At 46.3% G+C, this 51,610-nt stretch carries 47 protein-coding genes, 1 pseudogene and 2 CRISPR repeat arrays; of the genes and pseudogenes, 36 read left to right on the top strand and 12 right to left on the bottom strand.

The features are described 5' to 3' along the window. Positions 1–217: 217 nt before the first annotated feature. Positions 218–817 (bottom strand): NADPH-dependent FMN reductase, encoded by a 600-nt coding sequence (locus tag ACP4IT_RS10700; protein ID WP_015474566.1) that lies wholly within the window; start codon positions 815–817, stop codon positions 218–220. A 251-nt stretch (positions 818–1,068) separates the two neighbouring features. Here ACP4IT_RS10700 and ACP4IT_RS10695 point away from each other — a divergent pair, with 251 nt between their 5' ends. Then, positions 1,069–3,015, top strand: coding sequence for a MucBP domain-containing protein (locus ACP4IT_RS10695; RefSeq protein ID WP_015474565.1), 1,947 nt, complete (start codon positions 1,069–1,071; stop codon positions 3,013–3,015). Positions 3,016–3,122: 107 nt separating this feature from the next. On the opposite strand, the gene ACP4IT_RS10690 is transcribed toward ACP4IT_RS10695, so the two are convergent. The 3 genes from ACP4IT_RS10690 to ACP4IT_RS10680 form a co-directional block, all read right to left on the bottom strand. Next, positions 3,123–3,557: a DUF2178 domain-containing protein gene (locus ACP4IT_RS10690; protein ID WP_015474564.1), complete on the bottom strand. Its 435-nt coding sequence runs from the start codon at positions 3,555–3,557 to the stop codon at positions 3,123–3,125. Further along, the gene (locus tag ACP4IT_RS10685) at positions 3,554–3,757 is read right to left on the bottom strand and encodes a helix-turn-helix transcriptional regulator (RefSeq protein ID WP_041815755.1); all 204 of its coding nucleotides are present in this window, start codon (positions 3,755–3,757) and stop codon (positions 3,554–3,556) included. Before ACP4IT_RS10685 ends, ACP4IT_RS10690 begins: the two co-directional genes overlap by 4 nt. Positions 3,758–3,897: 140 nt before the next feature. Next, positions 3,898–5,064, bottom strand: coding sequence for a DUF2075 domain-containing protein (locus ACP4IT_RS10680; protein WP_015474562.1), 1,167 nt, complete (start codon positions 5,062–5,064; stop codon positions 3,898–3,900). 279 nt (positions 5,065–5,343) lie between these two features. Beyond that, positions 5,344–6,408: direct repeats of the CRISPR family, unit length 28 nt; unit sequence GTATTCCCCACAGGTGTGGGGGTGATCC. A gap of 235 nt (positions 6,409–6,643) precedes the next feature. Between ACP4IT_RS10680 and ACP4IT_RS10675 the strand changes: the two genes are divergently transcribed. The 16 genes from ACP4IT_RS10675 to ACP4IT_RS10600 all read left to right on the top strand — a co-directional run bounded on the left by ACP4IT_RS10675 (position 6,644) and on the right by ACP4IT_RS10600 (position 22,787). Beyond that, positions 6,644–9,415, top strand: coding sequence for a CRISPR-associated helicase/endonuclease Cas3 (locus tag ACP4IT_RS10675; protein WP_082265474.1), 2,772 nt, complete (start codon positions 6,644–6,646; stop codon positions 9,413–9,415). After that, the gene (locus tag ACP4IT_RS10670) at positions 9,402–11,102 is read left to right on the top strand and encodes a type I-E CRISPR-associated protein Cse1/CasA (protein WP_260156738.1); all 1,701 of its coding nucleotides are present in this window, start codon (positions 9,402–9,404) and stop codon (positions 11,100–11,102) included. The genes ACP4IT_RS10675 and ACP4IT_RS10670 overlap by 14 nt, the downstream gene beginning before the upstream one ends. A 16-nt stretch (positions 11,103–11,118) precedes the next feature. Beyond that, positions 11,119–11,730 carry a type I-E CRISPR-associated protein Cse2/CasB gene (gene casB, locus ACP4IT_RS10665; RefSeq protein ID WP_082265473.1) on the top strand — a complete coding sequence of 204 codons (612 nt, stop codon included), beginning with the start codon at positions 11,119–11,121 and terminating at the stop codon, positions 11,728–11,730. After that, positions 11,723–12,808, top strand: a complete 1,086-nt coding sequence (gene cas7e, locus ACP4IT_RS10660) for a type I-E CRISPR-associated protein Cas7/Cse4/CasC (RefSeq protein ID WP_082265472.1) — start codon at positions 11,723–11,725, stop codon at positions 12,806–12,808. The genes casB and cas7e overlap by 8 nt, the downstream gene beginning before the upstream one ends. Next, complete coding sequence (cas5e, locus tag ACP4IT_RS10655) at positions 12,789–13,490, top strand: type I-E CRISPR-associated protein Cas5/CasD (RefSeq protein WP_082265471.1); 702 nt, start codon at positions 12,789–12,791, stop codon at positions 13,488–13,490. Before cas7e ends, cas5e begins: the two co-directional genes overlap by 20 nt. A gap of 12 nt (positions 13,491–13,502) precedes the next feature. Further along, positions 13,503–14,174: a type I-E CRISPR-associated protein Cas6/Cse3/CasE gene (gene cas6e / locus ACP4IT_RS10650; RefSeq protein ID WP_110139247.1), complete on the top strand. Its 672-nt coding sequence runs from the start codon at positions 13,503–13,505 to the stop codon at positions 14,172–14,174. Then, entirely contained in the window at positions 14,171–15,124 is a 954-nt protein-coding gene (cas1e, locus tag ACP4IT_RS10645; RefSeq protein WP_426855646.1) for a type I-E CRISPR-associated endonuclease Cas1e, read from the top strand. Before cas6e ends, cas1e begins: the two co-directional genes overlap by 4 nt. Continuing rightward, positions 15,121–16,008: a type I-E CRISPR-associated endoribonuclease Cas2e gene (cas2e, locus tag ACP4IT_RS10640; RefSeq protein WP_082265469.1), complete on the top strand. Its 888-nt coding sequence runs from the start codon at positions 15,121–15,123 to the stop codon at positions 16,006–16,008. The genes cas1e and cas2e overlap by 4 nt, the downstream gene beginning before the upstream one ends. Positions 16,009–16,037: 29 nt before the next feature. Further along, positions 16,038–16,980: a CRISPR direct-repeat array (repeat unit 29 nt; unit sequence GTATTCCCCACGTGTGTGGGGGTGATCCT). 268 nt (positions 16,981–17,248) lie between these two features. Beyond that, positions 17,249–17,887, top strand: a complete 639-nt coding sequence (locus ACP4IT_RS10635) for a carbonic anhydrase family protein (protein ID WP_011668817.1) — start codon at positions 17,249–17,251, stop codon at positions 17,885–17,887. Positions 17,888–18,237: 350 nt separating this feature from the next. Then, entirely contained in the window at positions 18,238–18,390 is a 153-nt protein-coding gene (locus ACP4IT_RS10630; RefSeq protein WP_226769775.1) for a hypothetical protein, read from the top strand. A gap of 115 nt (positions 18,391–18,505) precedes the next feature. After that, entirely contained in the window at positions 18,506–18,643 is a 138-nt protein-coding gene (locus ACP4IT_RS10625) for a hypothetical protein (protein WP_226769776.1), read from the top strand. Positions 18,644–18,658: 15 nt separating this feature from the next. Next, positions 18,659–19,366, top strand: coding sequence for a hypothetical protein (locus ACP4IT_RS10620; protein ID WP_225350058.1), 708 nt, complete (start codon positions 18,659–18,661; stop codon positions 19,364–19,366). A 158-nt stretch (positions 19,367–19,524) separates the two neighbouring features. Then, on the top strand, positions 19,525–20,160 hold the full coding sequence (locus tag ACP4IT_RS10615) for a sugar O-acetyltransferase (protein ID WP_082265468.1): 636 nt from the start codon (positions 19,525–19,527) through the stop codon (positions 20,158–20,160). A 302-nt stretch (positions 20,161–20,462) separates the two neighbouring features. Then, complete coding sequence (locus ACP4IT_RS10610) at positions 20,463–21,626, top strand: MFS transporter (RefSeq protein ID WP_082265467.1); 1,164 nt, start codon at positions 20,463–20,465, stop codon at positions 21,624–21,626. Positions 21,627–21,700: 74 nt separating this feature from the next. Then, positions 21,701–21,910 carry a hypothetical protein gene (locus ACP4IT_RS10605; RefSeq protein WP_176552945.1) on the top strand — a complete coding sequence of 70 codons (210 nt, stop codon included), beginning with the start codon at positions 21,701–21,703 and terminating at the stop codon, positions 21,908–21,910. A 331-nt stretch (positions 21,911–22,241) separates the two neighbouring features. Next, positions 22,242–22,787 (top strand): hypothetical protein, encoded by a 546-nt coding sequence (locus ACP4IT_RS10600; protein ID WP_139560187.1) that lies wholly within the window; start codon positions 22,242–22,244, stop codon positions 22,785–22,787. 183 nt (positions 22,788–22,970) lie between these two features. Here the strand turns inward: ACP4IT_RS10600 and ACP4IT_RS10595 are convergent, their stop codons facing one another. Beyond that, positions 22,971–24,185 carry a PLP-dependent aminotransferase family protein gene (locus ACP4IT_RS10595; RefSeq protein ID WP_082265464.1) on the bottom strand — a complete coding sequence of 405 codons (1,215 nt, stop codon included), beginning with the start codon at positions 24,183–24,185 and terminating at the stop codon, positions 22,971–22,973. Between the two features lie 224 nt (positions 24,186–24,409). Here ACP4IT_RS10595 and ACP4IT_RS10590 point away from each other — a divergent pair, with 224 nt between their 5' ends. The 9 genes from ACP4IT_RS10590 to ACP4IT_RS10550 all read left to right on the top strand — a co-directional run bounded on the left by ACP4IT_RS10590 (position 24,410) and on the right by ACP4IT_RS10550 (position 34,107). Further along, complete coding sequence (locus ACP4IT_RS10590; protein WP_172757672.1) at positions 24,410–26,365, top strand: elongation factor G; 1,956 nt, start codon at positions 24,410–24,412, stop codon at positions 26,363–26,365. Between the two features lie 82 nt (positions 26,366–26,447). Next, complete coding sequence (locus ACP4IT_RS10585; RefSeq protein WP_015474553.1) at positions 26,448–27,122, top strand: type 1 glutamine amidotransferase; 675 nt, start codon at positions 26,448–26,450, stop codon at positions 27,120–27,122. Between the two features lie 69 nt (positions 27,123–27,191). Then, positions 27,192–28,292, top strand: coding sequence for a DNA alkylation repair protein (locus tag ACP4IT_RS10580; protein ID WP_015474552.1), 1,101 nt, complete (start codon positions 27,192–27,194; stop codon positions 28,290–28,292). 115 nt (positions 28,293–28,407) lie between these two features. After that, positions 28,408–29,100 carry a GntR family transcriptional regulator gene (locus ACP4IT_RS10575; RefSeq protein WP_156646890.1) on the top strand — a complete coding sequence of 231 codons (693 nt, stop codon included), beginning with the start codon at positions 28,408–28,410 and terminating at the stop codon, positions 29,098–29,100. A 23-nt stretch (positions 29,101–29,123) separates the two neighbouring features. Next, the gene (locus ACP4IT_RS10570; protein ID WP_128491952.1) at positions 29,124–30,128 is read left to right on the top strand and encodes an ADP-ribosylglycohydrolase family protein; all 1,005 of its coding nucleotides are present in this window, start codon (positions 29,124–29,126) and stop codon (positions 30,126–30,128) included. A gap of 20 nt (positions 30,129–30,148) precedes the next feature. Then, the gene (locus ACP4IT_RS10565) at positions 30,149–31,522 is read left to right on the top strand and encodes a purine-cytosine permease family protein (RefSeq protein WP_226769778.1); all 1,374 of its coding nucleotides are present in this window, start codon (positions 30,149–30,151) and stop codon (positions 31,520–31,522) included. Continuing rightward, complete coding sequence (locus tag ACP4IT_RS10560; RefSeq protein WP_024526113.1) at positions 31,515–32,393, top strand: PfkB family carbohydrate kinase; 879 nt, start codon at positions 31,515–31,517, stop codon at positions 32,391–32,393. The genes ACP4IT_RS10565 and ACP4IT_RS10560 overlap by 8 nt, the downstream gene beginning before the upstream one ends. A gap of 102 nt (positions 32,394–32,495) precedes the next feature. After that, a complete protein-coding gene (gene pepI, locus ACP4IT_RS10555; RefSeq protein WP_024855318.1) occupies positions 32,496–33,395 on the top strand; it encodes a proline iminopeptidase in 900 nt (299 codons plus the stop codon). Further along, on the top strand, positions 33,388–34,107 hold the full coding sequence (locus ACP4IT_RS10550) for a DUF3658 domain-containing protein (protein WP_024855319.1): 720 nt from the start codon (positions 33,388–33,390) through the stop codon (positions 34,105–34,107). Before pepI ends, ACP4IT_RS10550 begins: the two co-directional genes overlap by 8 nt. Positions 34,108–34,199: 92 nt before the next feature. Here ACP4IT_RS10550 and ACP4IT_RS10545 read toward each other — a convergent pair whose 3' ends face one another. Further along, entirely contained in the window at positions 34,200–35,423 is a 1,224-nt protein-coding gene (locus ACP4IT_RS10545) for an MFS transporter (RefSeq protein ID WP_011668801.1), read from the bottom strand. Positions 35,424–35,721: 298 nt separating this feature from the next. Between ACP4IT_RS10545 and pyrF the strand changes: the two genes are divergently transcribed. Both pyrF and pyrE read left to right on the top strand, forming a co-directional pair. Continuing rightward, complete coding sequence (pyrF, locus tag ACP4IT_RS10540) at positions 35,722–36,441, top strand: orotidine-5'-phosphate decarboxylase (protein WP_156646892.1); 720 nt, start codon at positions 35,722–35,724, stop codon at positions 36,439–36,441. Then, complete coding sequence (pyrE, locus tag ACP4IT_RS10535) at positions 36,438–37,070, top strand: orotate phosphoribosyltransferase (RefSeq protein ID WP_011668799.1); 633 nt, start codon at positions 36,438–36,440, stop codon at positions 37,068–37,070. Before pyrF ends, pyrE begins: the two co-directional genes overlap by 4 nt. A 25-nt stretch (positions 37,071–37,095) precedes the next feature. Here the strand turns inward: pyrE and yaaA are convergent, their stop codons facing one another. Continuing rightward, positions 37,096–37,842: a peroxide stress protein YaaA gene (gene yaaA / locus ACP4IT_RS10530; protein ID WP_015474542.1), complete on the bottom strand. Its 747-nt coding sequence runs from the start codon at positions 37,840–37,842 to the stop codon at positions 37,096–37,098. A 96-nt stretch (positions 37,843–37,938) separates the two neighbouring features. Continuing rightward, positions 37,939–39,471 carry a glycoside hydrolase family 30 protein gene (locus ACP4IT_RS10525; protein ID WP_011668797.1) on the bottom strand — a complete coding sequence of 511 codons (1,533 nt, stop codon included), beginning with the start codon at positions 39,469–39,471 and terminating at the stop codon, positions 37,939–37,941. A gap of 181 nt (positions 39,472–39,652) precedes the next feature. On the opposite strand from ACP4IT_RS10525, the gene ACP4IT_RS10520 reads away from it, so the two are divergent. The 4 genes from ACP4IT_RS10520 to ACP4IT_RS10505 all read left to right on the top strand — a co-directional run bounded on the left by ACP4IT_RS10520 (position 39,653) and on the right by ACP4IT_RS10505 (position 41,836). After that, a complete protein-coding gene (locus ACP4IT_RS10520; RefSeq protein ID WP_011668796.1) occupies positions 39,653–40,516 on the top strand; it encodes a helix-turn-helix domain-containing protein in 864 nt (287 codons plus the stop codon). A 175-nt stretch (positions 40,517–40,691) separates the two neighbouring features. After that, on the top strand, positions 40,692–41,093 hold the full coding sequence (locus tag ACP4IT_RS10515; RefSeq protein ID WP_011668795.1) for a YjdF family protein: 402 nt from the start codon (positions 40,692–40,694) through the stop codon (positions 41,091–41,093). Positions 41,094–41,304: 211 nt separating this feature from the next. Continuing rightward, a complete protein-coding gene (locus ACP4IT_RS10510) occupies positions 41,305–41,556 on the top strand; it encodes a GlsB/YeaQ/YmgE family stress response membrane protein (protein ID WP_011668794.1) in 252 nt (83 codons plus the stop codon). 13 nt (positions 41,557–41,569) lie between these two features. Continuing rightward, a complete protein-coding gene (locus tag ACP4IT_RS10505; RefSeq protein ID WP_011668793.1) occupies positions 41,570–41,836 on the top strand; it encodes a CsbD family protein in 267 nt (88 codons plus the stop codon). Positions 41,837–41,889: 53 nt separating this feature from the next. Here the strand turns inward: ACP4IT_RS10505 and ACP4IT_RS10500 are convergent, their stop codons facing one another. Next, the gene (locus tag ACP4IT_RS10500; RefSeq protein ID WP_011668792.1) at positions 41,890–43,395 is read right to left on the bottom strand and encodes an alpha-N-arabinofuranosidase; all 1,506 of its coding nucleotides are present in this window, start codon (positions 43,393–43,395) and stop codon (positions 41,890–41,892) included. Between the two features lie 184 nt (positions 43,396–43,579). Between ACP4IT_RS10500 and ACP4IT_RS10495 the strand changes: the two genes are divergently transcribed. Beyond that, the gene (locus ACP4IT_RS10495) at positions 43,580–44,470 is read left to right on the top strand and encodes an EamA family transporter (protein ID WP_087609234.1); all 891 of its coding nucleotides are present in this window, start codon (positions 43,580–43,582) and stop codon (positions 44,468–44,470) included. A gap of 69 nt (positions 44,471–44,539) precedes the next feature. Here ACP4IT_RS10495 and ACP4IT_RS10490 read toward each other — a convergent pair whose 3' ends face one another. Then, on the bottom strand, positions 44,540–44,731 hold the full coding sequence (locus ACP4IT_RS10490) for a hypothetical protein (protein WP_011668790.1): 192 nt from the start codon (positions 44,729–44,731) through the stop codon (positions 44,540–44,542). Positions 44,732–44,781: 50 nt separating this feature from the next. Next, positions 44,782–45,951, bottom strand: coding sequence for a thiolase family protein (locus ACP4IT_RS10485; RefSeq protein WP_011668789.1), 1,170 nt, complete (start codon positions 45,949–45,951; stop codon positions 44,782–44,784). A 319-nt stretch (positions 45,952–46,270) separates the two neighbouring features. On the opposite strand from ACP4IT_RS10485, the gene ACP4IT_RS10480 reads away from it, so the two are divergent. The 3 genes from ACP4IT_RS10480 (at position 46,271) to potE (ending at position 51,449) form a co-directional block, all read left to right on the top strand. Continuing rightward, positions 46,271–47,272 carry a LacI family DNA-binding transcriptional regulator gene (locus ACP4IT_RS10480; protein WP_156646898.1) on the top strand — a complete coding sequence of 334 codons (1,002 nt, stop codon included), beginning with the start codon at positions 46,271–46,273 and terminating at the stop codon, positions 47,270–47,272. Between the two features lie 574 nt (positions 47,273–47,846). Beyond that, the gene (gene speC / locus ACP4IT_RS10475) at positions 47,847–50,012 is read left to right on the top strand and encodes an ornithine decarboxylase (protein ID WP_085769433.1); all 2,166 of its coding nucleotides are present in this window, start codon (positions 47,847–47,849) and stop codon (positions 50,010–50,012) included. Between the two features lie 102 nt (positions 50,013–50,114). Then, positions 50,115–51,449 (top strand): putrescine-ornithine antiporter, encoded by a 1,335-nt coding sequence (gene potE, locus ACP4IT_RS10470; RefSeq protein WP_085769432.1) that lies wholly within the window; start codon positions 50,115–50,117, stop codon positions 51,447–51,449. A 54-nt stretch (positions 51,450–51,503) separates the two neighbouring features. Here the strand turns inward: potE and ACP4IT_RS10465 are convergent. Beyond that, positions 51,504–51,610, bottom strand: a pseudogene (locus ACP4IT_RS10465) (IS30 family transposase); the annotation flags it as partial.

Below are 51,610 nucleotides of genomic sequence, written 5' to 3'. Positions count from 1 at the left end.
AACGTGATAAAGTAGATGTACCCAAAGTAATCACTCCCTATATTGGTTGGAATTAGCTACTACCATTGTAAGTGATTGCTTTGGGCTTTTTAATTTCTGTTCGGATTAATTATAGAATTTGCCAAAGTATAAGAAGTGTTATTTGAGATTGTTACCGAATCTTAAGTGTTGCTTCTTTTTGACGCATTAGTCTTGATTTGCCATCCAAATGGTTCGTTTATTTAGCTGGCGAGTAAGGATGGGCTTTGAGCAACTGACTGTAAAACTCGATGTCCGCAAAGGCTTCCTGCAATCGCTGAGCAAAGTGGGCACTGTTGGTTGCATCGGCAAGCAAGGTTCCTTGGTCAGTGAAATTATCGTCCGCGTTCCAGAGAAGAACGGGTGTTGGTAAAACGATCATTTTTAATATTTGTAAGATTTCAACCATGGACTCAGCCGCCAACATACCGCCATCACTGTAATGGGAGTAGGTGATGATTTGCACAGGCTTGTGATCGACTTCAGGGCCAACAAAGTCGAGCGCGTTTTTGAGGATACCCGGGATGGCATGATCGTATTCAGGGCTAATGATGATGTAACCATCTTGTGCGGCCAGCTGATCTAACCATGCCTGTTCAGGGGTGCTGAGGTCGTGGATTGGCGTTTCTAGAGGCGTTTCTTCATGATCGTAGAATGGTAAAGGATAGTCTCGGAGCGCCAACCACGTGAACGTTACCTTGTCAGTGTTGGAGAAGGTGCGTTGTAAGTAGTGAAATAGATGACTCCCCAAAGACGGTTGCCGGGGCGTGCCTAAAATGATACCAATTCTAGTGGTCATAAAGATCCTCCTTGTATTAACTAACTAAAAGTAAGTTAAAATTAAATATAGTTTAGCACGTTGATAATCGCTGGTCTAGTAGGTATGGAATTATTAATGACTGGGTTTGACCGTTCACTTTAATTGGTTGTAATGAGAGCCATCAATTGAAGTCCAACAGCTTTGTTAGTATAATGAACAGTAATTGGTATATCCGTTGTTTAAGATCAATAATCCGTGAGTTATGAGGAAAGCTCAAATGAGGGATCATAATGAAAAAAACAGTCATTAAAGAAACCAAACGATTGCTGATATTGTTGGGAGCAACTGGTTTGTTGGGTGGCATAGGTATTGTCATGAATGGCACACCTGTAACGGCACAAGCCGCAACGACCACAACGCAAACGCAGGGAATTTTACATTCTGGTGATTTTGGGACGAGTCATTGGTATATTTCGGATGATTTAACATTGCACATTGGTGCGGGGACGTTTGCCAACTTGTCGAATAGTCAAAGTGCGCCGCCATGGACGGCTTATGGCGACCAGGTTGCCAAAATTGTGATTGAAGGGCCGGTAACTTTGGCGCCTAATAGTCGCGAACTGTTTGGTTACCTCGGGGCCACCAGTATTGAAGGTCTTGATCAAATTGACGCCAGTCACGTGACCAACTTTGAATTTGCCTTTTTTGGCATTCAGGTGCCGAATCTTGATCTGACGAGTTGGGACGTCCACAATGTTACTGACGCGGGTTTCATGTTTATGCGGGCGCAGTCAGATGTGATTAATCTGTCTGGCTGGCAAATGCCGAAGTTAAAATTGGCCCAGTGGATGTTTATGCTGGCGCCACGAGTACATGAATTGGACTTGGCTGGAATTAATTTTCGCAATGCAGATGCCACGCGGGCATTGATGAATATGAATCTGACGGTTATTCATTTAGGACCAGATTCACTTTTGACGGGGACCAACTTACAGCCATTTCACAATGATGCCTATCAGGATATGTGGCAAGATATCGGTGATGGGACTACTGAGGCGCCAACGGGAAAGAACCGATACACTTATTCACAACTCATGGCCGAGTTTAAGGGAGCAGCGCCATACACGTATGTCCGGGCGAAGAATCCTGGGCAGCCAGTGACCGTGCAGTATCTGGATCAGCTCAATCAGGCATTAGTCAAGGCCGATACGTTGACTGGGTATTACGGCGATACGTTTACGGCGCAAGCCAAGACTTTCGCTGGCTATCATGTGACGTCGGTTGATGGTGAGCCAACCGGGACGTTTGGCAGTCGTCCGTACACGGTGACGTACCACTATGCTGTAGATGAGAAGAACCAACAGAGTTTGTTGGGTGAAGATGCAACGATAACGGTGGGTGATCCAGCACCGACTAGTGAAACCTTTAAGGCTAAAGCCACGGACAAAGATGGACAGGCATTACCAGTGGTGGTGGATTTGAGCCAAGCCACGCTTAATCAACCGGGGCGTTACCCGGTGACTCTAACCACTCGCGATGGTCAGTCTAAGGCCGTTACGCTGACGGTTAAGGCGGCCGACGAGTCGAGTTCATCAAGCTCATCAAGTTCGATAGACAGGAGTCACTCATCGAGTACCCCGACCAGTTCGTCTAATTCAGACGATAGTTTATCAAGTGGTGACTTGATTTCAGGAGGCGACACTGACTTAGCGGTTTTCAAGGGTCAGGCCGTTTACGCAACCAAGGCCGTGCGGCTGTATCAACGGCCGACATTTAAAGCGTCACAAGTGCGGGCACGGTATGCCAAACAGTCACGAACTAAGCGGCCGATGTTTGTCGTAATTGGCAGTGCGCATTCTAAGCATCACGCGCTACGATTTAAAGTGCGGGACGTCAACCATCACTCTAAGACGGCCGGCAAGGTTGGTTATATTACCGCCAAAAAGGCTTACGTGACGAATGTTTACTATCAACGCACGTATACCCGAGTGACGGTCATCAATCCCCAAGGGGTTAATGGGTATCGAACACGTAAGCTAACCGGCAAGACGCGGCATTATCGGCGCGGACAAACGTTAAGAGTCAAACGGCTAGTGCGGTACCATTTAACTACGCGGTATGTACTAACCAATGGTCGGTATGTGACAACGAATAAAAAATTGGTAAAGGTACAGCAAAATTCGGTGCAGCAAAGTACGCAGCATTCTGCGGCGGTAACTACCCGAACCATCAAATAAAAGTGATGACGAAAAAGCGCGCCCATTTCTGATGAATTTATCAGATGTGGGCGCGCTTTTGGATTAGCATGTGGTTGTTCCACATGAAACAATCAAGGTGTCTGGTTTTACGCCTGGTCGTACTTGAGCCACAACCAGTAATATTGTAGGTTGCTGGCAACTAGGGCTAGCCAAATGATGGCTAGGAGCGTTTGCCCCAGTTCCTGAGTCGAGAGGTGCCAATTCAACAGTAAGCAGATAATGCCGAGCAATCCGTATAGAAAATAAGTGGCACTGACCATGACTGTGGAATGAACTTTCAGAGTAATCAGCCGATCGCGTTCGTCGTCAACCCAGTAAAGGCCTTTAAATGACTTGACGCCGAGGTGCTGCTGCATGTACCAGAGCATCGCGACACAGGTGACCACCAACACGAGCGATAGAATCGGTGCCCAGATATAAAATAGATGACTGAAACTGACAATAATCAGTGCAGCTAACAACAGAAATACTAGATTGTTCACCCAAAATGTAAACCGAAGAATTCTTTTAGCACGACTCATTTGATATCCTCCCCATTACTGAATAATGCATCAACTGTGGTCTCTAAAATGGCGGCTAACTTGAATGCGAGGGATAATGACGGATCATACTTATTGTTTTCGATCGCATTAATTGTTTGTCGCGTGACGGCGGTCAGTTGGGCCAATTCGGCCTGTGACAACTTTCGCTGTTTCCGCCGAGTGGCGATGGTATTTTTCATCAAGATTCACGTCCTTGTGTCAAATGTCTTTGACAAATTAAGTAAAACATATTTTACATTTTTAGTCAACAATTAGTGATCCTGATAGCATAAAACCGGCCATCGAAAGGGAGTCCGATGGCCGGTTTCGTTTATTTGATTTATTGGTGATTTTCAAGTTCTAATAGTCGAGCCCGCAAGGCATCATCGTACGCTGTTAGGTAGAGGCCGTACTTACCGCGCTTCATCAACACGTTAAGCACGTTGGCAATAAATGTTTTGTATTCGTCGCGGCTGAATTGCATGTCTTTGCGTTTCTTGAAGATTTCTTTGTGTGAATATTTTTCGGGGATAATCGTCATGGTATCGGTCTGCGGATCGTAGCCGAACGATGGACCAATAATCATCCCCACGTAGTTCAAGTCAAAGCCCTGGAGTGTGTAAATCGTACCGACTTGCGTAATGGAGCCTTCACGTTTCGCCCAGTGAGTCCGCTGGGGGTCCCATTCATCCCAAGGGAGGCTAAAGGAATCCATTTCCACATTGTGGCGACCATCAATGCGTGGAAAACCAGAGGTGGCCACGACGCGACTCATACCGAATTCCTTGTTGCGCTTTTTGATGTTTTCGAAGAGTTCACCAGCGGTATCAAACATTTTGAATTCGAAGTCACTGTTTTCTGGAAAGGAACGCAGCGGCTTTTCAGCTGCTAAGTCATCCATCCAGGCGACTTGTTCGTCACTGGCGACCATGCGGTATTGGAAGTTCATATCGAATCGCTTGTGGGGATGGTGACCGATGGTTTGGTAAAGGAGGTCTTGGTCCCAGTACATTTTGGACTGGAAGACTTGGTCGAAATCGTATACAACCACGACGACTTTAGCTAAATTCATCAGGTCAGTCAACTGGTTTTGGCCGCGGTAGTGGGCGTAGGGTTCAGATTTGGAGTAGAGCAAATGGGCCTCATCAACAAAAATAATATCGTATTGTTTATGATTTTTTTGCGCGTAGTTAATGAGGGAAGTGGGCCGGCGAATGGCGCTGGCTTTCATATTGGGAATGGATTCGGCCAAGTCTTGATAGGCTTTATAAAGTTCGGGGTGATTGACCACAAGTGAAGTCCGGTAACGTTTGTCGGTCATATACTGACGGACAAGTTCCATTAAGACGACAGACTTACCAGTACCGGCCGCGCCTTGAATGATGGCAACGGCGGATTCTTGGCCATTGAGACTGTCTTTGATGTAATGATTCATGTCGGTAATAACAGCCTTTTGGTCGTCAGACAAATCGTCGACGAAGAACTGTTCCTGTAAAATTTTATTCATCGAATAACTCCTAAATTTAGTGAATTAGCGTCACTGAGACGTTGGAAATAGCACTATTCATTATAGCAGGTTACGGTGATGGCGCTGAAATTTTTAAGGTGGATTGACTGGAGCGGGAAAGTGGAGAATTTTGGAATCTAGTGACTATAGTTGACCTAAATTATTTAGTCGGTTAAGAGTTTGTGAATTGGGGATAGCTGGAGTATGCTTTAAGAGCAAAGTGATAAAAATGGCCGGATTTTCAAAATAGGAATGCCGGTATATCAAGGATTCTTTAGTGTATTCCCCACAGGTGTGGGGGTGATCCCGAAGGTGATATGTGGACGGTTATTAACGATGAGTATTCCCCACAGGTGTGGGGGTGATCCCATCTCAGATTTGAAAGCTGGCCATTATTTCCCGTATTCCCCACAGGTGTGGGGGTGATCCCTAATGACAGTTTAACTGTATTCTTGTAATATTGTATTCCCCACAGGTGTGGGGGTGATCCTGTGAGAACTTTTTCAGCGAGGAAGACAACTCAGTATTCCCCACAGGTGTGGGGGTGATCCCGTACGTCCGGCCTAACGTTGACCTTACCAATGGTATTCCCCACAGGTGTGGGGGTGATCCTGAAATTATGGCACAAAAAAAGAGTCCTGACCTGTATTCCCCACAGGTGTGGGGGTGATCCTTTTGCTCGTTACTTTTGTGAGAATTTCTTCGGGTATTCCCCACAGGTGTGGGGGTGATCCTTAGCTGGCTTTCATCGACATCCACTGAGTTTCGTATTCCCCACAGGTGTGAGGGTGATCCTATTTTGGGGGAAATGAACGTGTAAAAATTAAAGTATTCCCCACAGGTGTGGGGGTGATCCCTGACAGCAATAATGTGTTTGGCACTGGGGTACGTATTCCCCACAGGTGTGGGGGTGATCCTATATGAGGGAGATATTGTTCACGGTTATGACCGTATTCCCCACAGGTGTGGGGGTGATCCTAGTTCTGGGTTAGTGTGCACATTTCCAATGACGTATTCCCCACAGGTGTGGGGGTGATCCTAGTCAGCTGCCTTAGTCGTGGCATCGTAGGCAGTATTCCCCACAGGTGTGGGGGTGATCCATCAAGGCCGACTGGCGATCGACCGCATATTGTGTATTCCCCACAGGTGTGGGGGTGATCCTGAGTTAATCGCATTCGTTGACCCTTCCACGTGGTATTCCCCACAGGTGTGGGGGTGATCCCAAACGCCATGATCGGCCAATCACAGTTGATGAGTATTCCCCACAGGTGTGGGGGTGATCCTTTCATCGCAACACGCCGGGATCACCGGCCAAAGTATTCCCCACCGGTGTGGGGGTGATGATTAATGAAAATTAATGATGATGTTTTTATATAAAAGGTATAAGATTAAATAGTACAAGGCGTGTATACGGTTACATGAAAAGAATCAAGTTTAGCAATTATAAATCAAATGTTAAATAGGGTATGAAATATTTTGTAGGTGTCATTAGTTGATTTAAGCTAGTAAATTCGGTTATCTTAGTAATCATAAGGCGAATACCTAGCATTTAAATCTGTTAGAGAAGGGATGGTTATGTATGGAAGTGTCTAAATCCGTAGCGGCTTTGTGGGCTAAGAAAAGCTCAACCGATACGCAACAGTACTGGCTTCCGCTAATTTCCCATCTAATCGATGCGCGAAACACCATTAACTGGTTATTCAATCATTGGCTCAGTGATGGTCAACGGCAATTATTAATGGGAACCTTGTCAGAAGAACAAACCCAGCAACTTGTTAAGTTTGTTGGGTTTGTTCATGATCTGGGAAAGGCCACGCCGGCATTTCAGATGAAGCAGTCCTATGACCGAGATGCTGATCTGGATGAGCAATTGAAAGCGCGATTAACTCATGGTGGATTTCTGAAACTAAATGACTTATGTTTGGCTTCGGCTAAACAGTCACCCCACGCCAGAGCTGGTGAGGCAATTCTTGAAAACTTCGGTGTTCCCGCGTCGATTGGTGCAATTATTGGTGGACATCACGGTAAAACGGAGAGTAGCCAACCTTACGGACAGTTGCAGGACTACACGGCTAATTACTTTCAAAGTGACAATCAGTCGGAGTTACAACAACCTTGGAAACAAGTACATAGAGAGTTATTTGAGTATGGATTGGCGTCATCCGGTTATCAAGAAGTTACTGAAATACCGGATATTCAGCAACCACAAGCCGTTATTTTAGAGGGATTATTGATTATGGCCGACTGGTTGGCGTCAAGTGAGTATCTGGATCAAGACCAAACGATTCCACTGTTTCCCCTAATCAGCCTTGACCAATCTTGGCAAGACATTGACCCAACGGCGCGGTTTCAACAAGCTATCAATGCTTGGGACTTAGGCGGAGAATGGCACCCGCAGCAGCTTAGTTCTGCTGATCCTTATAAAGAACGGTGGGGTTTCTCGGCGCGTCCGGTTCAGCGGACTATGACCGCCGCCATTCAAGACACGCTAGACCCGGGAATGGTGATCGTTGAGGCACCAATGGGACTGGGTAAGACAGAAATTGCTTTAGTGGCCGCTGAGCAATTGGCCTTTCAGACAGGACGGGATGGCCTTTTCATGGGTCTTCCTACACAGGCAACGACCAATGCGATGTTTGATCGGGTGACGGAGTGGTTAGCATTTTTAGCCCAATCACAAGGTGAGGACTTCCCGATTAAGCTCATGCATGGTAAGGCCCAGTTCAATCAAGCATATCGTCAGCTACCCAATGCGGCTAACATTTACGCAACCGAAAACGACATAGAGGACGAAAAAGAGAACAAAATAGGAGCCGTAGTCGTCAACAGTTGGTTTTCTGGTAAGAAGTCGATTTTGACGAAATTTACAGTCGGAACAATCGATCATCTGTTGTTAATGGGATTAAAACAGAAACATCTTTTTTTACGACACCTAGGTCTAAGCGGCAAGGTTGTGGTGATTGATGAGGTCCATGCTTATGATGCTTATATGGGCCAATACCTCCGTAAGGCGCTTAGCTGGCTCGGAGCCTACCACGTTCCCATCGTCATTTTATCAGCGACATTGCCTAAAGATAAACGGAATGCGTTGATCAAAGCCTATCTTAGAGGTAAATATGGAAGTAAATTTAAGAAGCAGTTGCAGGCACCGACTGATTGGGAAAACGCGCAAGCTTATCCGTTACTGAGCATCGTGGATGGCTGTCAGATCAAACAGATCACCGAATTTCCGGGTAAAAGTGATCAGCAGCCCATGCGCATTGCGGTTCAGCGTATCGACAGTGAAGATGTAGATTTAATTGCACAGGTCGTCGATAAAATTAGTGATGGTGGGGTTGCTGGAATTATTGTCAACACTGTCAAACGTGCGCAGCAGCTAGCGCAGTTGGTTCCGCATGGTGTCAAGTTGATGGTACTCCACTCCGCTTTTTTGGCAACGGATCGCGCTCGGCAGGAACAAGCGTTACAAGCTGCAATTGGAAAAAATGGTACGCGACCTGAGCGGTTGATCGTGATTGGAACACAGGTCTTAGAGCAGTCGCTAGACATTGATTTTGACGTGCTATATACCGACATTGCTCCGATGGATCTGGTTTTGCAAAGAATTGGTCGGCTACATCGACATCAAATTGAGCGACCGGTAGCTTTACAGGCACCCCAAGTTTTCCTAATGGGGATTCAAGCCGGTCATGAGTATGGCGATGGTAACGAAGCGGTTTATGGCAAATACTTATTAATGAAGACCGACGCGTTTATGCCGAACCAGTTAACGTTACCAACAGATATTTCGCCACTCGTTCAGCGGGTCTATGATCCAACGACTGATGGTGACATCGATGGGATTGCCGCTGCACGAGAGAAATTTGATGCTGATCTTGAACGTGAAAAGCAAAAAGCCGGTGTATTCCAGATTAAGAATCCTAATCTCAGAGCCGGTGCGACCATTCACGATTGGCTGGGCCGATCATTAGGAAACGTGGATACGGATGAGCAGAAGGCCAATGCAGCGGTTCGGGATATCAAAGAGACGCTGGAAGTGATTCTGGTTCAGCGGACGAGTGCGGGCAACTGTCTATTAGATGGCCGCCGGTTAGAAAATGTGGCACCGCAAGAAATTGCCCAACAGGTAATTCGGCTTCCAGCGGCAATTACACTGGATATTAATCAAGCTATTCAAGACTTGGAAACGTTGACTGGTCGTTATTTTGGGGACTGGCAAACGAGTACCTGGCTGAAGGGTGCACTGGCACTGCCGATGGATGAAGCGTTGACGACAACCTTTGCGGGCTGGCGGTTGGCATATACAGCAAAGTTAGGATTAAGTTATGTAAAGGATGATGACGGTGGATAATCGGCAGTTTAATTTAACGACAGATCCATGGATTAAAGTGATTACGGTTAATGACAATCAAGAACAAATGGTTTCGCTCATCGATCTATTTACGCATGCGCAGGATTACCGGCAATTAGCTGGGGACATGCGCAGTCAAAATTTAGCGATTTTACGCTTATTATTGGCGATCTTAACCACAGTTTATTCGCGGTTTGACGCGACTGGTGAGGCTTACTCGTGGTTAAAAACGAGCGGTACGTCACCACAAGACTTAGAAGTTGATGACGATGAATTCACTAAAGATGACAGTACCGAGGATTTACTAGAAACGTGGCAGCAGCTGAATCAGGCGGGCCATTTTACCCAGTCGGTGACCCGTTATTTGGAATTTTTTGCGGATCGGTTCGACTTTTTTGGCGAACGACCATTTTATCAGGTCACCACAGCTGATTATGACGCACTGGTTCCTAAGAACAAAGCAATTGCCGCTGGTAAAGGAAAAGTGGCGGTTAAGCAATTAAATCGACGGATTTCTGAGAGTAACCACACGCCAGCAATTTTTGCACCGAAAACAGGAGCCGCTAAGAATGATATGTCCCTAGATGAACTGATTCGCTGGATCATCACGTATCAGAATTTTACCGGTGTCACGGACAAAACTAAAATTGTGACGGAGGAGTCTTTTTCGAATGCGGCTGGTTGGTTGTATCGACTCAATCCGGTGTTTGCCCAGGGAGAGACACTATTTACGACATTAATGTTGAACTTGGTGTTGAGTGATAGTCGCAATGACTACGCTTGTCCTAAGCCTGTCTGGGAGTATGCGACGGTGAGTGATTATATTGCGGAGCGGAAACGTGAAATTTTGCCAGATAATTTACCAGAAATATACACGGCATGGTCGCGCATTTTGCATATTGAGTGGGATGAGAATCAGCGGCCAACAATTTTTAGTGCCGGGATTCCTATGTTTAGCAGTGATAGCGCCTTTATTGAGCCAATGACTACTTGGCGATTTGATAAGAAAACTAATGCCTACCGGCCAGCAGTCAAGGGATTACGGTCTTTGGGAATCGCCATGTGGCGCAACTTTGGAGCTTACATCAATGTTCATCGCGCTGATGATCGTCAGGAACCGGAACTGGTCGTTTGGTTGCGGACACTTAAGGAGCAGAACTTACTAGCTCACAACCACCCACTTGTGCTGAATTCAGTGGCGTTAATTAGTGATGGTAATGCCACATCGCAGGCACCAGCGGTGGAAGTTGGTGATGACATGCAGATGCAAGCCGATGTTTTATTTGATTCAGGTCAGCAGGATTATTGGCCGACCCGGATCGAAGAAGCAATCGACTTCACGCAAACGGTGGGGGATGACTATTATCATTTCGCCAAAGATATTGCCCAGATTCGAAATGTTGATGGCCGATTATTCGCTGGGCAAATGAGTGCCAAATTTTATGAACGGTTAAATACTCCCTTCAAGATGTGGCTAGAGGGACTAACCAGTCAGGATGACCGTGACGAAAAGATTATGGCGTGGAAGACGCAACTCAAAATGCTCACAGTCGCGGCGGTTGACGAAGAACTACAGGCCAGCTCGCCGAGAGACATGCGCGGGGTTTCTGGGAAGACAGGACCTTTAAATATCTTTACGGCTAAATCACATCTGATGTATAATCTACGGCTTCATCTTGACCTATAAGCGGAGATGATAATTTATGGCATATGAAATTGAACAGATAACTAACAAAATTATTCTAAGAGAACTCTATCAAAATGGGCACCCTAATAAGGCGGTTTTAGCCGGGTTACGGAATGCGGCAATCATAACGAGTCAACGGGCGCAAATCGTGTGGCCGCTCCTAATGCCCTACTTGAATGACCAGCAGCTGAGCCGTGATGGGACGCCTACGTATGCGGAAACGGCCATCTATACGGCCATTCGATTCTATGCAATTCACCAACAGGGAACGGAGGCCAGCGTCTACGGTGCCGCTGGTGGGGATAAGGCGGATGGCCGCCAATTTTTCAGTGCGTTAGCGGTCATGCGTGGTAATGCGGATACGCGGGTGGCTTTAGATCGGCGCGTACAGCCGTTATTGGCAACTACGAACGTGGCGAGTGTGATTAATAGTTTGTCGCACTTAGTTAGTATCTTAAAAGCTAATAACCGAACACAAAAGATTGATTACGCTTGGTTGGCCCAGGACTTGTACAATTTACAATTAAGTTATGAACAGGCTAATCGGGTTCGTTTGCGATGGGGACAGCAGTATTTTCGCGCAACGCAAGCCAATCTAGAAAATGAAGGAGAAAAAAACCATGACTAAAACTAATCTATACATTGATTTAAACGTCCTACAAACGGTGCCCTCATCGAATATTAACCGGGATGATACCGGTGCGCCTAAGACGGCGCTGTATGGTGGCGTTACGCGGGCCCGGGTATCTTCGCAAAGCTGGAAGCATGCGATACGGTTAGCCTTTAAGGAAGAACATATTGCGGGTACGCGAACTAAGGAAGCAGCTAAATTGTTAGTGGCGGCCTTACAAGCGCGTGATACAGGTTTGGATGAAGACAGCGCGTTAAGTAAGACTGTTGAAATTTTCGATGCAACTGGTAGCGGAAAAAATAAAATTAAACTAGATAAGAATAATGAAACAAAGGCGCTATTATTTATCAGCCCGGGCCAGATTAATAAATTGGCGGAGTATGCAGTTAATAATCAAGAATTAGACAAGAAGGAAATCCAAAGGATTTTGAAAGGCGACCAATCCCTGGATCTAGCCTTGTTTGGGCGAATGGTTGCCGATAATCCCGAATTAAATGTTGAAGCCGCCTCACAAGTGGCGCATGCTGTTTCGACGCATGAAGTGGTTCCCGAATACGATTATTATACGGCGCTAGATGACATGCAAGCAGACGATACAACCGGAGCCGCCATGTTAGGGACAATCGACTTTAATTCGGCAACGCTTTATCGGTATGCCAATGTCAATGTGCGGGAGCTTATTGCCAACCTTAACGAATCCGATGCCATTGAAGGGATTAAGACCTTTATCAAGCAATTCTTACTGTCGATGCCCACGGGGAAGCAAAATGCCTTTGCCAATAAAACACTACCAAGTTATGTGATGGTAACGTTGCGGACGGATACGCCGGTTAACTTGGTATCGGCGTTTGAAAAACCAGTAACCTCACATGATGGCTATGTTGCGCCATCTATTCAACGTCTTGAGGACGAATACCAATCAACGTCAGATTTTGTCGAAAAACCAACGGCTAACTTTGTATTGAGTAAAACGGCTTCACAAGTAGGCGAGAAAGTTACTAACTTGGATGACCTAGTAGAAAAGGTTGCGGCGGCTTTAACAAAGGCGGTTCAGGATGAAAACACTAACGATTAAGCTAACGGCACCGTTACAATCATATGGCAATGCGGCTACCTTTGAGCGACGGACGACGAATACTTACCCGAGTAAGAGTGCGGTGATTGGGATGATTGCAGCAGCCTTGGGTTATCAGCGGACGGATAGCCGGATTGTGACGTTAAATGAGCTGAGTTTTGCGGTGAGAATTGACCAAATAGGACGACACTTGACGGATTTTCAAACGGTTGAATGGAAGAAAAACGTGCGCAAGGTGACGTACCGAGACTATCTTCAGGATGCGGTATTTGTTGCGGCCATTGGTAGTGAGAATGACCAATTAATCGATAATATTGAGTGGGCGCTACGACATCCGTACTTTCAACTTTTCTTAGGCCGGCGGGCCAATGTGCCGGCGGGTGTTTTGCAGCTTCAAGAGTTTGCAGATGCCACGCCAATTACAGTCTTACAGAAAATGATGTGGCAAGCGGCACCTTGGTACCGTAAGCGTCATCAACGGCCGGTTTTGGATATTTTAGCAGACGCTGATCTTTTAGCGGGGCACCAAAGTATTTTGGTCAGTGATCGAGTTGTCTCGTTTGATCAACGCAATCGACAGTACGGACTACGTGCGATGGCTAAAACTAAAGTGAAATTAACGAGCTTAGATTCGACAGAGGACGAATCAGAAACACAACATGATGCGATGAAGTTCCTCTAGGAAGGAGTAGCTATGTACTTATCAAGAGTGGAGATCGATGTTAAAAATCGGTATAAAACAAAAGAGCTAACCCATTTGGGCGCTTTTCACAATTGGGTTGAGCAGAGTTTTCCAGCAGAAGTAGCGGCGGGAAAACGGCCGCGGCATTTATGGCGAATCGATCAGTTGGCCGGTAAAAAATACTTGTTAGTCTTAAGTGAGGCGGCTCCTGACTTAGAACAACTGACCCAGTACGGTGTTCCGAAAACAGCGGTCACCAAGCCTTATGACCGGTGGCTGGAAAGCATTCACGAAGGTCAGATTTTACGCTTTCGTTTGACCGCTAATCCTACGCGTTCAATTAGTCGGCCGGGGGCTAGGCAGGGACGGATTGTGCCACATATTACCGTGGACCAACAACGAAAATGGTTGATAGATCGGGCTGATGGACTGGGATTTCAGTTGGTTGAACAGCAGGTAGTGACCGGGGATGAACCCCGGTTGGCCTTTGATATCGTTGGTCGTGAATGGCCTGTGTTACGACGTAAGGCTGGCCGTGATGTGCGGTTGAGTCGGGTAACATTTGAAGGTCTACTGCGAGTGGCAGATGTTCCTGAGTTTAGGCGCGCGCTGACGAAAGGGATTGGTCGCGAGAAAGCCTTTGGTATGGGGTTGATGACGGTTATACCGGCAGGCGAGAGATGACTAAAAAAGTTGGTGCTGAAAAACCGACCCGTTATGAATTAGGACGGGTTCGAGATCGCATAACCTTCTTATATTTGGAGCATGCTAAGTTGAATCAGCAAAATAGTGCCATTCAGGTGATTGACCAGCGTGGTGTCGTTTATGTTCCAGCGGCCATTCTTAGCGTATTGATGTTGGGGCCAGGAGTTGATGTTACCCATCGTGCCATGGAATTAATTGGTGAATCGGGATTAGGTGTTGTTTGGGTTGGCGAGCGTGGTGTGCGGCAGTATGCTTATGGGCGCCCAATGAGTCACTCATCGGCGTTATTAGAAGCGCAAGCCAAGCTAGTGTCAAATCGGCGTTCGCGAATTATGGTCGCCCGACAGATGTATCAGATGCGCTTCCCAGATGATGACGTGTCACAGCTAACGATGCAAGAATTACGCGGCAAGGAAGGCGCACGTGTCCGGCGCGTTTATTTGGAACAGTCGCAAAAGACCGGCGTTGCGTGGTCGCGACGGGAGTATAATCCGGATGATTTCGAAGCGGGAACCCCCATTAATAAAGCCCTAACGGCAGCCCATCAAGCACTTTATGGTTTGAGTTATAGTGTGATTGCGGCGTTGGGGGCATCGGCGGGACTCGGGTTTGTTCATACGGGACATGATCTGTCATTTGTTTATGATTTTGCGGATTTATATAAAGCAGAGTTTTCGATTCCGACTGCGTTTAAGGTGACAGCTAAGTTTGAGCATGATCCGGATATTGCGACGCGCACGCGGCAAGCAATGCGTGACTCATTTGTGGATGGTAAACTGTTAGTTCGAATGGTCAAGGATCTCAAAACATTGTTAGGCATGCCCGCAGTCGATGGTGAAGCTGAATCGATTAGTCTGTGGGACGACCGGCTGGGATTGCAGAAGTTTGGGGTGCAGTACCATGAGCAGCAGGGAGATGATGGTCAATGATTGTGATTACGTTGACGAATGTCCCTAAGTCGCTAAAGGGTGATCTAACGAAGTGGTATCAAGAGATTCAGACAAATGTATATGTTGGTAACGTTAGTGCACGAATTCGTGATCAGTTATGGCACAGAATTATGGAAAATATAGGCCATGGTGAAGCCACCATGGTCTATAATTCTAACAATGAATTGGGCTATCAGTTCAGGACAACGCGTAAAGACCGTGAAGTTGTTAATTTTGATGGGCTTCCATTGATGCGACACTTAAATGTTGCGACTGGATCAGTAAATCATGGATTTAGTGACGCAGCTAAATTTCATCGGGCGAAGCTGATGACACGTACACGTGCAAGTCGGCAGCCCGTGGCTAAGCCAGCTATGGTGGCATTAGACCTTGAAACAACTGGATTGGATCTAGTAAAGGATGACATCATTTCAATTGGTGCGGTCAAACGGGTACCGGGACAACCAGAGGATTTATTTGATAATTTAATCAAGGCTGAGCGAGCTATACCGGAGAATATTACAACTTTGACCGGACTTACGGCGGAAATGTTAGCGACACAGGGGATTAGTTTATCGGCAGGACTACAAGAGTTACGTGAATTTGTTGGTTCCTTACCGATTGTTGGCTATAATCTGCGATTTGACGAAATGTTTCTAACAAGCGGTTTTAGAACAATTAATCAGCCAGAATTAACAAATCGGATGATAGATTTATTACCGGTGATGAAGAAGACTGATAAGTTTCTGGATAACTATCGCTTACAAACGGTATTAGCTAAATTTGATATAGTGAATCAGGAACCCCATCATGCCCTGGCAGATGCGAAAGCTACTTTTGCGCTTGCGGACAAACTCATTGAAAACCGGGTTTTGAAAATTTAGGAATCCCGGTATGACAGCGATTCTTTAGTGTATTCCCCACGTGTGTGGGGGTGATCCTGGCAGGTTAAAAAGTGGGACCAAGAGGCATTAGTATTCCCCACGTGTGTGGGGGTGATCCTATCGCCGCAATTACTGGGAAGACAATGCGACCGTATTCCCCACGTGTGTGGGGGTGATCCCGGTAGCAGCCGTCGCGGGCTTCCGAGAAACTCGTATTCCCCACGTGTGTGGGGGTGATCCCATGTCATTGTCAATGACCGTCTTGCCAGAACCGTATTCCCCACGTGTGTGGGGGTGATCCTTATGTACAAGACTTAAGAAATGGTAAGATACAGTATTCCCCACGTGTGTGGGGGTGATCCTATTGAAAGCAGAATCATCGTCACTGGCACTATGTATTCCCCACGTGTGTGGGGGTGATCCTGATATATGAACTGGCTAAGTCACCACCAAGATGTATTCCCCACGTGTGTGGGGGTGATCCCAACTTTGATACCGTCCCAACTGTTAACAACAAGTATTCCCCACGTGTGTGGGGGTGATCCCGTTGAAGGCGATGTACGTGAATTGAAAAGTAAGTATTCCCCACGTGTGTGGGGGTGATCCCTAAATCTTCTTTAATGTCATGCTTCATGAAGGGTATTCCCCACGTGTGTGGGGGTGATCCTAATAACGGGACCGTAGAAGTCCTTGTGCTTGCGTATTCCCCACGTGTGTGGGGGTGATCCTTAGTTTAGAAAGGACGATTACATGTTTATTTAGTATTCCCCACGTGTGTGGGGGTGATCCTCTGAAAGTTGGGGATAACGTTGGGTGTCTAGGTATTCCCCACGTGTGTGGGGGTGATCCTTCCTTGCAAGATATGATTGTTCGTACTACTAAGTATTCCCCACGTGTGTGGGGGTGATCCCGTTCAACAAATTGATAGTCAATGGTTCTTGAAGTATTCCCCACGTGTGTGGGGGTAATGGTTATCAAGGTTTTTAGATGCTGAACAATGTCTCATATTTCCAGCAGATGACAGAATCCGTATTTAAAGATTCCAAATAGAAATATGACTATTTACATGGCGCTCCATTCTTAAGAAGATATCGGCTATTCAGAAGTATAAGAAGCCCAATCCGATCAGTAGTCGTCGCGTATGTTATACTAGTGAAATTAGAAATCGCTTAATCCGGCCGTATGCCCACCGAATGAGCATTTTCGGGCAAATAAACCACCAAAAGAAAGGATCATCACGATGTCAATTTTAAATTATGCGGAGCAGGATTCATGGTCAAATGGGTTTGGTTCCCAACAATCACCGATTGATCTGCGTCAGGCTGAACCCACTAGTGTTACTAATTTTGTAGTGACAGATCCATGGATAGCTGACCGAGAAATCGATGACCAAGTGACCATTCAGCTTGCTGGTCACGGGACAACGCGAATCAATGAGATGACTTGGCATTTTGTGCAAGCCCACATCCATGTGCCAGCGGAGCATATCACCACTGAAGAAACGGTTGCCGAACTGCACTTTGTTCATCAATCAGTTATTGGTGCGTTGTGCGTCGTGGCGGTTCTCGTGCCCATAGGTAAAGCCAATCCGATTATTGACGGGATTCTTGATCATTTCCAGCCACACGCCACGGAATCAATCGACTGCGACTTAACCGGTTTATTGCCAAATCGTGGCACCGTTTTTCAATACCTTGGGTCACTCACCACGCCGCCGCTAACCGAGGGCGTGACGTGGTACGTTATTGAACAAACTGATATTACTATCAGTTCAGAGCAACTTAAGCGCTACAAGCAACTCTTTGGACCGAATAATCGGCAAGTACAGGCGGCCAACCAACGGCCAGTTCTTCGAGGAAGCGGAACCTTTACGAAATAGCGGGTTCAGCGGTATGGGGTTAAGCTACTTGTGGTTATCGAATAATAGGCGGGAAAGCACGTTCTTAGAAGAACTTACTTTCCCGCTTATTTTGATGGCTCAATTAGTAAACCAGCCAATGAAGCCAGAAGATCATTTACCGACAATATCAAAGTATTTTAAACATAGATGGATCCCTGATTAATTAATTCGGTAGAAAAACAGTCCGACTAGCAATCACGCTGACTATACATCAGATAACCTTATATGTTATAACGAGCTTAGAAGGTGGGACATTTAAGTGAGCTTCGGTGAGCTTGCCGTATTTGCAGAACTGAGGGGGAACTATGAGTCGCTAAGGGGAAATTATCATGAAAGTAGTTAGGACCATTTCAAAAGTATTACTTGTTGGTGCGCTGGCACTAGTAGGGATTGGATCACTAAAGGGTCAGGCCGCCCAGGTCAAAACCAGCCATGCGCTGGCTAATTATAACGTTAAGGCAGTTAAACTGATTAAAAAATAAAGATTACTTTGTCACGCGACCGGACACATATGCCACGTCCTCGACGTATCGGTCGCAAGGCACGTTTCAAACGACACCGGATATTTACCAATCCGTCAGGGGGCACACAGCGTTTTTGCGGACGGCATTATATCTACCGGTGACGGTTCATCATTCTGGCGATTGGAGTGATCCGCAAGCGGTAGTCGTGACGCCGAATGGGAAGACCGTGTATATTGCTTATTTAAAAGCTAGTAACACCACAACTGGTTGAATTGTCAGATACGATTTGGCAAAATTGGTTCAGGCGCTAGGTGGATACACATCCCGCATGGATGCCTTGCGGCGGGCCACGAATGCTTATTCTAAGCATAAAGCCACCAGTCGGGATCGCAGTTTGCTTAAGTACATTAAGGAAGGACCGACCTTTGATATCGGACACGGCCAATCACTGGCTTATAATCCAAAGGACAAGCAACTATGGTTTACCAGATCAAATGGAAAAGCGGGACAATATGGTTCTGCCGTTAAGGTATCGTCGAAAACGTTACGGCCGACCAAGCAGGTTGCTTACCGATTGGTTAATAAACAGGGGGCCAAATTAGCTGTGAATAGCACGCTAGCTTTTGATCGTCAGGGTTACGCGTACTTTAGCAGTTACAGTGGTCAGCGTTCTTTGAGAGTCTATCGGGGGACAATGAACGATCACGGGGTGCATTTCAAATTGATGATGCAGGGGTTGGCTTATCGCCCGGGCCAGACGCATCAATCCATCGCGTATAATCCGCATAACGATCGGCTATACTTTGTTAGTGATGATGCAATTTCTTCAGTGCCTGTGAAAAAACTTCGTCAGCGTCAGGCAACGCCTAAGGATGTTCATGCTTCTGTCTTTGCCAGTCAGCGGGAATTTGAGGGACTATCGTTCACTGCTGCTGGTCAAGGCTATCTGATTTTAAACCGGGGCGCTGAGCTTATGCGGATCGATATTAGTTAAGGCTTTCCACAAATGAACCCGTGGGCTTATGAAGCATCTAGATCTTCGCAGATTTAGGTGTTTTTTATTAGGATTTTTGTCAAAACGGCGCGGTGACGACAAGTATTAATCAATTATGATAGCGTTACCAATAGTGATATGATAAAAGATAACACAACATGAAAGGATTGAAACCCATGGGAAATCTTGAAAAAATGCATACGGGTGACCTCTACTTACCCGATGATCCGGCAATTGAAAAGGATCAGCAACATTACTTAGATCGGCTGTATGACTACAATCATACCCGCCCAAGTGACAGTGCGCAGAAACAGGCGATTTTGCATGAGTTATTTGCCGAAATGGGGACCAACTGCTATGTTGAAACGCCATTTCATGCTAATTTCGGGGGCCACCATGTCCATTTTGGCCACCATGTTTACGCTAATTTTAATCTAACCTTGGTCGATGATACCCATATTTATGTCGGCGATCACACAATGATCGGGCCCAATGTGACGATTGCCACGGCCGGGCACCCCATTACTCCGGATTTACGGGCAAAGAACTATCAATACAATATGCCGGTTCACATTGGAAAGAACTGCTGGCTAGGCGCAGGTGTGATTGTTTTGCCCGGTATTACGATTGGCGATAATGTGGTGATTGGCGCAGGGAGTATTGTTACCAAAGACTTGCCAGATAACGTTGTGGCAGTCGGTAACCCTTGCCATGTGTTGCGGTCCGTTAGCGAGCATGACCGGGAGTTTTACTTTAAAGACCGGCAGATTGATCCGGCATTATTTGAAGCCTGATTTGACCGTTTGGTGTTAAAACGCTTGAGTAGAAGAAAATCTTAGTTGTCAATCGACGATGTGTTATAATCACTGAAACTAGTAAAAATGAGGTGAATCGTCGTGAGTTGGAAAATTCAGCGCTGGAATCATATGCAGACTGATATTATTTTTGTCAAAGACCTCCAAGGGGCGCAGTCTGTCCAATTTTCCCATACTAATACTCACGATTTCATCTAAAGACGACAGTTCATGTGTTCACGGACGGTGTGCTTTAGAGCACCGTCTTTTTTGTCGTCGCTAATCCTTGGAGGCGTTTGATAATGGTTAGAATCATGCAACGTAATTTACACTTGGGCTACGGCTATACCGCATTGGCGTATTTCGGAATTACCAGTCTCTGGGTTATTTTCCTACAACAACGCGGATTGTCGCTGGTTCAAATCGGTTTATGTGAAAGTATTTTTCACCTGACAAGTTTGCTTTCGGAAGTGCCATCAGGGATGTTGGCCGATCGCTTTGGCTATAAGATCGTTTTAATGGGTGGGCGAGTTGCGGCGATTGTCCACGCCATAATCATGTTAATGGCTACGAATTTTTGGTGGTTTGCGCTAGGCTTCGTGTTACAGGCGTGGGCCTATAACTTACAATCAGGAACAATCGAGGCACTTCTGTATGATTCACTAGCTGAAAATCACGCCACTGAGCGTTTTCCGGTAGTGACTAAAAATATGAATATGATCATTGAAATCGCCACGCCGGTGGGGGTTTTGTTGGCTGGCGGCTTAATTCACGGGCACCTTAACGTCACCTATCTCCTATATGCGCTCAGTGCAGGGCTAGCGATTGGCTGCATTTTGCAGCTACACGAACCACTCCGTGATCAAACTACTCCAGCGACCGACGCGCAATCTCTAATAGCGATTAGCCGATCTGCGGCGAAATGGTTGCGACAGTTCTCGGCATTACGCCATTTGATGGTGTTTCATGCGGCATTTAGTGCCTTGGGAACGACGTATTATTACTATTTTCAATCGGTTATGACTGCCAAAGGTTTTAGCGGTCTGCTGATTTCCGGAATTTTGGTGATAACGGCTATTTTAAATGTGGGGGGCGTGCAGCTAACACCCTGGCTACAGCGAAAATGGCCGCAAACGCAATTATTACGTGGTTTGGCAATCGTACTAGCCGGTGCGTTGATTAGTGCCTTGTGGGCTAATACGCTCGGTTTGGTTGGGGGATACCTGCTTATTAATCTGTTGTTAGCGGTCATTGAACCGCTACTTTCTAATTATTACAACCAGTTGATTCCCAGTGCGCAGCGAGCTACGTTACTCAGCGTTTCCAGTATGATTTTTAGTCTGATGATGGTCGTGCTATTTCCCGTTATGGGGTGGTTGGTTGAACAGAGTAGCTTCGCGGTTGCCTTTGGTGGCGCCGGAGTGGTCGTTCTAATTTGCGGCTGGTTGGTTTTTCATCGACAATAAAGTTAAAAAATACCGTTGCTAGGCTTATTCCCAGCAACGGTATTTTTAAAACATTAGGTTCGGGTGATGAAACTATGGTGACATTTGGGACAAGTCACTTGAACGCGACCGTGATGGCGTGGCACACGAATCCGTTGCTGACATTGAGCACAATGAAAGAAGCGGTAATGCCAATGTTGCGACACCTGGTAGCGGAGGCGGCGGAATGGCCGTGTGATCGGAAGCCAGACCCGTTCGAAGGCTCGATTAAGACGTACCTGACGGTAGATCTTGCGGGAAAATAGCCGCCAGTAAGTCAGACCGATGATCACAATGATGGCGACAAACAGCCACAGGGTGTGAAAAAACAAATTGAGAATCAATAACAAGAAGGTTAAATAGGTCAAAAAGCGATTCAAATGATCATTCTGACCGTAACGGCCGATCATCCAAGCTTGGAGTCGCCGGAGAAATTTCGAGTTGGGTTTCATAGCGGACTACCCTTTCAATTAAAAGTCATCGTTTAGCCTAACATAGGTCGGTGGGCGACTGCAATTTGTCATTCGGAAAAGGGCTTGAATCTATCTTGATTCTACCTTACAATTAAAGGTATTAACTATGAAATCGGGTATTAAAATGAAAAATATGAAGGTTAACCGGCTATTGGTCGTAGTGGTGGCAACGTTATTGGCAACACTAGGATTTGCTTTTTTACCAACACATCAAGTAGCACAGGCTTCGCAATATACAATTAAGGTGTTTCCAAAAAGAATTAGAGGAACATGGTATACATATGATACGTACGATAAAAAAACAGTGCGCATTAGAATAACCGAAAAAAAGATGATGTTTGGTAAAAGTATATCGCGATTGCATTCACGAAAAACGACTGCTTACCCCAAAGTGGGTGCCAAAGTAAAGCATCCCAGCTGGATTATCGGATATAATTTTAAATATAAAAATGAGAAATGGACACAAATGTATGGATGGTATCAAAGTGCCGGAGCGGGTAGTTTTTATCGAAGAGTCCAACATAAAATTCATGGAAAAAAGTACAGTATGTTGCAATTAGCAGGTGGTGCTGGTATCTCAACTTTTGGATATGCCTATCATTCAAAGAAAGAGGCTAAGGCAAATGCCAATAGGTGGTTTAGTGGGGATCGGCATCAGGTAGTTCTCTAATTGTAAGCGTAATTTTAGCCACTCTTAATGACCATCAGAAAAGACGTTCGCAATTAATATTCACGTGAACGCCTTTTTTGAAGCAATAATTGATATTGTCACAGTATTCAAACCTTATTTTTAATGGATAATCATATATATTTAGTGATTTCTAAAATAATGATGTTTCACATGAAACACCCTCTAAAAAACGGGGTACGCCGCATGGACGGCATTTTTCAATTGATCGCCTAGTCGATGCATACCAGCATCAATCTGGGTTGGGTTGACACCACTAAAGCTCAAGCGGAGGGCGTTGTGAACATCGCGTTGGGGATAGAAATTAGTCGCTGGTACGTAGGTCACGTGCGCTTGGGGACTAATAACGTCCAGCATTAACCGGCCCGTATCAATGCCTTGCGGTAAGGTTACCCAATCAAAGAATCCGCCAGCCGGGTGAGTGAAGAGCGCTTCATCCGGGAAATAGTGAGTTAGTCCTTGAAGCATCGCATCTCGTTGCTGTTTGTAGTGCGTTGTCATGCGTTGAATATGGGCGTCTAGGTCATTCGCGTCTAGGTAAGCGTTAATGGCCGCATGGGTGACACCCGTAGTTTCCAAATCACTAGCCAGCCGCATCTTTAAGATGGCATCGCGTAGCTCACCATCAGCGATTAACCAGCCGGTCCGCAATGCAGGCATGAGAATTTTTGAAAAGCTAGAAAGAAAGATCACGCGGCCCTCGGTGTCAAAACTCTTGATGGCGGGCAATGGGGCACCCTCGTATCCGAGATCACGATAGGGTGTATCTTCTAAGATAATGAAATGATAGCGATTAGCCAACGCCACCAACTGTTGGCGCTTGGCGACACTCATTGTAATTCCGGTGGGATTGTGATAATCCGGTACCGTGTAGAGGAGTTTTACGTTGGGATGTTGTTGAAGGGTGGTCTCCAACACGTCGAGATCTAGGCCGTCAGCTTGTAGTGGTACAGCATGGTAGTGGGGTTGGTACAAGTCAAAAGCGGCCAACGCCCCGATATAGGTTGGAACTTCAACGATGATATCATCACCGGGATTCAATAGGGTTTTTGCGACGAGTTCTACGCCTTGTTGACCACCGACGGTCAGCAAAATATTATCAGCGGTAGTCGTGACGTTGCCCCATTTGGCAATGCGCGTAACCAGTTTTTCACGGAGAGCGCTGTTTCCTTGAGCCGATTGGTACTGGAACAGGTGGGCGCCTTGGGTATCAATGGCCGTATTAAAGGCCGCTTGCACCTCTTTAACTGGAAACAGTTGCTCATTCGGACTACCAGCCGCAAAAGTTACCGCAGTTGGGTTGGGATCTTGCGGAAATAGTCCCGCTAAAGCAGAGGAAACATCTGGATTGACGCGTTGCGCAAATAAGTCGTTCATCATCGCACACACCTTTCTGGTCGCTTCGAACGACCCTCGCTAACTTATCCGATTACTTGTTTAGTAGGATAGCGGTTTTTGAATGAAAAGTAAAATTCAATTAATTCATTTTTAAGTGAATGTTATTCAATCTTACTAAATGATTTGGTTATCGGCATAAGCGCTGGTGGGATGGCCGTGGTATGATGAACCAATAAGACTTACAGATAAAAAAGGAGCGCAGTCATATGAAATCCATCACAGCGGGCATTGTCGCCCACGTGGATGCTGGTAAGACCACCTTGTCAGAAGCCATGCTATACCAGGCCGGTGCGGTGCGGCAGCTTGGACGCGTCGATAATGGGGATGCTTTTTTGGACCCGGATGCGTTGGAAAAACAGCGAGGGATTACCATCTTTTCCCACCAAGCCCGATTGACGTACCAAGACCTAGCGCTGACTTTATTAGATACACCGGGACACGTCGATTTTGCTAGTCAAACTGAACAAGTTCTGAGTGTTTTGGATTATGCGGTGTTAGTCATCTCCGCCACCGATGGCGTTCAAGGTTATACCCGAACCCTGTGGCGCTTACTCGCGCGCTACCACGTGCCCACCTTAATCTTTGTCAATAAAATGGATGCACCTGGTGCTGATCAGGCGGCGTTGTTAACGCAACTGCAAACCGAACTATCACCGGGATGCATTGCGTTTGACGGCGCCCAAATTTCCGCAGCGGCTAGTGAAGACATTGCGATGTTAGACGAGTCCGTTTTGGCTGACTTCCTTGATTCCGGCCAATTGAGTGCCGCAGTCATCCAGCGCATGATAGATCAGCGACAAGTCTTTCCTTGCTACTTTGGTGCGGCTTTGAAAATGACTGGGGTGACCGAGTTGCTGGCGGGAGTGCAGCAGTGGACGACTCCCAGTGAAACGACCCGTGATTTTGGTGCACGGGTATTTAAAATTTCCCACGATCAAGGTGAACGATTGACGTGGCTGCGAGTGACGGGCGGTGATTTACAGCCCAAACAAGTCCTGCTGGAGGAGCAAAAAATCAATCAGTTACGAGTTTATAACGGGGTTAAGTACACCGTGCAGCCACAAATTCTGGCTGGCGATGTCTGCGCAATTCCAGGGTTAACGGGAACGTATCCCGGCCAAGGCCTGGGGAATGTCCCAGATAGTGCGGCGCCCGTTATGCAACCCGTTTTGAACTATGCATTGGACCCACAAGGACAGGATCTGCACGCCTGTTTGGCCGCTTTGCGGGAGCTGGAGGATGAAGATCCCCAATTACATGTGAGCTGGTCCAGTCACCTGCAGGAGCTACGGGTTCAACTGATGGGGACAGTTCAATTGGAAATTTTACAGCAGCTGTTGCAGGATCGTTTCAATCTGACGGTTCATTTCGGCGCTGGCCGGATTCTTTATAAGGAAACACTGACGAAAACCGTAGAAGGTGTTGGGCATTTTGAACCCTTGCGTCACTATGCGGAAGTTCACTTGCTCATGGAACCGGCTCCCCGCGGGAGTGGATTAACCTTTGCCGCCGACTGTTCCTTGGAAGTGTTGGGCCGCAACTGGCAACACCAGGTATTAACTAACTTACGCGCCAAAGAACAACTGGGAGTTCTAACGGGTTCGCCCTTAACTGATGTCAAAATAACGTTGGTTACGGGTCGAGCTAGCATTGTTCATTCGGTTGGTGGTGACTTCCGTGAGGCAACTTGGCGGGCGGTTCGTCAAGGGCTGATGATGCGACAAGACGATGGCTGTCAATTACTTGAGCCGTGGTATCGTTTCCGCTTAGAGGTGGGCCAAGAGCAAGTGGGTCGAGCCATGACGGATGTGCAGCGCATGCATGGCAGTCTCGATGCGGCAGTTGATCCAACGACCAGTCGAGGTAATCTCACCACACTAACGGGGGTTGCGCCCGTGTCTGAAATGCAAGACTATGCCCAAGCTGTACAAGCTTACACGCATGGTCAGGGCCAATTGGAATGCTTGATTGATGGTTATCGGCCTTGTCATAACGCGGCTGAGATAATTGCACAGCAGCAATATGCACCAGTAGCTGACCTAGAGAATACGCCAGATTCAGTATTTTGTGCTCACGGTGCGGGGTATCCGGTGGCTTGGGATCAAGTACCGACGATGGCTCACGTGCCGTATGTGTATTCAGATACTGACTTGCCTCAGTAGTGATGTGTTATAATTGAGGCCATCTTGGGGATTTGCAGGCGATACCCACGTGAAACATTGCCGTTGATGGAAAGGATTTGCGATGCGGATTAATGTCTTGCAACATACACCAAATGAGGGTCCAGGAGCGATTTTATCTTGGGCTGCAGCTCACGAACATCAAGTATTTATCTATCATCCCTACCAGTTTGGCCAGTTGCCAATGGCAGCAGAAACTGATCTGTTAGTTATCTTGGGTGGGCCCATGAGTCCAAATGATGGGCTGCCTTGGATTAAGCAAGAACGCCAGTTGATCCAAACGCTCTTGGATAAAGATGTGCCAATGTTTGGCGCTTGTTTTGGGGCTCAACAGATTACTAAAACGCTGGGGTATCCGGTAACCAAAGCACCGGTTAAAGAAGTGGGGTGGGCCCCAATTTATCGGCAAACGACGATAGTTCCCGGCCTACCAGAAAGGCTCAATGTGCTACATTGGCACGAAGAAATGTTTGCGATCCCAACTGAGGCGACCTTACTCTTTAGCAGTGATGATGTGGTCAATCAAGGATTTGTTCTTAATCACCGTGTGGTTGGCTTACAGTGTCATTTGGAACCACAGGCGACGAATGTTCGTGAGATGGTGGTTAACGATTTCCCCTACATTCACGGATCAGTTTTGGGGCAAACAGCGAATGATATTTTAGCAACGCCGGTACCTAGAGCCAATCAGACAGCCTTGTTTAACCTGTTAGATTACATGGTATCAGCCGATCAGTAACTACAACTATATTGATTAAGGAGTCGTTGCGTAGGCAGCGGCTTTTTTAGTTTAGAGGAGTGAAACGAAGTGGGTTTAAAGGATCTATATTCCCCCCAATTTCTAACGAATTTGGGTATACAGTTGCATCAGGTAGCGCCGACTTTTGATGTGACACGGTTTTGCCAAGCATGTTTAACCGAAGCGTGGTCTGATTTGAAACTTATGGAACGTCGCGATGTGATTACCACACAGATGCATGCGCAGTTACCAGCTAGTTTTTCACAAGCAGCAGCTATCTTACGCCAAGTTGGGCCGAATTTTATTGGGCTAGCCGCAGTGTGCTTGCCCAATTACGTGGCGGTTTATGGGTTAGACCATTGGCAAGTGGCGATGACAACGTTGGCCGTCTTGACTAAATATTCATCAGCAGAATTTGCTATTCGGCCATTTTTGAAACGTTATCCGATAGCAACCGCGCAGCAAATGCAAGCGTGGGCGCAGAGTGCCGATGCAGATGTACGGCGACTCGCTAGTGAGGGAATGCGGCCCCGATTACCTTGGGGGACGCGACTACCACAGTATATGGCTGATCCCACACCGGTTTTAGCGGTGCTTCATCAGTTGTTCTTTGACAAGAGTGACTACGTTCAAAAATCAGTCGCCAATAATTTGAATGATATTAGTAAGGATCATCCAGGAGTGGTGATCGCCTTTGCCCAACAATACTGGGGCCAGGCCAAATCGGGCGACTGGATATTGCGGCGGGGGTTGCGAACTCTATTTAAACAGGGAAATCCGGCCGTATTGGCATTAATGGGTTACGACATTACTGCGGCCGAGAAGGTAACGGGTGTGACTTTGCAACCAGAGAGTGATGTGGCAGTAATCGGGGGTCTGACAACGGTGGCCTATACGGTGCGAGCGCCTGAAACCATGCCAGTTTATTTAGGCTATCGGGTCGGCTATGTTCGACAAAATGGCACGACGACAGCGAAAGACTTTTTTGTAAAGCGAACGACTCTGCCAGCCGGCCAGTTATTACAAGGGGTGTTTAAGCTTAAATGGCAGCAGCTGACTACGCGGCGACTGTATCCAGGAGCCCATCGCGTGGCGTTGCTGGTGAATACACGGGTGGTGGCTGAAAGCCGGATAACTTTGGAATGGTTATCAACTATTAATAATAATTAATAACTAAATACGAGTTAATTATTATTGTGGGGAATTGTAAGCGCTTGACAATTTGGAAAAAGTGCGTACTCTAGAACTTGAGTACTCAAGTAATCGAATTAAGGGACTGAAAGAAATGGCCATTGATAAACATAAACGAAATAGCAGTATTCGAGCGCAAATTGTTGCGGATATTCAAGCTAGTATTTTAAAGAATATGCAGACCGGCGATAAGCTACCATCAGAAGCGGCCTATGCACGACAGTATGACGTTACGCGGTCAACCATTCAAAAAGCACTCAAGGATTTGGAAGACTTACAGATGATTGATCGGGTTCAAGGCAAAGGGAGTTTTGTGAAGTTAACGAAACCAAAGATTGATATGTTTAACTTCAAAGGTTTTTCTGACTATGCCTTGCAGTTAGGAACGACGCCGGTTACCCGGGTCTTAAAGCAAGAGATTGTTGACCATCACTTGATACTGCAGCGATTACGGGGAATCAAAACCAGTGATGAAGTTGTCCAACTGACTTTAGATGAATCACACCTCAATTTGGAGCAGTTTCCAGGGCTAGAACAGACTGACTTTGAGCAGAATTCTTTGTACCAAACGCTACGAAGCCAATTTAAAGTTTATCCAGCGACAGCTAACCTTTTGGTCACACCAATTATGCCAACCGTCGCGCAAGCGGAGCTGTTAGAAGTGGCTGATAGCCAACCGTTACTTCAAGTAACGGGACAAGTACGTACGGCCAATAATGACTTGGTCGAAATAATCAAGATTATTTATAGTGACCAATCTAATTTTAAATTTGTGGTTGGCGTATAAAGCGAAAGGGAGTAGAGAATCAGATGGAACGGACTAAGGATAAAGTATTGGGAACAATTTATGGACAGGCGATTGGGGACGCGATGGGAATGCCCTCAGAACTTTGGCCGGTTGAAAAAATTCGGCGGCAATTTGGCGGTCTAATTACGACCTTTTTAGATGGTCCACAGAATAATGATATTGCTCTGAATTTTACCAAGGGAGAATATACCGATGATACCAACCAGGCCCTAGCAATTTTAGATTCTCTAATTGAAACGAACTGGCAACCGGATCAGCAAAATTTGGTTAAACATATTATGGCTTGGGCGGATGCTGTGGGTGCATGGGATAACAATATCTTGGGGCCAAGTAGCAAGGCGGCATTGAAGGCCATTAAGGCAGGGCAAGACCCGGCACCGGTTACAGCTAAGGCGCTGACGAATGGATCAGGTATGCGGATTGCCCCCATTGGCACGCTGTTTACGCCGGATCAAATCAATGAGTTGGTTCAGATGGTCTATGAGGTTAGTCGCGTGACTCATTCTAGTGACGTTGCAGTGAGTGGTGCCAGTCTTATCGCGGGCGCCGTTACGGCAGCTATGGCCGATTATGAGTGGGATGATATTGTGACTTATGCCTTAAATGCCAATGATTTGGGCTACCAAATGGGTAGTCATACTTGGGCTGCCAAGACTCATGAGCGAGCCCTATTAGGGATTCAATTGGCGCAGCAGTACCCCAATGATGAGCCTAAGTTTAGTCAGGCCATTTATGACCTTGTGGGAACTGGAACGATGATTTCGGAAAGTATTCCGGCAGCATTCGCGATTGCCTACTACGCTCGAGATGTTCAAAAATGTGCCTTACTTTGTGCTAATTTAGGTGGTGATACCGATACGATTGGGGCCATGGCAACCGCTATTTGTGGCGCTAAGACTGGATTTAAAGCTATTGATCCTGCTTGGATTCAGACAATTGATGAAAAGAATCCGCAACACATTATGTCTAACTATGCCGATCAAATTCTTAGTTTTAAAGCGAACTAGCTTTTTGGAGGATTATCATAATGAATAATGAGCTCGTCAAAATTTCGGATGCAGATAAAACATTAACGCCAGGGAAAATTTTCTACAACTGGTTTGCCGCGAATATTGGGATTATGGGATTCGTCTTTGGTGCGATGATTGTTGCTTATCATCTGTCGTTTGCCCAAGCAATTCTCGCTGCTTTTTGTGGCGCGTTGTCTTTTTTAGTGCCAGGATGGGTGGCGATGATTGGTCAACGAGAAGGTGTGACAACCTTTAAGCTGAGCCGGGCGGCCTATGGTACTCGGGGGAATAAAATTCCCAATGCCATCGCTTGGATTAATATGGTGGGGTGGCTTTCGGTTAACGTGATTACGGGGACCATGCTATTAATTTCCATGTACGGTGTTTTAAATATCCCCAAGAACACCGTCACACGGGCCGTTGCTCTGGCTATCTTTGGTGGGTTAGTGCTGCTGTCTGGTTTGTTAAAAGAAGCCACTTTAGCCAAGATTCAAACATGGTTAAGCTATGTCTTTGGCGCGTTAACGGTTGTTATTTTGGTTCTCTTCTTGCTAAAGGCGGATTGGCAGGCCGCTTTTAATCTTCCAAGTGGTCATTGGATTAGCGGTTTCTTGCCAGCTGTCAGCATCGTTGCCGCCGGTTCAGGCATTTCTTGGTCGATGGCCGCCGCCGATTGGGGTGCCTATGTCAAGCCAGAAACTAAACCGCAAGCGACCTTTTGGGGAACAGCCTTGGGTGGCGCAATACCCTTGTTTGTCCTCATGGCCGGTGGTGTTTTGTTAAGTACGATTGAACCGGCTTTGGCGACAACGGGTGATCCGTTTGGCGTAATGTACTCAGCCTTACCAAGCTGGATCGGCGTCATCTATTTTCTGGTAGCCGCTGGGGGTCTAATCCCGCAATGTATTGTATCTTTGCGGTCGGCCCGAATTAACTTGGGGACGATTGGAATTCGCGTGTCACAACGGACTTCTTTAGTTATTCATGGTTTAATTGTGATTTTGATTCCAGTTTACGTTCTCTTTATCTCAGGAAATTTTCTAGCTAACTTCGAATTGTTCTTAAACTTTTTGGGGATTTGTTTGGCTAGTTGGGTTGCCATCTTCCTATGCGATAGTGCGATGTTCAGAAAAAACGGCTATGAGTTGGCGTTATTAGTGCCAGATTCTAAAAAGCACTATAACTGGGGTGGCATTATCTCTTGGGTCATTGCGACGATTACGGGTTTTCTGTTTACCAATAATGCGATTTGGAATGGCCCATTTGCTCACGGGATTTTTAGAAATAATAGTCTCGGCGTTTTTATCTCGGCAATTGTTGCGATCATCTGTATGTTCATCGTTAAAATGGTAGGGTATTCAAACAATGAGGGGGTTAGCCATCATGAGTAAGGCTTTGGTATTGGGCGCCGCTTTTGTTGATGTGGTCGTTAACGTTCCACGATTACCCTTTTCTGGCGGGGATGTGACGGGTGATTTAAAGTCTTATCGAATTGGTGGTTCGGCCTTTAATGTTTATGGCGCCTTACGCTACATGCAGGCATCGGCAGATCTACTGGTGCCAGTGGGTGAAGGCGACTATGCCACGCGCGTTAAACAACATTTAAGCAATCAAGGGATTTCCTTAAAATTACCGGTGACGGGTGCTGATAATGGTTGGGATTTATCGTTAGTGGAGCCCGATGGAGAACGTAGCTTTTTGACAATTAATGGGATTGAACAATGTTGGAAGCCACAGTGGTTCCAGCAGGTTCAGCTGGCCGATTATGATTATATCTATGTTAGCGGTTATGAATTAGAGAATTTACGTTCAGCTAAGGTAATCTTAGATGGTCTGCGGCAACGGCGACCGGATGCCCAAATCTTATTTGATACGTCGCCACGAATTAGCGAAATTCCATCAGAAATTTTACAACAAGTGTTAGCGGCGCGCGTCATGGTTCATTGTAACGAAGATGAAATTGGAAAGATCATGCCTGACGGTCGCACCGTTGCAGAAAAAGCACACCGTTTATTCGCGTTAACCCAGAGCCCCGTCATGGTGACGCTGGGAGGTCAGGGCACCTATTATGTCGATGGCACGGCAACCGGGCAAGTTCCAGCGCAGAACGTTCCGGTTGTCAACACAATTGGCGCTGGTGACACGCATTGTGGCGGGATTATTGCCGGTTTAATGGCCGGACTAACACTCCCACAAGCTATCAAGCAAGCTAATCAGTTGTCGGCACAAGTGGTTGGTCAGGAAAATGGCAGTCTGTCTTAATTGGTTAGTGGGTCGGGATGAAAATCCCGACCTTATTTTTGTGAAATGCCCTAATTGCTCATCATTTAGGGTATTCTTAACCTAACTAAAGGAGGGGATTGCATGGATATTCAAGAAGGGTACATGCCGTTTAGATCGTATCAGACATACTATCGGGTGGTTGGTGATTTACGGTCACCGTTACCCCCCTTACTGTTATTGCACGGTGGCCCGGGATCGACCCATAACTATTTTGAAGCTTTTGATCAACTAGTAGCGACAACCGGTCGGCCAATTGTGATGTACGATCAATTGGGCTGTGGTCGGTCATCCATACCGACTGATCCCCATCTCTGGCAGGCAGCAACCTGGGTGGCGGAATTACGGGCGTTACGTGCTTATCTGAAACTCGACCGCGTGCACTTATTAGGCCAGTCGTGGGGCGGCATGCTGGCGCTGATTTACTTATGTGACGACCAGCCACAGGGAATTCAGAGTGTGATTTTGGCCAGCACCTTATCCTCGGCTCATTTGTGGGCCCGCGAACAGCATCGCTTGATTCAATTCATGTCAGCGACTGACCAAGCGGCCATTCACCAGGCTGAAATGACGGGAGACTTTACAACACCCGCTTACTTGGCAGCTAACGAGCGGTTCATGATCCAGCATGCAACTGGACCGCTTACCGAGCAAACACCAGAATTCTTGCGGCGATCTAAGCGCTTGGGCACAGCCGCTTATACCACGGCTTGGGGGCCTAACGAATATTTTCCCACGGGAACGTTACAGGACTATGATTATACAGCAAAGTTAGCGCAACTACCGTACCCAACGTTAGTGACCAGCGGTGTCAATGATCTCTGCACACCATTGGTGGCTAAGACGATGGTTGATCAGTTGCCTCACGCCGAATGGACCTTATTTCCGCACAGTCGGCATATGGCCTTTATTGATGAGCCGGTCGCTTATCAAGCACGACTGACTCAGTGGCTAGCCGCTCATGACGAGGTGACTGATGATTGAAGTGACGTTTGATCCAGCACTAGCGAATACACTGGCCCAATCCATGAAATTAACCGCTATTGCCTTACCCTTAGACTTGCAGATTGGTGATTTAACGCGTTTAACTGATGCCAAAAATTCATATTGGGGACTTAAGGCGCGCTATACCAAATCGGGCGGTGCCTCCGCTGAGTTTGCCGCCGTTACAACGAGTCAACAGCGATTGCAACAGGTATTAGCCACTGGTGCCACCTTGCGGGTATGGACCTCTGTCAATCCGGCTGATCAGTTGGGGTGGGGGTGGTTATGCAGTCAGTTAGTCCAAGCACAATTTATGGGGGTTATTCAGCGGATTCAGATTCCTTTAAGTGGTCCCGTGATGACTGAAATGGGCCCGGTCTTTATGCAAAATTCAACCATTGGGGAGCTGGACGAGCCGGCGCTGGAACACGACTTAGCGACGGCTAAGGTGGTAACAGCAGCGGATTGGGTAGCCTTTAGTTATCACTGGCAAGCCTGCTATGAAGACAATGCGGCGTTACGGTTAATACTTGGTGGACGGGTAGTAGGCGTGCCGCAGGACTTTTTAGATCCGTTGGTGCGAACCTGCTATCGACCCGAGCAATCCACGGCGCAGACTTTAGGTCGGATATTGGACAATTATCCAATTGGCATGCCGAATTGGTGGTGGCAGTATCGCATTGACCAGATTGCCAAGGCGTCAGTCAGGTGATTGTTTCATGTGGAACAATTGGACGATGTAGGTGAAATTTTTCAGCAAAAAATGGCGATACCTCAATGTGGGCATCGCCATTTTGTTAGTGGTTAAGGATTGACTTTGTTAAATTGTCGGAGATTAGGAATTGTCAGCATCACGGTGAAACTGACTAGATAGAGGATGGATAGAAACGCCATAACGATAGTCAGGGTATAGTGATCCATCAGCCAGCCAATGGCGACGGAGGAGAAACCACCGATGGCTCGACCAACGTTAACAATTAGGTTATTGGCGGTGGAACGAATTTCCGTGGGGTAAAGCCGGCTGATGACCGCACCATAACCGCCAAACATGCCGTTGGAGAAGAAGCCAATAATCGCGCCAGCTAGAATGAGAGTTGCCTGATTGACAGCCAGCGTGATGCTAAAGACCGCGATGGCTGAGGCTAACAAGAAGATACCGAAAGCCCGGCGTGGACCGAAATAATCCAGAATACTGCCAAAGGTTAGCATGCCAATGCTCATGCCGATAATGGTGGCAATCATCCAAACGGAAGACCCGGCGACCGTTAAGCCAAGCTTTTGTTGCATAATTGCTGGCAGCCAATTCATCAGGCCAAAGTATCCGGCAATCTGCACGACGACCATCAACATCAGCGCCAGTGTTTGATAAGCCAGGCGAGGGGTATTGAAGAGACGACGTAATTGAACGGGGGCGTGGTCAGCTGCTTGTTTAGCCGTTAAAAATTCAGGACTTTCGTGTAAATGACGCCGGATGAAATAGGTTAAACCGACCGGCAATAATCCGAAGAGAAACAGGGCCTGCCAACCGAAAACGGGGATGATTAAGGCAGCGGCTACAGCGGCCAGGATGGCGCCAACTTGGCCACCAACAGCGGCCAGTGAGGTCATTTTGCCAATTTTATTGCGGGCAAAGCTTTCGGCGATTAACGTAATCCCCACGCCGTATTCACCACCGGCCCCTACGCCAGCTAGAAACCGGAAGATATAAATGAGCGTGATGTTGTTGGCCAAACACATTGCGGCCGTGGCAAAGGCGAAAATGAAGATGGTATGGGAGAAGGTGCGGACACGACCATAGCGATCGGCAATGATCCCAAACAAAAGGCCACCTGCTAGCATTCCCAGATTGGTAATCGACGAAATCAAACCAGCCTGAGCACCGCTAATATGTAAGTCGGCGATGATTGAGGAGAGCGCGAAGGAGAGAAACATAACATCCATGTTTTCCAAGGCGAATCCAGCTGAGGTTGAGGCGATTGTCCATTTCTGGTTCTTACTGAGCGTGTGGTCGTGTAACGAGGTTTCCATATTCAATTCCTCCAAAATGAATGTTCACTGACATTCGTTATTTTTGCCGTTCTCACGGAACGTTGTTAGTATTGTGGCATGGATATCCGGGAAAAGCAACCATTAATCGAGATATTAAAAATATTATACGGCTTGACGCCATCGTTTGGGTACGCTACACTCAATAACAATCAAACTTTAATTTAGCCCTGTGAGACTAAAAAGGTGAACGGAAATGGCCCTCAGTAGATGAGTGGGTCTATAGCCGGTTAGCCTAATACGGGGCTAACCGGCTTTTTTTGAAGAAAGGTGAAGATGGATGCGACCGATTATTGTGGCATTAGACGTGTCGACGCAACAGCAAGCTCTGGCATTGGTCGATCAATTGGCAAATGAGAATGACTTGATGGTCAAGGTTGGTATGGAGCTTTTTTATGCGGTGGGCCCGACGATAGTAACAGCTTTACGTCAACGTGAGGTAGCGATTTTTTTGGATTTGAAGCTCTACGATATTCCCCATACTGTTGAACGGGCAATGTGCCAACTTGGACGCCAAGAATTGGCTTTGGTCACGGTCCATGCGAGCGGCGGCTCGGCAATGATCCGTGCGGCCAAACGAGGATTGGCCCAGGGTGCTGCGATTGCGGGAGTTGCCCCAGCCAAATTGTTGGCCATTACGCAGTTGACCTCAACATCGGAGGTGCAGATGCAGGCAGAGCAATTAGTAACCGTTGATTTGCCCACTGCCGTTACCCATTTAACCCGCTTAGCGCAACGGGCCGGTGCCGATGGGGTTGTATCTTCGGCACTGGAAACCCCGCTAGTACACGCAGCGACAACGGCTGACTTTTTGAGTATTACGCCAGGCATTCGGTTAGCCCAGGATCGCGCTGACGACCAACAACGGATTGTCACACCGGCCGAGGCTGCTGAGTTGGGCAGTGATGGCATTGTTGTGGGGCGTTCGATTACGCAAGCCAGTAATCCAGTTGTCGCTTATCACCAAATCTTACAGGAATGGGAGTCGACATGCAGATGATACCAGCAGAACAAATTGCGACAGATTTACTAACCATTGGGGCGGTGACGCTAGCCCCTAACCATCCTTTCTTGTGGGCAAGTGGGATGCAAGCCCCAATCTATACGGATAATCGGCGAACAATTGCTTTTCCACAAGTGAGAACACATATCGCCGATGGTCTAGCTAGCCTGATTAAACACCGTTATCCAACAGCCACGGTGATTAGTGGGGTGGCCACGGCGGGAATTACCCACGCCGCTTTAGTCGCAGATCGATTAAATTTACCCATGAGTTATGTGCGTGCTAAACCCAAAGATCATGGCAAGGGTAAACAAATTGAAGGCCAAATGACGGCTAGTGATCAGGTGGTTCTGATTGATGATTTAATCTCAACCGGAGGAAGTGTTTTAGCCGCTGCTAAAGCCGTTCGCAAGGCTGGCGCCACAGTGCTAGGCGTGGTTGCTATTTTTTCTTATGAATTACCAGATAGCGTGGTGAACTTTCAGCAGGCGGGGCTGGCCCTGACGCCACTAACAACGTACAGTACACTGATTACAGTAGCGCAGCAGCAAGCCAAAATAACGGCACCAGAAATGGCGTCCTTGCGGCAGTGGCGTGAAGATCCGTGGGGCTGGGTGTCCGTTTGATTGCGGTGAATTGACTCATTAACAGTTATTTCTGATACACAAACACCAGTCGTTCTGAGGTTGAGTGCGATGCATCAAACCGGTAGTCGGGATGATCAAAGTCTCTTACGGCATCAATGGTGGTGACTTGGTTTTCAGCCAGGTAACGCACCATCGCGCCCCGAGCCATTTTAGCTAGTGTGGCTTTGGTCTTTAGCTTGCCGTTTACCAGACTAGCAAAAACTACGGTGATAAAGGGCTGATTAGGCTGCAGATAAGGGGTAATGGCCTTGGCATATTCCTGAGAGGCCAGATTGATAATTGGTTCCGTGGGTGCTACTAGAGCGTGATAGAGGCGATCACCCCAGAAAGCATATAAGTTAGTCGCTTCACCCACTGACAATCGGGCTTGCATTTCCAAGCGATAGGGAACAATACCATCAAAAGGTCGTAGCAGACCATAAAACCCAGATAGAATCCGGAGATTATGGCGAACGTAATCTAAAGCAGGTGCCGTAAAGAGATCCGGTGCCATGTATTGATACTGAAGGCCACGGTAGCTTAAGAGGGCGGGAGTAACTTGACGAGTTAAATCCATCTGATGGAGCCAATCGAAGTTGCGTTGAGCCAGCTTGTCACTACAATGCCATAGCTGCTGCGCTTCTGGGTAAGTGAGTTGTCGTAGAACTTCTAGTAGTTGTTGGGCTTGTGATTGAAATTGGGGCTGGGTTTCGGGTGCAAAGTTGTCGAGATCCACGGCCATTTGTTTGGCCGGCGCAATAATCATTTTCATAAATCCACGTCGTTTCTTTCAGAGTTGTTCTTATCGTAGCATATTAAAAAGCCAGTCACACTTTTCGATATTGAGAAAGTGTGACTGACTTTTTGATTAATGCTGTCCAGGGGCGACATCACTATGATTAGCGGGTGTTGGATTCAGAGGAAATTCATCATCCACAGGCACGTTCGTGGTGTTAAGCGGGGCATCTGACTTGTGCAGGGTGACGGTCCCATATGGCGGAACGGTGACCAATTGCCAATTAGCACCGTTACCATTAATGGTGACGGCGGCCTGAATCGGTTGGGCGGTTGGGTTGTAAAGGTGTGCGGCAATGTCGCCAGCGGTTCCTAAAAAGGCCACAGAGCCTAGCCCACCCGTATAGCCATCACGGGTATAGTTGGTGGAACCAATGACGGTTGCGCCCACGCTAACATCCTGACCGAAGTTTCGCAGCATGAAGTATTCCAGGTTACGCTGGACTTTCCCGGTCGTATGGTCAATGGTGACGACACCTTCTCGCCCAGTGGAATCCGCGGCGTTGGGCAGACCTCGTTCATCGAGCGCTAGGTTCCACAAGGTAATCATACTGAGACCGTTGTGAACTAACCAATTACCGATAATTCCAAACATAATATGAGCGGCTTCCTCAGGCGTGTCGGTCATCATGCATCGGCGTTCAGTCATGATTGTCGACCAATTGGGATAGGCACGGTTGGCGTGATAGAGATTGTCATAGGGGCCCGAGTAGGTGTGAACGGCAAGTCCGTCAAATGCGGCGGCCTGCTCTGGGGTGACTTCTGCCGTAATTGGCTTGGTCAACGCATGAAAACTATCATCTAATAGGTAAAGTTTGGTATCGGGGAAACTGTGGTTTAATGCCGGGCGAAGATAACGGTAACCAAAGTCAGCTAGCTGGGGAACCGTCCAAATCATAGCTGGCCAGTGAGCGGCATTCGACGGTTCATTTTGAATGGTGAGCCCATAGATGGGGATGCCCAGTTTTTGATAGGCCTCAATATACCGAATAAAGTACTGGGCATAAATATATTCGAAACGATTTTCCTCGGTATAGCCATTGCCAGTGAATTCGCCAAACCGCAGATGACCACCATGGGTCAAATGACCTGTGTTTTTCATCCATGCGGGGGCGGACCATGGTGAAGCAATGACTTTCACGGCCGGATTAATGGCCAAAATTTCTTGTAGGACGGGGACGATGTGCTTTAAATCTTTGGTGGCATCTGGTGCGCCTGGCTGACCAGTACCGATGGAGAACTGTTCCAGCTTCTGATCGTGTTCACCATATGGGACGTCATCGTAGGTATAAAAATCTTGGCTTTGAAAATCGCAAGATCCTAGAGGCACCCGCACGCTAGAAAAGCCGCCTTGATCGGGATCAAATAGTTCAGTTAACAGGGCACGCCGTTGTTCAGCGCTCATGACGGACCATAAGAGATACGCAGCTGAGTCCGTAATAGCGGCCCCGCCACCTAACCATGGTTGATGACGGTCGGCGGGGTCAATGATGATTTTCACGGCCGCCGCGCTGGTCGATTGATAATCGGGTGTTGCTAGCGGTGTGCGGCGCTGCGTTAGATCGCCGGAAGTGGCGGTCCAGAATTCATGTTGGAACTTCTTCATAAATAAAGCCTCCAGTCAGTAAAGATGTACAACTCTAGCGTAACCGCTTTCTTAAAAGCTGTCCATAGCGAATACTGTGGTAAATTTGTCCTAATGGCAAGTAGTGACTGATTGTGAGCGCGTACTAATCATGATAAGCTTGGTCGTAAGAATATGATGGAAAAGCTTGGGGGAAACCGGTGTGGCACAGTCACAAGTATTTCAGGCTATCGAATCAACCGTTTATCTATATGGTGGGCATTTTCAACAGAATTTTCCCAATTGGCATTATCCGCAAGAACAACATCAATTATTTGAAATGATTGTGGTGTTGCAGGGAACGGAGACCATATTTATGGGAACACGGCGGTGCGTATTATCTGCGGGGGAAGCCATGATTATCACTCCTGAAACCGCGCATGAAAGTTTTAATTTCTGTGGTAATCGGCTACGCTTCTTCTGTTTTCACTTTAGTGTCGGCGATTTGGCGTTGAAAACGCAAATTATTCAAAATTTGGGAAATACGGTATTAGCTGCTGATACGCCGTTAGCGCAGGCCGCCCAGCGGTTGATTCAACGGTTTAGTGCGTTACAAGCAGCCCAACAACAGCCGGACTGGACGTTAAATATGGAAATTGCTTTTTTGCAGTTCATGGCAGTTGTTAGTCAAGCACCCCGAGTCATTGCACCGGTGGCCCAATTACCAGAACAGCAGGTCATCTTGGCGCAAAAAATGGCGACGTTGTTATTTCAGAAGGGGCCGCGACCGCAGTCATTTCAAGCCGTTTGTGCAGCGCTTAATTTTAGCACGACGTATGGTCATACCGTGTTTAAGCGTGTGTACGGCATTACGCCAAGTACCTACACGAAAGAACGACGTTTCAGCCGTGCCAAGGTGCTGTTAGAGATTGGCGAAAAATCAATGGCCGATATTGCGGCAGACCTAGCCTTTAGCAGTCAAGCCAGCTTTAGCAAACAATTTAAGTTGTGGTCGGGGATGACGCCCAGTAATTTTCGACAAACCCAGCGGCGGCCTCAGTCACAAGCTAACTACTTGAACCAGTGAGTCGGTGGCCGATCGCGGTATTTTACTTGACACAGCTGATTGGTCGTTTGAAAATGTAAGTGACAGAATAAAAAACACGGTCTGGTTGGTAGTCCAGGCGCGGCTGAAAGCCGTCAGTAACCTGCCTCCTTGGTTGTCCCTATTTTGTTAGTCATTTTAGGGAGGTGTTAGTTTGGTGATTCATAGCAAGCTAACAGTATTTTTTGATCAAGCGTTCTATCGGGGCGTGTTCGAACGGTGGACGCCAACCAGCTATCAGGTGGCGCGAGTGACCTTTGGGACCCAACCCCCGTCTGCCCCACAACTGCAACAAGTGATTTGGCGGCGGTGGTCGACTTTGCAATGGACGACTCCAGCGAAGATTGTGGTGAGTGAGACCCATCATCGGGTCAAACAACGCCAACGCGCTGCCCAGCGTGAGCTTAAGCAACACGGGGCCCGACAACGGGCAACTGTGATGCTTAAGACAGAGCATCGACAAAACTTGCAGTTGAAAAAACAACGGCAGCGGCAAGCGCGGGTTCAGCATGCCGCGGTAGTTCGTCAAAAACAGCAGGCTAAACGGCGTGGGCATTGATAAAAAATACCAGCATAGGGTCTGGGACTGATCAAAGTCCCGGGCCCTGTTTGCGTTTTCAAATATTGGGGGCTGAAATGTACGCCAGTTAACCGCCCTTTGTCCCATTCTCAGGTAGCGTGAGCATATTCATTGATTCAAGATTAATTAATAAGTTATACTGGTTTAACAGATAGATGATTAACAAGTCAGATTGAAAGGAGTGACGGCAATGTTTGGATGGTTATGGTCATTAATCGTTGGTGCAATTATTGGTGCTATCGCGGGAGCAATTACGAATCGTGGTGCGTCAATGGGTTGGATTGCCAACATTTTAGCAGGACTGATAGGTTCCTGGTTAGGGCAAAGCTTACTGGGAAGTTGGGGACCGTCACTGGCCGGGATGGCTTTAGTGCCTTCAATCCTGGGTGCGATTATTTTAGTCTTAATCGTGTCGGCAGTTATGGGTTCTCGTCATAAATAAGGAGGATACTGGTATGAAAAATCTTGTATTGGGTATTAGCTTAGCAACGAACGTAGCCTTGGCATATTTGTTATTGCAGGACAAAGATCAATTAAAGGAACTGCAATCGCGCGCCGACAATGCTGCTGATAAGGTAGCTGGTAAAGCCGAACAAATCAAAGGGGCCATTACCGGTGACACTGGCGATAAGCTGAAAGGCAACTGGGACGAAGGCAAAGGCGAAGCAAAGGACCTCGTTGATGATGTCCGTAAAGATTTTGAGGCTGGGTCTGAAGAATAAAATGAGTGAAAACCATCATGTCTCTCTATCAGGGCATGATGGTTTTTTAGTGATCAATCTCGGAGCTTAAACCGCAAGACGTTCCAAGATAGTGGTTGTAATTTAGTGTGCGCATGATGGGTGTCAGTCCTAGCAGGCAATGGTTGTAGCTGCATATGACCATCGCGATTATCAGCTTTGACATCGTAACCGTAAAATTGCGTGGCATCAAGTAGCCGATCAATCATCAGCTCGCCGAAATTAAGCTCAAAGTCAAGCGTTTCTGTTTGGTGTTTATTTTCGGCAAAGACGGTGACGGTCTGGGTAGCCGCGTCATAGGTGGTGACGGTATCCAGATAAGCCACATCGGTGAACTCACGGGAATTGTAGGTGGGTGATGTGCTGTGATCGGTGAGGACGACCCCTTGACCGTAGTTGGCTACCTGCATAAATGGATAGAAGATGGATTGCCGCCAGACACCGCCATTTTCATCCGTCATGATGGGCGCAATCACGTTAACGAGTTGTGCCAAACAAGCGATCTTGACGCGATCAGCATTGCGCAAGAGGGTCATGAGGAGACTGCCAATTAATAGCGCGTCTTCGAAATTATAGATATCCTCTAAGAGATGGGGGCCGACTTGCCATGGGGTAACCTGGGTATCAGCGTCGTTGGAATGATACCAGACATTCCATTCGTCAAAGGATAAGTTAATCGTCTTAGTTGACCGTTTACGGGCCTTAACGGCATCGCACATAGCAACGACGCCCTTGATAAAGTCATCTAAGTCATGATTTTTGCCTAAGAAATTATCTAGTTCGGTTGGGTCGTCATCATTGTAGTAGCCGTAGTAACGATGGAGCGACAGGTAATCGACGTTATCGTAGCAAGCATCAAGGACGGTTTCTTCCCAATTACCAAAGGTGGGATTGTCCATTGACGAGCTGCCACAGGCGACCAGTTCCAGAGTGTCATCAACGCGACGCATGGCCTTAGCGGTCTCGTTAGCCAAGTGGGCATATTCGCCTGCCGATTTCGCACCAATTTCCCATGGCCCGTCCATTTCATTACCCAAACACCACGTTTTAATGGCAAAGGGGTGCTCAGCACCATTCTGGCGACGAAGATCACTTAAATAAGTGCCTTTAGGAAAATTACAATACTCGATCAAGTCAGCAGCCGCTTGAATTCCCCGAGTGCCGAGATTGACGGCCATATTGGGGACAGCATTGACTTTATCTGCCCAACGCATAAACTCGTGAAGGCCAAACTGGTTGGTTTCGAGCTCCCGCCAAGCCAAGTCCAACCGGACGGGACGCTGGCTTTTGGGACCAATGCCATCCTCCCATCGATATTGCGAAAGAAAGTTCCCACCAGGATAGCGAATGAGCGGTACGTTCAGCGTTTTTATGGCATCAATGACATCGGTTCGGAAGCCATCTGAGTCGGCGGTGGGATGATCAGGTTGATAGATACCGGTGTAAACAGCACGTCCTAATTGCTCGATAAAGGCGCCATATAGCCGGCGGTCGATTGGGGCGACAACGTCTTGGATTTGAATCTTTGTAGAACCTTGCATGCGTTTGACCTCCATAATGATAGCGCTTACTTAAAAAGTTACCTTTACTATAACGAAGGAAATCCTTAGTGAACATGGGAGATTTCACTGGGAATTTATAATTTTTATCCCAGTTTAGACGATGCAGGCGTGTGTTAAACTGGGTGAGGAATACGGAAATTTTTACATAAAAGGATGGGGTATTTTGAAAAAAATTGCACCACTATTTGTCGGCTTGGGTGCCATTAGCTTTGGAATCCCGGCGTCGTTGTTTAAGATTGCCCGGCATGAGGGGGTAGTGAATGGACCACTGCTATTCTGGTCATTTCTGAGTGCAGTGATTATCTTAGGCATCATTCACGTTGCGCGCCATCACTGGTTGCGTGACCAACAAACCAGTTGGCGTCAGATAGTGTTGGTGATGGCTGCGGGGACGGCGTCTGGATTTACGAATACGTTTTATATTCAGTCGTTAAAATTAATTCCGGTAGCGGCTGCGGCCGTCATGCTGATGCAAGCGGTCTGGCTGTCAGTTCTGTTGGGAGCCGTGATTCATCGGCGGTTACCCTCTCGATTACAGGTCGTTAGCATTATCTTAGTATTAGTGGGGACGGTTTTAGCCGCGGGATTATTTCCCATTACGCAAGTATTATCCCCATTAGGCTTATTCTTTAGCTTTTTAGCATCCTGTGCGTATGCTTGTACCATGCAGTTTACGGCGAGTCTGGGTAATAATTTGGATGCGTTGAGTAAGACTTGGTTGTTGTGCATCGGGGCGTTTTTGTTGATTTCGATCGTTTGGGGGCCCCAGATTATGACGGCTCCGGTAACGGGGGCGACCATTAAGTGGGGTGTACTCATTGCTTTATTTTCAATGGTCTTTCCACTGGTGGCCTATTCCATCTTTATGCCGTACCTAGAGTTGGGAATTGGCCCGATCTTGTCATCATTAGAGTTGCCGTCGTCGATCGTGGTGGCATTTATATTGCTAGGGGAAACGGTCAGTTGGGCCCAGATTGTTGGCGTGGCGGTGATTATTTTTGCGGTCATTTTACCGAATGTTTGGGGTGTTTGGCACCAGCGACAATTGGAGTAAAATTAACATCATCGAAAAACCGGCACTGTCAGGGCATAAATGCCTGGCAGGGCCGGTTTTGTTGAAGTTTCATTGATGAATGAGGGCGAGTGAAATGAGTAAAAAAATTTGGACAATCATGACGCCGAGGACACCACCAAAGTAACGAGAAAAGTGGTGATCACGGTGCCACAGCCAACCTAACACAATGGCTAGGACGATTAAACCGGTGGCGAAAAGAATCAGTAATTTAAGTTTGACATCAAAATCGGTTGAGAGCATGCGTCACGCTTCTTTCGTTTGACAATTACACTTATTATACCAGATTGACGTTAGTTGGATTCAATCATCAGCGCCATCCCCATGCCACCGCCAATACACATTGAGGCGACACCTAAGTGAGTGCCACTGTGCAGGAGTTCATAGAGTAAGGTGACTACAATGCGGGTCCCAGAAGCACCTAGTGGATGACCCAAAGCAATGGCCCCGCCATTAACGTTTAGGCGGTCATCAGGAAGTGCCAGTGCCTGACCAACCGCGACGGATTGGGCGGCAAAGGCTTCATTTAATTCAAAACGATCAATGTCACTGACGGATCGCTGGGTTTTGGTTAAGAGTTGTTGGATTGCTGTGACGGGGGCGTAGCCCATGATGGCCGGGTCAATGCCGACTTCTTGGTAGCCACGGAGCGTTGCGAGATACGCAATACCGGCGGCTCGGGCGGTTGATTTTTTCATGAGAATCATGGCAGCGGCCCCATCGTTTAAGCCAGCGGCATTGCCGGCAGTAACGGTGCCAACGGATTTAAAAGCGGGCCGGAGTGCGGCAAGTTGTTCGCGTGAAGTTGTGGTGCGCACGGCTTCATCGGTCGTTAACGTGGTGGTGCCTAAGGAGACGGGAACGATCTCGTCGGCAAAACGATTGGCTTGTTGTGCAGCGGTTGCACGCCGTTGGGAACGAAGTGCGAAAGCATCTTGATCAGCACGGCTAATATGAAATTGAGCTGCAACGTTTTCAGCGGTGATCCCCATGGGGATGTCGGTGAAGGCGTCGGTCAAGCCGTCATGGGCTAGACTATCAGTGAGCGTAATATCACCAAATTTATGACCCCAACGTGTTTGCGGTGTGAGATAAGGGGCATTGCTCATGCTTTCGGTGCCACCGACTAGAACAATGTCGGCATCACCCATGAGGATGGCGCTTTGGCCCAAACGGATGGCTTTTAGGCTGGAGCCACAAACCTGATTAATGGTCATCGCGGTGCTAGTGACGGGAAGACCAGCGTTAAGTTCAATTTGTCGGGCAATGTTTTGCCCTTGACCAGCCTGTAAGACTGAACCAAAGATGGTCTGCTGAATTGTGGCGGGGTCTAACCCACTGCGGGTAATCGCGGCTTTGGCAGCGATAGTACCTAATTGCTCGGCGCTTAAGCCCCTTAAACTTTTACCAAATTTGCCAATGGGGGTGCGTGCCGCACTGACAATAACAACTTCTTCTGCCATGGTGACTCTCCTTTACGATAGGGTTCCGAACCTTTAATATAACTGACTTTTTGGGATTTGTCTTGGGTTTGGCTTGATTGATGAGGGGAATTTGGATTTTCTTAAAGGTTATTTGAAAGTGACATAAGGTGCATATGAAAATAAAATTTAGCATCTAGTAACGATGTGATATAGAATAAAGTAGTAGTATACAGAGTAGTTATCATTTATTCCAAGGTATACTTAGGTACTTTGAAATAAATGTTGAGAACTACTTTTTCTAATATTTAGAATAGTTTATGATAAAAATAAATATGAATTGTGGCGGGGTGACGTGTTTATGGTAAAAAGAGTGACAATTACGGATATTGCCAAAGCGGCGAAAATCTCACCAACAACGGTCTCTTTGATTTTGAATGGTAAGGGTGAGCGCTTTAGCCAGGAAACTTGTGAACGAGTTTTTTACTTACGAGATAGACTAGGTTATCGTGTTGAAAAGCAAGTGAGTTCTCCCAAACATAAACAATTGAAGAGAATAGGTGTGGTGATTCCTAATTTTAATCAATCATTTTATAATCAGGTGATTACTGGCATACAGAAATCAGCCGGGCCCAATGTCTTGATTACAATTTATGAAGGGGCAAATTTTTCTGAAGAAATGCAATCAGGATTACGTTGGATTTTCGAGGAATCCTTAGATGGATTGATCTTATGCGGTCCGTTTATTGATGTGGAAACACTATATGGATGGGCTGAGACTGAAGGGCTCCCTATAGTTATTGTTAATAGCCAATCAAGCGTAGATGATTCTGATGTGTGGATCGATTTGCATCGCGCGGGGCAGTTGGCAGCAGAATATTTACTTGATAATGGTCATCGAGATATTGCAGTTGTGGTTCCTGAAAACTATACAGTGACTAATGAGGTTCTTCTCTCTGGCTTTAAAGAAGGTATGCAGGAATATCATGAGGAGTTAGCTGAGGCTGACATATATCCGATTGTGCCAACATTACAAGCGGGATATGAGCTAGCAAAGAAAGTTGTTTTAAACAAATACACAGCTGTTTTTGCCGGCGGCGATGAGATGGCGATTGGAATTATGCGAGGCTTAGTTGCTAATGGTCGTCATCTTCCGGCAGATCAATCGGTGTTGGGATTTGGAAACTCAGAATTAGGAGACTATACAACACCACAACTATCTTCGATCGACATTCCCTCGTCGGATATTGGTAGAGCTGCATTTGATAAATTGGAAGAGTTGAGTAAAAATAATAGTGCCTCACGAGAAAACCTACTGCTACCAATTGGAATTAATAAGCGCTTCAGTGTTAAGCATATCTAGTAAAAATGTTTAAGTTAACATTAGTGGTTCAGTTCTAAAATAGGTAAAAAAAGTAAAAGGAGACCAATCAAGATGGATTGGTCTCCTTTTTTAAGTAAAACTATACAAAAATCATTATTTGAAAGTAGTGACTAACTGGAGAAAGGAGTTTTTAAACGCAAAAAGGCATCGATCTTGGCTATAAAAGTTGAACTTAATTAAGGAAAGTAAAAAAAAGTAAAAATTATTTTTAGATGATAATTTATAAAAAATATTGATGGGCATCTATAATTTTGCCTGATTTTTGTTTTTATTTCATTAAAAATGATATAAAAGAAAATAACAATGATGCATACAACGCTGATAATATTACTTGCAGATAAGAAAAAGCTTGTGATAAAACTATAGGATAAACATATGGTCGGGTTAAATTAATGGTGTCTATAATTTATGAGAAAAAATTAATGTAAGTGTTTTCAAAACACATGTGTAAGAATACACTTGTCAATATCTCAAAAAAGGGGTAAAAATAAGGCTGTAAGTTTTACTAAGGAATTCAGACGAATGTTCTTAGTAAAAATAGAAGGAGGCTATCATGGATAATTTAAAGATTGCGTCTACAGAAGAAGCTCAGCAACATTTCTCAACAAAACGCGAAATCGTCAGCGCTTACAACACTGATTTTGTTGATGTCGCAGCTGTTGTTGTTATGGACAGTGATATTGATCCAATCAACAAAGTTAGTGACACGAAGTTTGGTGTACCTGTTTTTGTCATTAGTGATGATAGTTCACGTATTCAAGCAGATTTAATGGAAAAAATTTATCATATTATTGATTTAAACAATCAGTATGATGAACAGTTATATGACCGAGAGATTGAATCGGCAGCGGCTAAATATGAGGATGGTGTTTTGCCACCATTCTTCAAGTCATTAAAAGCATACGTTGAACGTGGGAATATTCAATTTGATTGTCCTGGGCACCAAGGCGGGCAATATTTCCGTAAGCACCCTGCTGGCCGTCAACTTTATGATTTTTATGGTGAAAATGTTTTTCGTTCTGATATTTGTAATGCCGATGTGGACCTTGGGGACTTATTGATCCATGAAGGCCCAGCGATGGATGCTGAAAAGCATGCCGCTAAGGTCTTTAATGCCGACAAGACTTATTTTGTTATGAATGGGACATCGACATCTAATAATGTGGCTGTGGCTGCTGCTGTGGCCCCCGGTGATTTAGTGCTATTTGATCGGAATAATCATAAATCAATTTATAACGCTGCATTGGTTAAAGATGGTGGTCGTCCAGTTTACTTAGAGACATCGCGAGATCCTTATGGCTTTATTGGTGGAATTTATGCTCGAGATTTTGATGAAGATTACATTCGTAAGCAAGCTGCTAAGGTTGATCCAGTCAAGGCTAAGCAAAAACGACCTTTCCGTTTGGCCATTATTCAGTTAGGAACATATGATGGGACTATCTACAATGCCAAGCAGGTTGTCGAAAAGATTGGGCACCTATGTGATTATATTTTATTTGACTCTGCTTGGGTTGGGTATGAACAATTTATTCCAATGATGCGTGATTCTTCCCCATTATTATTAGACTTAGGACCTGAAGATCCAGGTATCTTAGTGACACAGTCAACGCATAAACAACAAGCCGGTTTCTCACAGGCATCTCAAATCCATAAGAAAGATTCACATATTAAAGGTCAGAAACGTTATATTGACCATAAACGTTTCAATAACGCATACAACCAGTATGCTTCAACCTCACCGTTCTATCCGTTATTCGCCACACTAGATGTTAACGCGAAAATGCAAGAAGGCGAAGCTGGTAAGAAATTGTGGCATGATGCATTAGTAACATCAGTTAATGCACGAAAGAATTTACTAAAAAACGCTACCATGATTAAGCCATTTGTACCGCCAGTTGTTCACGGGAAGAATTGGGAAGATGCAGATACTGAGAAGATTGTCGACGATATTGATTATTGGCGTTTTGAAAAAGGTGCCAAATGGCATGGATTTGATGGGTATGAAGATAACCAATATTTCGTTGATCCCAACAAATTCCTGTTAACGACTCCCGGAATCAACGTCCAAACTGGTGAATATGAAGACTTTGGTATTCCAGCAACGATTTTGGCAAACTATTTACGTGAACACGGGATTATTCCAGAAAAGAATGACTTGAATTCGATTCTGTTCTTGATGACGCCAGCCGAAACGCCAGCTAAGATGAATAATTTAGTTTCGCAGATTGTTAAATTTGAGTCCCTAGTGAAAGCTGATGCCCCTCTGGAAGATGTTTTGCCACGGCTTTATGCACAGAATAAGGACCGTTACAATGGCTATACGATTAAGCAACTTTGCCAAGAATTGCATAACTTCTATAAAGGAAATAATGCTAAAGAATATCAAAAAGAAATGTTCTTAGCAGATTATTTCCCAGAACAAAAGATGACGCCTTTCGATGCGAATGTTGAGTTATTACACAACAATGCAAAACTCGTAAAGCTTAGTGATATTGAAGGAGAAACAGCCCTTGAAGGTGCGTTGCCATACCCACCTGGTATCTTCTGTGTTGCTCCTGGTGAGAAATGGACTAAGGTTGCACAAACCTACTTTATGATTCTTGAAGAGGGTATTAACCGGTTCCCAGGATTTGCACCAGAAATTCAAGGTGTTTACTTCGAACAAGAGGATGGCAAGACAGTAGCCTATGGCTATGTATATGATCCAGATAAAAAGTAAATAAGTAGTTTTCACTAAACATGGCGGGTGCATGGTCGCCCGTCGTGTTTTGCTATTATTCCTAATTTTGGTGAATTATTTGATTTGGTGAGGAGTGAAAAAATGGCTCAGGAAAAAAAGAAAATGAGCGTGGTTCAATTAACAGTTATCACTGCCATTAACATGATGGGCTCTGGTATTATTATGCTGCCAACTAACTTAGCACAGGTGGGAACTATGTCCATCATGTCTTGGGTGGTAACAGTTGCTGGGGCTATGGCACTAGCCTATGCGTTTTCTCGTGCAGGTATGTATACCTCTAAAGACGGCGGTATGGGTGGTTATGCCGAATACTCGTATGGCAAAGCCGGATCGTTTATGGCTAATTATACCTATGGTGTGTCATTAGTGATTGCTAATGCGGCGATTGCAATCTCAGCCGTTGGGTATGCAGCAGTTTTACTTGGGGTTCACTTAAGCCCAGTAGAAGTAGCTTTAGGAACCATTTTTACGTTATGGTTGGCAACGGTTCTTAACTTTGGTGGTGCCCGAATTACTGGACAGATTAGTACGTTTACGGTATGGGGTGTTATCATCCCAGTAGTGGTTATCTCAATCGGTGGATGGTTCTTCTTTAGTGGCCATATGTATGCGGCTAACTGGAACCCACATAACCTTGGGTTCTTTGATGGTATTAGTCGTTCTATTTCTATTACGCTCTGGGCTTTCTTGGGACTAGAATCTGCCTCTGCCAATATGGATTCAGTTGAAAATCCTAAGAAAAACGTCCCAATTGCCGTTTTAGGTGGAACGATTGGTGCCGCAGTGATGTACATTATTTCGACAAATGTTATGGCTGGGATTGTTCCATCTTTCAAGTTAGCTGCATCTAATGCACCATTCGGATTGGCTTTTAGTCAAATGTTCAACCCGACGATCGGTAAGATTGTAATGGGGTTGATGGTTATTTCTTGTTTTGGTTCGTTATTAGGATGGCAGTTTACTATCGCTGAAGTATTTCGTAGCTCTGCTAAAGAAGGTTACTTCCCTCGGATTTTTGGGAAAACGATTGGTAATGGAACGCCACTAATCGGAATGGTTATCATTACAGCATTACAATCTTTACTTGCCTTGATGACAATTAGTCCTTCTTTATCAAAACAGTTTACTATTTTGGTCAACTTGGCCGTAGTAACTAATATTATTCCTTATATTTTATCTATGGGTGCGCTAAAAACAATGCAAATTCAGGAGAATGTGCCAATGAAAGGACGTCAGATGACGAACTTGATTGCTTTCCTGGCAGCTCTCTACAGTTTGTATGCGTTATACACGGCTGGTGCTACGGCATTGGTAGGTGGATCTATTGCAACTTTTGCTGGTTGGACTTTGTATGGTTTAGTTTCTCATAAGTTTGATGTGACAGATGAACAAAAGCTAACGAACGCACAAAATTAGACCAAATATTCTGAGACTTAAAACTCTATTTTAAGAGTTTGGTAGATTGCAAATTTAATCCGAATTTTTGGACAAATTTGTCAGCATAACCTGATACGGTGTTTGCCAGTCGAGTATTTTAAGCGGTCGCTGGTTAATTTGGAGTAACGTCGTCGTTAAAT

It is taken from the genome of Levilactobacillus sp. LN180102, from assembly GCF_050106635.1.
GTDB classification, from domain to species: domain Bacteria; phylum Bacillota; class Bacilli; order Lactobacillales; family Lactobacillaceae; genus Levilactobacillus; species Levilactobacillus brevis.
This window is presented reverse-complemented; position numbering and strand designations above follow the sequence as displayed.

Coding starts and splice junctions, on each gene's coding strand:
- ACP4IT_RS10700 (WP_015474566.1), bottom strand. CDS start 817: ATGACCACTAGAATTGGTATCATTTTAGGCACGCCCCGGCAACCGTCT.
- ACP4IT_RS10695 (WP_015474565.1), top strand. CDS start 1,069: ATGAAAAAAACAGTCATTAAAGAAACCAAACGATTGCTGATATTGTTG.
- ACP4IT_RS10690 (WP_015474564.1), bottom strand. CDS start 3,557: ATGAGTCGTGCTAAAAGAATTCTTCGGTTTACATTTTGGGTGAACAAT.
- ACP4IT_RS10685 (WP_041815755.1), bottom strand. CDS start 3,757: ATGAAAAATACCATCGCCACTCGGCGGAAACAGCGAAAGTTGTCACAG.
- ACP4IT_RS10680 (WP_015474562.1), bottom strand. CDS start 5,064: ATGAATAAAATTTTACAGGAACAGTTCTTCGTCGACGATTTGTCTGAC.
- ACP4IT_RS10675 (WP_082265474.1), top strand. CDS start 6,644: ATGGAAGTGTCTAAATCCGTAGCGGCTTTGTGGGCTAAGAAAAGCTCA.
- ACP4IT_RS10670 (WP_260156738.1), top strand. CDS start 9,402: ATGACGGTGGATAATCGGCAGTTTAATTTAACGACAGATCCATGGATT.
- casB (WP_082265473.1), top strand. CDS start 11,119: ATGGCATATGAAATTGAACAGATAACTAACAAAATTATTCTAAGAGAA.
- cas7e (WP_082265472.1), top strand. CDS start 11,723: ATGACTAAAACTAATCTATACATTGATTTAAACGTCCTACAAACGGTG.
- cas5e (WP_082265471.1), top strand. CDS start 12,789: ATGAAAACACTAACGATTAAGCTAACGGCACCGTTACAATCATATGGC.
- cas6e (WP_110139247.1), top strand. CDS start 13,503: ATGTACTTATCAAGAGTGGAGATCGATGTTAAAAATCGGTATAAAACA.
- cas1e (WP_426855646.1), top strand. CDS start 14,171: ATGACTAAAAAAGTTGGTGCTGAAAAACCGACCCGTTATGAATTAGGA.
- cas2e (WP_082265469.1), top strand. CDS start 15,121: ATGATTGTGATTACGTTGACGAATGTCCCTAAGTCGCTAAAGGGTGAT.
- ACP4IT_RS10635 (WP_011668817.1), top strand. CDS start 17,249: ATGTCAATTTTAAATTATGCGGAGCAGGATTCATGGTCAAATGGGTTT.
- ACP4IT_RS10630 (WP_226769775.1), top strand. CDS start 18,238: ATGAAAGTAGTTAGGACCATTTCAAAAGTATTACTTGTTGGTGCGCTG.
- ACP4IT_RS10615 (WP_082265468.1), top strand. CDS start 19,525: ATGAAAGGATTGAAACCCATGGGAAATCTTGAAAAAATGCATACGGGT.
- ACP4IT_RS10610 (WP_082265467.1), top strand. CDS start 20,463: ATGGTTAGAATCATGCAACGTAATTTACACTTGGGCTACGGCTATACC.
- ACP4IT_RS10605 (WP_176552945.1), top strand. CDS start 21,701: ATGGTGACATTTGGGACAAGTCACTTGAACGCGACCGTGATGGCGTGG.
- ACP4IT_RS10600 (WP_139560187.1), top strand. CDS start 22,242: ATGAAAAATATGAAGGTTAACCGGCTATTGGTCGTAGTGGTGGCAACG.
- ACP4IT_RS10595 (WP_082265464.1), bottom strand. CDS start 24,185: ATGATGAACGACTTATTTGCGCAACGCGTCAATCCAGATGTTTCCTCT.
- ACP4IT_RS10590 (WP_172757672.1), top strand. CDS start 24,410: ATGAAATCCATCACAGCGGGCATTGTCGCCCACGTGGATGCTGGTAAG.
- ACP4IT_RS10585 (WP_015474553.1), top strand. CDS start 26,448: ATGCGGATTAATGTCTTGCAACATACACCAAATGAGGGTCCAGGAGCG.
- ACP4IT_RS10575 (WP_156646890.1), top strand. CDS start 28,408: ATGGCCATTGATAAACATAAACGAAATAGCAGTATTCGAGCGCAAATT.
- ACP4IT_RS10570 (WP_128491952.1), top strand. CDS start 29,124: ATGGAACGGACTAAGGATAAAGTATTGGGAACAATTTATGGACAGGCG.
- ACP4IT_RS10565 (WP_226769778.1), top strand. CDS start 30,149: ATGAATAATGAGCTCGTCAAAATTTCGGATGCAGATAAAACATTAACG.
- ACP4IT_RS10560 (WP_024526113.1), top strand. CDS start 31,515: ATGAGTAAGGCTTTGGTATTGGGCGCCGCTTTTGTTGATGTGGTCGTT.
- pepI (WP_024855318.1), top strand. CDS start 32,496: ATGGATATTCAAGAAGGGTACATGCCGTTTAGATCGTATCAGACATAC.
- ACP4IT_RS10550 (WP_024855319.1), top strand. CDS start 33,388: ATGATTGAAGTGACGTTTGATCCAGCACTAGCGAATACACTGGCCCAA.
- ACP4IT_RS10545 (WP_011668801.1), bottom strand. CDS start 35,423: ATGGAAACCTCGTTACACGACCACACGCTCAGTAAGAACCAGAAATGG.
- pyrF (WP_156646892.1), top strand. CDS start 35,722: ATGCGACCGATTATTGTGGCATTAGACGTGTCGACGCAACAGCAAGCT.
- pyrE (WP_011668799.1), top strand. CDS start 36,438: ATGATACCAGCAGAACAAATTGCGACAGATTTACTAACCATTGGGGCG.
- yaaA (WP_015474542.1), bottom strand. CDS start 37,842: ATGAAAATGATTATTGCGCCGGCCAAACAAATGGCCGTGGATCTCGAC.
- ACP4IT_RS10525 (WP_011668797.1), bottom strand. CDS start 39,471: ATGAAGAAGTTCCAACATGAATTCTGGACCGCCACTTCCGGCGATCTA.
- ACP4IT_RS10510 (WP_011668794.1), top strand. CDS start 41,305: ATGTTTGGATGGTTATGGTCATTAATCGTTGGTGCAATTATTGGTGCT.
- ACP4IT_RS10505 (WP_011668793.1), top strand. CDS start 41,570: ATGAAAAATCTTGTATTGGGTATTAGCTTAGCAACGAACGTAGCCTTG.
- ACP4IT_RS10500 (WP_011668792.1), bottom strand. CDS start 43,395: ATGCAAGGTTCTACAAAGATTCAAATCCAAGACGTTGTCGCCCCAATC.
- ACP4IT_RS10490 (WP_011668790.1), bottom strand. CDS start 44,731: ATGCTCTCAACCGATTTTGATGTCAAACTTAAATTACTGATTCTTTTC.
- ACP4IT_RS10485 (WP_011668789.1), bottom strand. CDS start 45,951: ATGGCAGAAGAAGTTGTTATTGTCAGTGCGGCACGCACCCCCATTGGC.
- ACP4IT_RS10480 (WP_156646898.1), top strand. CDS start 46,271: ATGGTAAAAAGAGTGACAATTACGGATATTGCCAAAGCGGCGAAAATC.
- speC (WP_085769433.1), top strand. CDS start 47,847: ATGGATAATTTAAAGATTGCGTCTACAGAAGAAGCTCAGCAACATTTC.
- potE (WP_085769432.1), top strand. CDS start 50,115: ATGGCTCAGGAAAAAAAGAAAATGAGCGTGGTTCAATTAACAGTTATC.